This window comes from Aeromonas sp. Y293-4, assembly GCF_027705905.1.
Taxonomy (GTDB): Bacteria; Pseudomonadota; Gammaproteobacteria; order Enterobacterales; family Aeromonadaceae; genus Aeromonas; species Aeromonas veronii.
This window is the reverse complement of sequence record NZ_JAPDCI010000001.1, coordinates 86,082-143,752: the sequence shown is the minus strand read 5'-3', so window position 1 is coordinate 143,752 and position 57,671 is coordinate 86,082. Positions and strand designations below refer to the sequence as shown.

At 58.0% G+C, this 57,671-nt stretch carries 48 protein-coding genes (1 of these 48 only partly in view); 24 read left to right on the top strand and 24 right to left on the bottom strand.

All coding sequences use genetic code 11. The features are described from left to right. From OKC31_RS00590 to maiA, 9 genes are all read left to right on the top strand, one after another. Positions 1–258, top strand: partial view of an ABC transporter substrate-binding protein gene (locus OKC31_RS00590; RefSeq protein ID WP_005337307.1) — the 3' end only. It extends 516 nt beyond the left edge of the window; only the last 258 of its 774 coding nucleotides appear in the window; its start codon lies beyond the left edge, outside the window; its stop codon occupies positions 256–258. 211 nt (positions 259–469) lie between these two features. Next, positions 470–1,210 (top strand): ABC transporter permease, encoded by a 741-nt coding sequence (locus tag OKC31_RS00585; protein WP_005352911.1) that lies wholly within the window; start codon positions 470–472, stop codon positions 1,208–1,210. A 3-nt stretch (positions 1,211–1,213) separates the two neighbouring features. After that, positions 1,214–1,906, top strand: coding sequence for an ABC transporter permease (locus tag OKC31_RS00580; protein WP_005337302.1), 693 nt, complete (start codon positions 1,214–1,216; stop codon positions 1,904–1,906). Positions 1,907–2,082: 176 nt separating this feature from the next. Next, positions 2,083–2,742 carry a TIGR01621 family pseudouridine synthase gene (locus OKC31_RS00575; protein ID WP_129503756.1) on the top strand — a complete coding sequence of 220 codons (660 nt, stop codon included), beginning with the start codon at positions 2,083–2,085 and terminating at the stop codon, positions 2,740–2,742. A gap of 7 nt (positions 2,743–2,749) precedes the next feature. Further along, positions 2,750–3,448, top strand: a complete 699-nt coding sequence (locus OKC31_RS00570) for an HAD family hydrolase (protein WP_270655946.1) — start codon at positions 2,750–2,752, stop codon at positions 3,446–3,448. Positions 3,449–3,672: 224 nt separating this feature from the next. Next, positions 3,673–4,809 carry a 4-hydroxyphenylpyruvate dioxygenase gene (gene hppD, locus OKC31_RS00565; protein ID WP_182963661.1) on the top strand — a complete coding sequence of 379 codons (1,137 nt, stop codon included), beginning with the start codon at positions 3,673–3,675 and terminating at the stop codon, positions 4,807–4,809. After that, a complete protein-coding gene (locus tag OKC31_RS00560) occupies positions 4,802–5,953 on the top strand; it encodes a homogentisate 1,2-dioxygenase (protein WP_270655945.1) in 1,152 nt (383 codons plus the stop codon). The genes hppD and OKC31_RS00560 overlap by 8 nt, the downstream gene beginning before the upstream one ends. A gap of 10 nt (positions 5,954–5,963) precedes the next feature. Next, positions 5,964–6,959 (top strand): fumarylacetoacetate hydrolase family protein, encoded by a 996-nt coding sequence (locus tag OKC31_RS00555; RefSeq protein ID WP_270655944.1) that lies wholly within the window; start codon positions 5,964–5,966, stop codon positions 6,957–6,959. A 139-nt stretch (positions 6,960–7,098) separates the two neighbouring features. Next, entirely contained in the window at positions 7,099–7,734 is a 636-nt protein-coding gene (gene maiA / locus OKC31_RS00550; RefSeq protein ID WP_180343339.1) for a maleylacetoacetate isomerase, read from the top strand. A 124-nt stretch (positions 7,735–7,858) separates the two neighbouring features. Here the strand turns inward: maiA and OKC31_RS00545 are convergent, their stop codons facing one another. Genes OKC31_RS00545 through OKC31_RS00535 form a run of 3 tightly spaced genes read right to left on the bottom strand, consistent with a single transcriptional unit; the run spans position 7,859 to position 10,830 of the window. Next, entirely contained in the window at positions 7,859–9,391 is a 1,533-nt protein-coding gene (locus OKC31_RS00545; protein WP_019445074.1) for a tripartite tricarboxylate transporter permease, read from the bottom strand. A gap of 9 nt (positions 9,392–9,400) precedes the next feature. Continuing rightward, on the bottom strand, positions 9,401–9,832 hold the full coding sequence (locus OKC31_RS00540) for a tripartite tricarboxylate transporter TctB family protein (RefSeq protein ID WP_042082375.1): 432 nt from the start codon (positions 9,830–9,832) through the stop codon (positions 9,401–9,403). Between the two features lie 11 nt (positions 9,833–9,843). Continuing rightward, the gene (locus OKC31_RS00535) at positions 9,844–10,830 is read right to left on the bottom strand and encodes a Bug family tripartite tricarboxylate transporter substrate binding protein (RefSeq protein ID WP_270655942.1); all 987 of its coding nucleotides are present in this window, start codon (positions 10,828–10,830) and stop codon (positions 9,844–9,846) included. 222 nt (positions 10,831–11,052) lie between these two features. Between OKC31_RS00535 and tctD the strand changes: the two genes are divergently transcribed. Together tctD and OKC31_RS00525 are read left to right on the top strand one after the other, a co-directional pair. Beyond that, positions 11,053–11,727 (top strand): transcriptional regulator TctD, encoded by a 675-nt coding sequence (tctD, locus tag OKC31_RS00530; RefSeq protein WP_069555689.1) that lies wholly within the window; start codon positions 11,053–11,055, stop codon positions 11,725–11,727. A 43-nt stretch (positions 11,728–11,770) separates the two neighbouring features. Continuing rightward, positions 11,771–13,126, top strand: coding sequence for a sensor histidine kinase (locus OKC31_RS00525; protein WP_270655940.1), 1,356 nt, complete (start codon positions 11,771–11,773; stop codon positions 13,124–13,126). A gap of 66 nt (positions 13,127–13,192) precedes the next feature. On the opposite strand, the gene OKC31_RS00520 is transcribed toward OKC31_RS00525, so the two are convergent. The 6 genes from OKC31_RS00520 to OKC31_RS00495 all read right to left on the bottom strand — a co-directional run bounded on the left by OKC31_RS00520 (position 13,193) and on the right by OKC31_RS00495 (position 19,893). Further along, positions 13,193–13,441 carry a GlsB/YeaQ/YmgE family stress response membrane protein gene (locus OKC31_RS00520; RefSeq protein ID WP_005359720.1) on the bottom strand — a complete coding sequence of 83 codons (249 nt, stop codon included), beginning with the start codon at positions 13,439–13,441 and terminating at the stop codon, positions 13,193–13,195. A gap of 248 nt (positions 13,442–13,689) precedes the next feature. Continuing rightward, positions 13,690–13,866: a DUF3606 domain-containing protein gene (locus tag OKC31_RS00515; protein WP_005337420.1), complete on the bottom strand. Its 177-nt coding sequence runs from the start codon at positions 13,864–13,866 to the stop codon at positions 13,690–13,692. Positions 13,867–14,123: 257 nt separating this feature from the next. Continuing rightward, positions 14,124–17,558: an ImpA family metalloprotease gene (locus tag OKC31_RS00510; protein ID WP_270655937.1), complete on the bottom strand. Its 3,435-nt coding sequence runs from the start codon at positions 17,556–17,558 to the stop codon at positions 14,124–14,126. Positions 17,559–17,856: 298 nt separating this feature from the next. Beyond that, positions 17,857–18,612: a UDP-2,3-diacylglucosamine diphosphatase gene (gene lpxH, locus OKC31_RS00505; RefSeq protein WP_270655934.1), complete on the bottom strand. Its 756-nt coding sequence runs from the start codon at positions 18,610–18,612 to the stop codon at positions 17,857–17,859. Continuing rightward, on the bottom strand, positions 18,609–19,406 hold the full coding sequence (locus OKC31_RS00500; protein WP_270655932.1) for a DUF4269 domain-containing protein: 798 nt from the start codon (positions 19,404–19,406) through the stop codon (positions 18,609–18,611). The genes lpxH and OKC31_RS00500 overlap by 4 nt, the downstream gene beginning before the upstream one ends. Further along, entirely contained in the window at positions 19,396–19,893 is a 498-nt protein-coding gene (locus OKC31_RS00495) for a peptidylprolyl isomerase (protein WP_033115878.1), read from the bottom strand. The genes OKC31_RS00500 and OKC31_RS00495 overlap by 11 nt, the downstream gene beginning before the upstream one ends. Positions 19,894–20,105: 212 nt before the next feature. Between OKC31_RS00495 and cysS the strand changes: the two genes are divergently transcribed. Then, positions 20,106–21,482: a cysteine--tRNA ligase gene (gene cysS, locus OKC31_RS00490; protein WP_041208491.1), complete on the top strand. Its 1,377-nt coding sequence runs from the start codon at positions 20,106–20,108 to the stop codon at positions 21,480–21,482. A gap of 598 nt (positions 21,483–22,080) precedes the next feature. Here the strand turns inward: cysS and OKC31_RS00485 are convergent. From OKC31_RS00485 to OKC31_RS00435, 11 genes are all read right to left on the bottom strand, one after another. Continuing rightward, the gene (locus OKC31_RS00485; protein WP_270655930.1) at positions 22,081–22,746 is read right to left on the bottom strand and encodes a hypothetical protein; all 666 of its coding nucleotides are present in this window, start codon (positions 22,744–22,746) and stop codon (positions 22,081–22,083) included. 130 nt (positions 22,747–22,876) lie between these two features. Continuing rightward, complete coding sequence (locus OKC31_RS00480) at positions 22,877–23,851, bottom strand: DUF4238 domain-containing protein (RefSeq protein ID WP_270655929.1); 975 nt, start codon at positions 23,849–23,851, stop codon at positions 22,877–22,879. A gap of 299 nt (positions 23,852–24,150) precedes the next feature. Beyond that, positions 24,151–25,452, bottom strand: a complete 1,302-nt coding sequence (locus tag OKC31_RS00475; RefSeq protein ID WP_270655928.1) for a DUF3644 domain-containing protein — start codon at positions 25,450–25,452, stop codon at positions 24,151–24,153. A 1,341-nt stretch (positions 25,453–26,793) separates the two neighbouring features. Next, a complete protein-coding gene (locus tag OKC31_RS00470; RefSeq protein WP_270655926.1) occupies positions 26,794–27,549 on the bottom strand; it encodes a substrate-binding periplasmic protein in 756 nt (251 codons plus the stop codon). 139 nt (positions 27,550–27,688) lie between these two features. Continuing rightward, positions 27,689–28,435, bottom strand: coding sequence for a substrate-binding periplasmic protein (locus OKC31_RS00465; RefSeq protein WP_270655925.1), 747 nt, complete (start codon positions 28,433–28,435; stop codon positions 27,689–27,691). 130 nt (positions 28,436–28,565) lie between these two features. After that, positions 28,566–29,312 (bottom strand): substrate-binding periplasmic protein, encoded by a 747-nt coding sequence (locus tag OKC31_RS00460; RefSeq protein ID WP_100646149.1) that lies wholly within the window; start codon positions 29,310–29,312, stop codon positions 28,566–28,568. A 71-nt stretch (positions 29,313–29,383) separates the two neighbouring features. Further along, positions 29,384–29,902, bottom strand: coding sequence for a GDYXXLXY domain-containing protein (locus OKC31_RS00455; protein WP_270655924.1), 519 nt, complete (start codon positions 29,900–29,902; stop codon positions 29,384–29,386). Then, a complete protein-coding gene (locus OKC31_RS00450; RefSeq protein ID WP_270655923.1) occupies positions 29,899–30,903 on the bottom strand; it encodes a DUF4401 domain-containing protein in 1,005 nt (334 codons plus the stop codon). The genes OKC31_RS00455 and OKC31_RS00450 overlap by 4 nt, the downstream gene beginning before the upstream one ends. Beyond that, positions 30,896–31,834 (bottom strand): DUF2157 domain-containing protein, encoded by a 939-nt coding sequence (locus OKC31_RS00445; protein ID WP_270655922.1) that lies wholly within the window; start codon positions 31,832–31,834, stop codon positions 30,896–30,898. Before OKC31_RS00445 ends, OKC31_RS00450 begins: the two co-directional genes overlap by 8 nt. A 165-nt stretch (positions 31,835–31,999) precedes the next feature. Continuing rightward, positions 32,000–32,557, bottom strand: coding sequence for a TMEM165/GDT1 family protein (locus OKC31_RS00440; RefSeq protein ID WP_005337386.1), 558 nt, complete (start codon positions 32,555–32,557; stop codon positions 32,000–32,002). A gap of 259 nt (positions 32,558–32,816) precedes the next feature. Then, on the bottom strand, positions 32,817–33,146 hold the full coding sequence (locus OKC31_RS00435) for a translation initiation factor (RefSeq protein WP_270655921.1): 330 nt from the start codon (positions 33,144–33,146) through the stop codon (positions 32,817–32,819). 119 nt (positions 33,147–33,265) lie between these two features. On the opposite strand from OKC31_RS00435, the gene OKC31_RS00430 reads away from it, so the two are divergent. From OKC31_RS00430 to OKC31_RS00420, 3 genes are all read left to right on the top strand, one after another. Beyond that, positions 33,266–33,493: a FeoA family protein gene (locus OKC31_RS00430; protein WP_005337384.1), complete on the top strand. Its 228-nt coding sequence runs from the start codon at positions 33,266–33,268 to the stop codon at positions 33,491–33,493. 126 nt (positions 33,494–33,619) lie between these two features. Further along, complete coding sequence (gene feoB, locus OKC31_RS00425) at positions 33,620–35,890, top strand: Fe(2+) transporter permease subunit FeoB (RefSeq protein WP_270655919.1); 2,271 nt, start codon at positions 33,620–33,622, stop codon at positions 35,888–35,890. Beyond that, the gene (locus tag OKC31_RS00420; protein WP_270655917.1) at positions 35,887–36,126 is read left to right on the top strand and encodes a FeoC-like transcriptional regulator; all 240 of its coding nucleotides are present in this window, start codon (positions 35,887–35,889) and stop codon (positions 36,124–36,126) included. The genes feoB and OKC31_RS00420 overlap by 4 nt, the downstream gene beginning before the upstream one ends. Positions 36,127–36,220: 94 nt before the next feature. Here OKC31_RS00420 and OKC31_RS00415 read toward each other — a convergent pair whose 3' ends face one another. Next, positions 36,221–36,871, bottom strand: a complete 651-nt coding sequence (locus tag OKC31_RS00415) for a DUF2913 family protein (protein ID WP_270655916.1) — start codon at positions 36,869–36,871, stop codon at positions 36,221–36,223. Positions 36,872–36,969: 98 nt separating this feature from the next. Next, a complete protein-coding gene (locus tag OKC31_RS00410) occupies positions 36,970–38,265 on the bottom strand; it encodes a DEAD/DEAH box helicase (RefSeq protein ID WP_064341970.1) in 1,296 nt (431 codons plus the stop codon). 287 nt (positions 38,266–38,552) lie between these two features. On the opposite strand from OKC31_RS00410, the gene OKC31_RS00405 reads away from it, so the two are divergent. Together OKC31_RS00405 and OKC31_RS00400 are read left to right on the top strand one after the other, a co-directional pair. Next, entirely contained in the window at positions 38,553–39,131 is a 579-nt protein-coding gene (locus OKC31_RS00405; RefSeq protein WP_270655913.1) for an O-methyltransferase, read from the top strand. An 11-nt stretch (positions 39,132–39,142) separates the two neighbouring features. Then, positions 39,143–39,541, top strand: coding sequence for a nuclear transport factor 2 family protein (locus tag OKC31_RS00400; protein ID WP_064341968.1), 399 nt, complete (start codon positions 39,143–39,145; stop codon positions 39,539–39,541). Positions 39,542–39,632: 91 nt separating this feature from the next. Here the strand turns inward: OKC31_RS00400 and OKC31_RS00395 are convergent, their stop codons facing one another. Continuing rightward, entirely contained in the window at positions 39,633–41,048 is a 1,416-nt protein-coding gene (locus OKC31_RS00395) for an FAD-dependent oxidoreductase (RefSeq protein WP_201946056.1), read from the bottom strand. Between the two features lie 12 nt (positions 41,049–41,060). Continuing rightward, positions 41,061–45,518, bottom strand: coding sequence for a glutamate synthase large subunit (gltB, locus tag OKC31_RS00390; RefSeq protein WP_270655912.1), 4,458 nt, complete (start codon positions 45,516–45,518; stop codon positions 41,061–41,063). A gap of 611 nt (positions 45,519–46,129) precedes the next feature. On the opposite strand from gltB, the gene OKC31_RS00385 reads away from it, so the two are divergent. The 7 genes from OKC31_RS00385 to OKC31_RS00355 all read left to right on the top strand — a co-directional run. Continuing rightward, positions 46,130–47,059: a TIGR01212 family radical SAM protein gene (locus OKC31_RS00385; protein WP_042083735.1), complete on the top strand. Its 930-nt coding sequence runs from the start codon at positions 46,130–46,132 to the stop codon at positions 47,057–47,059. Positions 47,060–47,436: 377 nt separating this feature from the next. After that, positions 47,437–49,581: a type I secretion system permease/ATPase gene (locus tag OKC31_RS00380; protein ID WP_005350980.1), complete on the top strand. Its 2,145-nt coding sequence runs from the start codon at positions 47,437–47,439 to the stop codon at positions 49,579–49,581. Then, positions 49,574–51,007, top strand: coding sequence for an HlyD family type I secretion periplasmic adaptor subunit (locus tag OKC31_RS00375; protein WP_005350982.1), 1,434 nt, complete (start codon positions 49,574–49,576; stop codon positions 51,005–51,007). Before OKC31_RS00380 ends, OKC31_RS00375 begins: the two co-directional genes overlap by 8 nt. Before the next feature lie 37 nt (positions 51,008–51,044). Next, entirely contained in the window at positions 51,045–52,370 is a 1,326-nt protein-coding gene (locus OKC31_RS00370; RefSeq protein WP_005359768.1) for a TolC family outer membrane protein, read from the top strand. Between the two features lie 135 nt (positions 52,371–52,505). Then, positions 52,506–53,258 (top strand): transglutaminase-like cysteine peptidase, encoded by a 753-nt coding sequence (locus OKC31_RS00365; RefSeq protein WP_005350994.1) that lies wholly within the window; start codon positions 52,506–52,508, stop codon positions 53,256–53,258. A gap of 3 nt (positions 53,259–53,261) precedes the next feature. After that, the gene (locus tag OKC31_RS00360; RefSeq protein WP_270655911.1) at positions 53,262–55,187 is read left to right on the top strand and encodes an EAL domain-containing protein; all 1,926 of its coding nucleotides are present in this window, start codon (positions 53,262–53,264) and stop codon (positions 55,185–55,187) included. Positions 55,188–55,450: 263 nt separating this feature from the next. Next, positions 55,451–57,671: retention module-containing protein (locus tag OKC31_RS00355; RefSeq protein ID WP_270655910.1), on the top strand; the 2,221-nt coding region annotated here is incomplete at its 3' end.

Genomic DNA, 57,671 nt, shown 5'->3' with positions numbered 1-57,671 from the left:
CGTGTGGACTATGTGCTGGCCGACTCTGCCGCCATCACCGACGGTCTGTTGAAGAAAGAGGGGGGTGATGCCTTCGAATTCGTCGGCCCGAAACTGACCGATCCCAAGTGGTTTGGTGAGGGTGCCGGTATTGCGGTGCGCAAGGCTGACAAGGATCTGAAAGAGAAATTCAACGCCGCCATTCTGGCGCTGCGTGCCAACGGCAAGTACAAGGAAATCAACGACAAGTACTTCGAGTTCGACGTTTACGGAGAGTAAAACAAAGAGACGTTTACGGCGAGTAAGTCCAAAGACGTCTACGGCAAGTAACGACAGGTTGATCCCGTCAGTAGTCATCGGGCCCGTCACCTCCCTGAGGGAGTTTACGGGCCCGCATTGATTGCAATGGAGCTGCACATATTTCATTCGGACTGCTATGGAGCCTTCTGGCTAGCAGGTGCGTGAAGATTCAGTGGCGATGGAGCTGCATATGTTTGATTTGAAAGGATACGAAGCCTCGCTGCTGGAGGGCGCCTGGGTCACCCTGGAAGTGGCGCTGGCCTCCCTGCTGCTGGCGTTGCTGCTGGGGATGCTGGGGGCGCTGGCCAAACTCTCTCCCTACAAGTGGGCCCGGGCCATCGCCACCGGCTACACCACCATTATTCGCGGTATCCCCGATCTGGTGCTGATGATGCTGCTCTTCTTTGGCGGCCAGGTGCTGATTAACGGCATCTGCACCTGGGTCAACGAGACTTACAACAGCTGGTTACTGGAGAGCAATCCCAATCAGGAGTGGGTCTCCCTGCTTCCGGACTATATCGACATCAGCCCCTTTGTGGCCGGTGTCGCGACCATAGGCTTTATCTTCGGCGCCTACATGACCGAGACCTTTCGCGGCGCCATTCTGGCAGTGGACAAAGGCGAGCTGGAGGCTGCACGGGCCTTTGGCATGCGGGCAACCCAGGTGTTTGTGCGGATCCTCTTCCCCCAGATGATGCGCCACGCTCTGCCCGGGTTTGGCAACAACTGGCTGGTGCTGCTGAAAACCACCGCGCTGGTCTCCATCATCGGCCTCGATGACATGGTGCGCAAAGCCTCGCTGGCGGCGGGCTCGACCCAGCAACCCTTCACCTTCTACATGGCGGTGGCGCTGATCTTCCTGATCTTCACCGCAGTATCCACCTCGGCGCTCAAGTGGGCCGAGCGTCATTACGCCATCAAGACGAGGTAAGCCATGGATTTCTCAATCATTCTCAAAGAGTGGCCCACCTACTGGGAGGGGCTCTATACCACCGTCTGGCTGGTGGCCCTCTCTCTGATCCTTGGGTTGATGCTGGCTGTGCCCATGGGCATCCTGCGCAATAGCCGCAACTGGCTGATCAAGGGGCCAATCTGGGCCTATATCTACTTCTTTCGCGGCACCCCGCTGCTGGTGCAGCTCTTTATCATCTACTACGGCGCCGCCCAGTGGGAGTGGCTGAAGAACAGTGCCGCCTGGTCGCTCTTCTCCGAAGCCTGGTTCTGTGCGCTGCTGGCCTTCACCCTCAATACCGCCGCCTATACCGCCGAGATCGTGCGCGGGGCGGTACACAATATGCCGCGCGGCCAGATTGAGGCTGCCAACGCCTTTGGCATGACCCGCTGGCAGACCCTGACCCGGATCATTTTGCCCAACTCGTTTCGTCGGGCACTGCCGGCTTACAGCAACGAGGTGATCTTCATGCTGCAGGGCTCGGCGGTGGCGGGCATCATCACCATCGTCGATCTGACCGGCGCGGCGCGGATCATCAACTCCCGCTACTACAGTCCGTTCGAGGCGTTTTTGACCGCAGGGCTGCTCTATATGCTGCTCACCTTTGTCATCGTCTGGCTGTTCAAGAAGTGGGAAGCGCGCTGGCACGCTCACCTGCGCCCGCGCAATGTGTAAGGGTTGAGCTGCCAAGATGAGCGAAAATGGCTCCGCCTGTTGCAGGCGGGGCCATTTTTTATCTTTATCCTCTGCCTGCCCGGTTTGCCAAATAGTGCCCGAGCAGGGAGAATGCAGCACTCCCGAGCGCCGCCAGTCGTTGGCTGTGAGCCTTATTCCCCAGTTCCCGAGGTTTTATGTACAGGATATTGTTTGAGCATCCCGCTTTCCTGGTTATCGACAAGCAGCCCGGCATCGGCATGCACGACGAGAAGGGGGACGGTGAGTCGGTCAATCCGGGGCTGGTCAATCGCGTGAAGGCCGATACAGGGCTCACCCTCTATCCGGTGCACCGGCTCGACAAGATGACCTCCGGCTTGGTGCTGCTGGCCCGCACCACGGAGGCGAATCGCGAGCTGAGCATGGCCTTTGCGGCCCGCGAGGTGAGCAAACAGTATCTGGCGCTCTCCGATCGTAAACCGAAGAAGAAGCAGGGTTGGGTGAAAGGGGATATGCAAAAGGGGCGCGGCGGTAGCTGGATGCTGGCGCGTACGCTGGAAAACCCCGCCATCAGCTGGTTCGATTCGGTGTCGGTGCGCGAGGGGCTGCGGCTCTATCGCATCAAGCCCCAGACCGGCAAGACCCACCAGATCCGGGTTGCCCTCAAAAGTATCGGTGCCCCCATCCTCGGGGATGAACGCTATGGCGGCACGCCAGCCGAGCGCGGCTATCTGCATGCCTGGCGGCTCAGCTTTACCCTTTCGGGCGAGTCGTTCGACTTTGTCTGCCCGCCCTCACAGGGGGCCGAGTTTATCACCCCCGAGCTGACCGCTGCGATTGCCGCTCTTGTACCTTGAGGCTCCCATGATAAGCCGCTCGCCAGCTGAACCAGTGGTGCCGAAAGAGGGTGGGGGAAATCGAGAGAACGAGAGTGCGACGCGCTGGATCCTGGCCGACTTTGACGACACATTGGCTCCAGGCGACAGCCACGCCGGTCTGCTGCGCTATATCCTGCGCCGCCGGATCTGGCCGCTGCTGCTGTTGCCAGTGATTGCGCTGGGTGGCTTGGTCTATCTTCTTCCCAGCCAGCGGCGGCGCGGTATCTCCCTGATCTGGTGGGCCATCACGCTTTGGCTCTCTCCCCTCGGCTGGCGCAAGCTGGTGCGTGCCTATTGCCGCACCAGGCCGGGGCTGTATCGTCAGGCTCGCGAATTGCTGCAAAGCGAGGGGGCGCGCTGCTGGGTGATCTCCGCCAGTCCCTGCGCACTGGTGCGAGCCCAGCTCTATCAGCAACTGCCCGGCCAGTTGCCCCACCGGATCATTGGCTCGCAGATGCACTACCGTTTTGGCGGCCTGATGCCGCGCTTCTATTGCCACGGCCAGCACAAGCTGCTGCCGGAGATTTGCGCCCTCGATGCCGAGCTGGCCCTGAGCGACAGCCTGCACGATCTGCCGCTGCTGGGGTTGGGGAAAGAGGCGTGGTTGATCAATCCAACGCCTGTGCGACTGCAAAAGGCCCGGGCCTGCTTGCCCCATCTGATGGTCAAAAACTGGCAACTGTAATGCAAAGCTGACAGTCCTGCGGGTCGTTACCGTTTGATCCGCAAGGCTGCGGCTTGAATGTCACAATCCATTTACATTCTTTGCTGCCAGCTGCGAAAAACTATCTGCAACCCGCCTCTTCTCTTCCTGCTACGCCCTGCTTCTAATGAAACAAGTTGTTAACACTTGCCGCGCCGCTGGGTGCCGCAATCCGTTTTAACCGAATCAAGAGCAAGGAGCGCCCGATGAATGCCACCTCTTCCGCCACCCATACCATCAATCCGTTAGGCACAGACGGTTTCGAGTTTGTCGAGTACACGGCCCCCGATGCCAAAGGGATTGCCGCCCTCAAGAGCCTGTTCGTTTCGCTCGGGTTTGCCGAGGTCGCCAAGCACAAACACAAGCAGTGCTGGCTCTACCGGCAGGGGGATATCAACTTTGTGGTCAATGCCGAGCCTCACTCCCAGGCGGAGCAGTTTGCCAGCCTGCACGGGCCGAGCGTTTGCGGCATGGCATTTCGGGTGAGCGATGCGGGCAAGGCCCAGCAGTACGCCATCGCCAAGGGGGCCAAGCCCTTTGTCGGCAAGATTGGCCCGATGGAGCTCAATATTCCCGCCATCTACGGTATCGGCGAGAGCACGCTCTCCTTTGTCGACCGTTATGGCGACAAGGGCTCCATCTATGACGTGGATTTTGTCTTCTACCCCGACTGGCAGTCCCGGATGGCAGAGGTAGATGCCGGTCTTATGGAGATCGATCACCTGACCCATAACGTCCATCGCGGCAATATGGATGTCTGGTCCAACTTCTATGAGCGGATCGGCAACTTCCGCGAAATTCGCTACTTCGATATCGAGGGCAAGCTGACCGGGCTGCATTCACGCGCCATGACCGCCCCCTGTGGCAAGATCCGTATCCCCATCAACGAGTCGGCGGATGACAAGTCCCAGATTGAGGAGTACCTGCGTCAGTACAAGGGGGAGGGGATCCAGCACATCGCCATGGCCTCCAGCGATATCTACCACACCATCCGCACCCTGCGCAGCCGCGGTACCGGTTTTATGCCGACCCCGGATACCTACTACGAGAAGGTGAACAGCCGGGTCGAGGGGCATCAGGAGGATCTGGCGGCCCTCAAAGAGCTGCGCATCCTCATCGACGGCTCCCCCACCAAGGATGGCATTCTGCTGCAGATCTTCACCGATACCGTGATAGGCCCGGTCTTCTTCGAGATCATCCAGCGCAAGGGTAACGAAGGGTTTGGCGAGGGCAATTTCAAGGCGCTGTTTGAATCGATCGAGCTGGACCAGATCCGCCGTGGCGTGCTGGATGGCGGCGAGGATGAGAAGGGTGCCCGCAAAGAGGGAGCGAGCGATGCGTAACTGGATTAACTTCCCCCATCGGGAGGGGACTCACTCCCGGCAGGCCCATGCCGACCTGCCGGAACAGGCCATCTATGAGCGCGAACTGGGGCGCAGCGGCTTTTTCGGCCCAGCTACCCACATGCACCACAAGCATGCCCCCACCGACTGGAGCAGTTGGGAGGGGCCGCTGCGGCCACGGCTGTTTGACCTCAATGCCCTGCAAGAGGAGGTAAGCTCGCTCTCTCCCTGGATTGCTCCCGATATTCTCAGCAACCCCCACTGCCGCTATCGCATCTGGCGGCTCTCCGAGGCTATGCCGTTTCTGGTGCGCAACGCCGACGGCGACGAGCTGCTCTTTATCCACGAGGGGAGCGGCGAGTTCTTCTGCGACTACGGCCACCTGAGCCTGCGGGACGGCGACTACGTGGTGATCCCCCGCGGCACCATGTGGCGCATCGAACCCAGCGCGCCCATGTTCATCCTGATGATCGAGGCGACCAACGACAGCTACCAGCTGCCGGACAAGGGGCTGGTGGGCAATCACGCCATCTTCGACCCGGCGGCGCTGGATGTGCCCGCCATCAACGAGCGCTTTTTGGCCCAGCAGGATGAGAATCCCTGGTCGCTGCAGGTGAAGCGCCACGATCAGGTGTCGGTCATCTCCTGGCCCTTCAACCCGCTGGATGCACAAGGGTGGCACGGGGATTTGTGCGTAGTGCGCCTCAACTGGCGGGATATCCGCCCGCTGATGAGCCACCGCTACCATCTGCCGCCGTCGGCCCATTCGACCTTTGTGGCGAGCCGCTTCGTGATCTGTACCTTCGTGCCGCGTCCCATCGAGAGCGACCCCGGCGCCCTCAAGGTGCCCTTCTATCACAGCAATGACGATTACGACGAAGTGCTCTTCTACCATGCAGGGGACTTCTTCAGCCGGGACAATATCGAGCGGGGCATGGTCACCTTCCATCCCGCCGGCTTCACCCACGGCCCCCATCCCAAGGCGTTTGCGGCAGGGCAGGCCTATGCCAAGAAGTTCACCGACGAGGTGGCGGTGATGCTAGATACCCGCGATGCACTGAACGTCGGCAGTCTGTGCGAAGGGATTGAGAACACCCGGTATGTCTCCAGCTGGCAGCGCCCGGACGCTGCTGCCGGCAAATAAGGAATCGCTTATGAAATTGGCAACATTGAACAATGGCAAGCGCGATGGCGCTTTGGTGGTGGTTAGCCGGGACCTGACCCGTGCGGTACGGGTGAGCGAGATTGCCCCGACGTTGCAGGCCGCCCTCGACGAGTGGGCCGAGGTTGCCCCCAGGCTGGAGGCTGTCTATCAGCAGCTTAACGAGGGCCGCGTGGCCGAGGCGTTCCCCTTTGACGAAGCGTCTTGCCTCTCTCCGCTGCCGCGCGCCTACCAGTGGGCTGATGGCAGCGCCTACGTCAACCATGTGGAGCTGGTGCGCAAGGCCCGCGGTGCCGAGATGCCGGAAAGCTTCTGGCACGATCCGCTGATGTATCAGGGGGGCTCTGACAGCTTTTTGGCTCCCCGCGGGCCGATCGTGATGGGCTCCGAGGAGTGGGGGATCGATTTCGAGTCGGAGGTAGCCATCATCACCGACGATGTGCCGATGGGGGTAAGCCCGCAGGGAGCTGCCAGCCACGTCAAGCTGCTGATGCTGGTCAACGACGTGAGCCTGCGCAACATGATCCCGGGGGAGCTGGCCAAGGGCTTTGGTTTCTTTCAGTCCAAGCCGTCGAGTGCCTTCTCGCCGGTGGCCATCACCCCGGATGAGCTGGGCGATGACTGGCGCGATGGCAAAGTGCATCTGCCGCTTCTGACTCACCTCAACGGTGCCCTGTTTGGTGCGCCAGAAGCCGGGGTGGATATGACCTTCAGCTTCTTCGAACTGATTGCCCACGCCGCCAAGACCCGTCCCCTTGGCGCTGGCTGCATCATCGGCTCGGGCACCGTCTCCAACTACGATCGCAGCGCCGGTTCATCCTGCATCGCCGAGCGCCGCATGCTGGAAATTCTTGATTGTGATCAAGCTATAACCCCCTATTTGCAGTTTGGTGATAGAGTGTCGATCGCGATGGAAGATCGCTCTGGCCAAAACCTGTTTGGCACTATCTCTCAACAGGTGGTGCCAGCGAGCGGTCAGGGAGGTTGATGGCCAGCGCCGGTTGGCGGCAAGGATATTCGGGATATGTCCGGATCACGACGAGCCCTCAACCGGTGCCGGATACACAAGGAGGCAGGTGGCGAGCACCTGCCGGGCTTCGGGCCCAGATAAGATGCAGGGACAGATTATGTTGCAGTTGTTTGGCTATTGGCGTTCGTCGGCAAGTTTTCGGGTGCGGATCGTGTTGCAGCTCAAGGGGCTCGCCTACGAGCAGCACCCCATCAATTTGCGGCAAGGCGAGCAGAGCGAGAAGGCCTATCGCCGGATCAACCCGCAAGGGCTGGTGCCGTTTCTGGTGGATGGCGATGTGCAGATCGGTCAGTCGGTCGCCATCATGGAGTACCTTGACGAGACCTATCCAGCCTACTCCCTGATGCCCTCTTCCCCCGACGCGCGGGCCCGAGTGCGCCAGATCGTCAACATGATCGCCTGCGATATCCACCCGCTCAACAATCTGCGGGTGCTCAACTATCTGGAAGAGCACTTCAGGGCTAACAACGAGCAGGAGGCTTGCTGGTATCGCCACTGGATTGACGAGACCTTCACCGCCCTCGAACAGCTGTTGATGACCACCGCCGGTGTCTACTGCGTCGGCAACGAAGTCACCCTGGCCGACTGCATGCTGGTGCCCCAAGTCTACAACGCCCGCCGCTACGACATGACCCTGGACGATTACCCCACCATCCGTCGCATCGTCGCCAACTGCGAACAGTTGCAAGCCTTTATCAAGGCCGCCCCCGCAAACCAGCCGGACGCGCAGTGACCTACTGACTTGAATCGCGGGATGGCATCAACACGCCATTCATAAACAAGGGCCCCACTGTGTGGGGCCCTTGTTCGTTAACGGCACTCCAGTTTGCTGGCGTGCCTCTTTCTGTTCAGGGGGATCAGGCTCCCTGCTCCGGGCGGGCGTCCGGGATCAGCGGATCGGCTTTGCGGCGGCGCAGCAGGCGTACCAGCGGGGGCAGGGTGATCACTGCAATGGCCAGTACCAGCAGGGTCTGGCTGATGCCGCTGCTCCACAGGATGGCGGTATCGCCATTGCTGATGGAGAGGGCGCGGCGCAGGTTCTGCTCCAGCATTTCACCCAGCACGAAGCCCAGAATGAGCGGTGACATGGGGAAGTGCATCTTGCGCAGCAGGTAGCCAAAGACCCCGAGGGCCACCATCAGCAGCAGATCGAAGGTAGTGCTGTGCACCGCATAGACACCCACCGCCGAGACGCTGGCGATGGCGGGCACCAAAAACCAGAGCGGGATGGAGAGCATGCGGGTAAAGAGCCCCACCATGGGGATGTTCATCACCAGCAGCATGACGTTGGCCAGCAAGAGGGCGGCGATCAGTCCCCACACCACATCGGGCTGTTCGGTGAACATGGTGGGGCCCGGAGTGATGTTGTAGAGGGTCAGCGCCCCCATCATCACCGCTGTGGTGCCCGACCCCGGCACCCCCAAGGTCAGCATGGGGATAAAGGATCCACAGGCTGAGGCGTTGTTGGCCGCCTCCGGTGCGGCAACGCCGCGAATGTCCCCCTCGCCGAATTTGGCATTGGGCCCCGCCAGTCGCTTCTCGGTCATGTAGGTGATGGCACTGGCGATGGTGGCTCCGGCGCCGGGCAGAATACCGACGAAGAAGCCGATGGTGGAGGAGCGCAACATGGTGCCGGTGCAATGGACCAGCTCCTTGAAGTTGAACAGCATCCGTCCGGTGGTGCGCACCAGCTTGCCGCCGCCACTGGTGTGCTCCAGCATCAGCAGGATTTCGCTCACCGAGAAGAGGCCGATCACCACCACGATAAACTGCACCCCGTCCGAGAGGTGAACGCTGTCGAAGGTGAAGCGATAGACGCCAGTGTTGGCATCCACTCCAACGGTGGCGAGCCCCAGCCCAATCAGCGCCGCCATAAAGGACTTGAGCGGGTTCTGGCTCATCATGCTGCCAAGGCAGGCGATGGCGAACACCATCAGGGCGAAATACTCCGCCGGGCCGAAGGCGAGGGACCAGCGCGCCAGCGCCGGGGCGAACAGTATGATCCCGCCGATGGCGAGCATGGAGCCGACAAAGGAGCTGACCGCCGAGATGGAGAGGGCCACTCCCGCCTTGCCCTGCTGGGCCATGGGGTAGCCATCCAGCGCGGTCATGATGGCGGCGGCATCCCCCGGTACGTTGAGCAGGATCGAGGAGATCCGCCCGCCATACTCACAACCTATGTAGACGGTGGCGAGCAGAATGAGCGCCGATTCGGGGGGCAGTTTCAGGGCAAAAGCCAGCGGCAACAGGATGGCGACCCCGTTGATGGGGCCAAGGCCCGGCAGCAGGCCGACCACGGTGCCGACAAAGCAGCCGATGAGGGCAATCACCAGATTCTCCGGGGTGAGTGCCACCGCAAAGCCCTGGGAGAGGTACATCCAGGTATCCATATTGACTCCTTAAGAGAACCAGACGCCGAGGGGCAGGGTGACATCCAGCAGCCGGTCGAAGGCGAGATAGAGCACCAGACCGCCGACAACGCCGGAGAGCAGGGCAGCTTTGGCAGAGGCGCCAAACAGGCGCCCCAGAACAAAGGTGAGCAGGGTGGTGGCCAGCGGAAAGCCCAGCCACTCGAAGCTGGCACCGTACCCGGCCAGCGCCACCACCATGATAGCGAGGTGGCGCAGGGTACGCAGCGGCGGCCAGGTAACGGTGTCCGGCTGGCGGCGCAGCAGCAACAGGGCACAGAGCGCCATCAGGCCGATGATGCCGAGCGGGAAGGGGCGCGGCCCCAGCGGCTCATAGCTGTATTCGCTCTGGATCTGCCAGGCGATAGCGGCGCCTGCCAGACAGAGCAGCAGCCAGATGGCGGCGAAGATGCGATCGCTCATGGCTGCGGCTCCTATTTGGCCAGACCGAAGGCTTTGGCCTGCTCGCGATATTGCGCCACCTGCTCCTTGACGTAGCTGTCGAGCGCCTCGCCGGTGAGGTCAAACTCGAACAGGCCGCGCAGATCCCGCTGCGCCTTGAAGGTGTCGGTCTTCACCAGCTGATCGAAGGTCTGCTTCCACCACTGGTATTCGCTGTCGCTTACCTTGGGGCCGACATAGAAGCCGCGGATCACCGGCCACACCAGGTCATAACCCTGCTCCTTGGCGGTGGGGATGGTGGCCAGCTTGCCGGGCAGCCGCTCGGCTGAGAACACCGCCAGCACCCGCAGTTTGTCGCCGCCGATATAGGGCACCATCTCGCTCAGATCGCCGGAGACCGCCTGCACATGGTTGCCAAGCAGCGCGGTGACCGGCTCGCCACCCCCTTCAAAGGCGACGTAGCGCATCTTGTGGGGGTCAACCCCGGCCTGTTTGGCCAGCAGCGCCGTCTTCATCCAGTCCTGACTGCCGATGGAGGCACCTGCCCCGATCACCACACTGTTGGGATCGCGCTCCATGGCGCTCACCAGCTCCTTGAGGTTCTGATAGGGGGCATCGTGGCGCACCGCGATCATGCCGTAATCGGTGCCCACCGCCGCCAGCCAGCGCACATCGTCCACCCCGTAACGGCCAAATTTGCCCTGTGAGAGGTTGAGCAGGGAGCCGCCGGAGAAGGCGACCACAGTTCCCGCCTCGGCAGGGCGCTGGGCCACGATGGCGTTGTAGGCCACGGCGCCGACCCCGCCCGGCATGTAGGTGACCCGCATTGGCTTGTCGATGGTACCGGTCTCCTGCAGGCTCACCTGCAGCAGCTTGCAGGTGAGATCGAAACCACCGCCCGGTTTGGCCGGTGCGATACATTCGGTACGGCTCGGGGCCACGGCACTTTCGGCCGCCTGCAGTGGCAGGGCGCCGAGCAGGGTCAGCAGGGCGAGGGCATGACGTGTGCGTTGCTTCATGGTTGTGTGCTCCATCTTGTCGTTGTTTTTCCTGGGTGTGACTCCGTCGATAGACGAAGTGATGCGAAATTGTTAAAACAACAACCTTTCATTCACCTTTCAATCGCTGACCAAGAGCTGGGAGTGTGACCCTGATCGCACCTTCTCCCGCAATGGCAGTGACGAAGGGATGCAGTTGAAGCATTGCGGCTGAATGCCGTGGTTAGGAACAAGGGGAGAGGGATGCGCTTGCTGTTGGCGGAAGATAATCACGAACTGGCCCACTGGCTGTCGCGGGCACTCACCACCGCCGGTTTCGCGGTGGATTGGGTGGCGGACGGGGCTCAGGCTGATCACCTGCTGCGCCACGAACAGTACGCGCTGGCGGTGCTCGATATCGAGATGCCCAAGCTCGACGGGCTGGCGGTACTCGGCCGGTTGCGCAGTCGGGGGCAGGGGGTGCCGGTGCTGCTGCTCACCGCCCGCGGCGCGGTGGAGGAGCGGATCTGCGGCCTCAATGCCGGAGCCGATGACTATCTGGCCAAGCCGTTCGATCTGGGGGAGCTGGATGCCCGGCTGCGAGCCCTGCTGCGGCGCAGCGAAAGTGGCGGTGCCGAGCTGCGGCTGGGGCGCCTGACCCTGCACCCCGATGGCTATTTTCTGCTGGCCGATGCCCGCCTTGCCCTGACTCCGCGCGAACTGGCGCTGCTGACCGCGCTGATGTATCGCCACGGGCGGCCGGTCGCCAAGGGGCAGCTGTTCGAGCAGGTGTTCAACCTCGATGACGAGGTAGGGCTCGACAGCATCGATCTCTATATCCACCGGCTGCGCAAAAAGCTGGTGGGCAGCGGGGTGGTGATCACCACCCTGCGCGGTCTCGGCTATCTGCTGGAAGCGGCGCCGGAGGCCTCCCATTAGCCGCTCCCTGCTCCATCAACTGCTGCTGTTTCTGGGGGGCCCCTTGCTGATCCTCTGGGCCGCCTCGGCCTGGTACAGCTACTACGGCGCACTGGCGGCGGCCACCTCGGCCTATGATCGCACCCTGCTCGCCTCTGCCCGCACCGTTGCCGAGCGGCTGACGGCAGCCGAGGGCAGCCTCAGGGTGGATGTGCCCTACGTGGTGCTCGACAGCTTCGAGCGCAACATGCGCGATCGCCTCTTCTATCAGGTGCGCGGTATCGACGATAGGTTCATCTCCGGCTTTGACGACTTGCCCCCCATGCCGGACGGTACGCCACTGACCGACCGCTATCCGGCGCTCGCCTACTTCTACGACGGGCTTTATCAGGAGGCGCCGATCCGCGCCGTGATGCTGCTGCAACCGGTGGGCGAGGGGGGCGTCAACGGCATGGCCCGCATCACGGTGGCGGAAACCCTGCTCGGTCGCCAGCAGCTGGCGGAGCAACTGCTCTGGTCGGCCCTGTTGACCCAGGGGGCGCTGGTGGTGCTCACCCTGCTGCTCGCTTATCTGTTGCTCAAACGGCTGCTCACTCCGATGCGGCGCCTGTCGCGGGAGATCTTGCGCCGCGATGCTGCCAATCTTGCCGCCTTACCCGACCTGCTCCCCTGGCAGGAGACCCGGCCGCTGGTGCAGGCGTTCAACCGCCAGCTGGCCCGATTGCGCCAGCTAGTGGCCCGGCAGGAGCGCTTTAGCGCCGATGCCGCCCATCAGCTGCGCACCCCGCTAACCATCCTGAAAACCCAGGTGGAGGTGGCGCGCGGCAGTGGCGATCCGGCCCTGATGAGCGAAAGCCTCGATGCCATGGCCGTGCGGCTCGATCACACCATCGCCCTGACCGAGCGGCTCCTGCTGCTGGCGCGACTCAAATCAGACGAGTGCTCCGGGCTGCGCCAGCGTGAGCCCATGGAGTTGACGGCGCTGGTGCAGCAGGCCTGTCTGTCACGGTTGGCGCAGGCCCGCAGCAAGGGGATCGATCTCGGGTACGAGGGGGAGGAGTCCGCCATCATGGTGGCGGGGGAGCCGCTGCTGCTCGGGGAGCTCTGTGCCAACCTGCTCGACAACGCCATCAAATACACCCCACCCCACGGCACGGTGACGGCGCGGGTGGTGCGAAGCCACGGGCAGATCTGGCTGGAGGTGGAGGATAGCGGCCCCGGCATCGCCCCCGAGTTGGCGGAGCGAGTCTGGCAGCCGTTCCAGCGCCTCGAGCAGGGGAGCGAACAGCCGGGAGCGGGGCTTGGTCTGGCGCTGGTGCGCGATATCGCCCACTACCACCACGGCGAAGTGGTGTTGCTGCCAGCGACCCAGCTGGGGGGCTTGCTGGTGAGGCTGATCTTGCCGCTGGCAACATCGTGAGGGCGATAAAAAAAGAGAGGGCACCTCGCGGTGCCCTGTTTATCTACACATAGATGGCGTTGGGGGTCAGCTGCGGATCTTGTTGAAGACAAACAGGACGATAAGGGCGCCCACGGTCGCCAGCGCGATGCTCGGGATATTGAAACCGGTCACCGAGCCCAGCCCCAGCAGGGTACCCACATAGCCGCCAACCATGGCGCCGACAATCCCCAGCAGGGCAGTCATAAAGAAACCACCACCATCGCGACCCGGCATGATCCACTTCGCCAGAATACCCACCAACAGTCCCAATACGATCCAGGTGATAAAGCCCATGGATTAATCCTCTCTGTGTGTTTGAGCCCGCATTATAGGCAGGGATGCCGGGATGCGAAGGGCCGGACGGCGCTGGCTGGTCACAAGCTGTCGGACGGCGACCGACGCTGGTCGGGCTGCACAGTCCGGTTATGAGCGGTTGAAGAGCGGTATGTGCGCAGCCAAACCGGAGGCAGGACGGGCCCACGTAAAGGCCAAGATGAGAAAAGCCCCGCGAGCGGGGCCGGGTTTGTGACGGGGTTGCACCCTCACTTCTTGAGGTATTTTCGGATCGCCTTGCCTGAGGTGCCGACTGCCTTGACAGCCCGTTTCAGCTGGACTTCGGTGCACTCGAACATTTTGATCCACTGCTTCATCTCATAGGGATCGTTGACATTGATCTTCTTGGCATCGAACGGGTGAGCGACCGCATTGCTGTCAGGCATACAAACCTCAACTTGTTGAAATAGTTGGCGAGAAAGATGTTTCTGCCTGAGCGCCATCATCCTCTCAATTGGCAAGGGGCAAGGTGACGGGGTTCACACAACCCGGGGACTTAGGGAGGAGTGCAGGTTTGCTTTGCTGATCTGTGAGCGATCACCACTTATTCCACCCTCTTCACAGCATCAACAACGGGGCCAGAGGCCGGATAAACAACAAGCGCCCTGCCGGGCGCTTGTTGTGGTTATCGCGATGACCCTATTCAGGGGGTTGTGCAGGCGCTTGGCGAGCCACTGTTGCGGGGCCAGAGGGTGGATCCGTCGCTTTCGGAGAGCGGCAGGAATGTGACACCTTCGCTCATGTTGGCTGGGGGCAGGTCATCCTCCAGCACATACATCCCCATCGGCAGGCTGCCATAACGCTGGTTGGCCAGCACCTGAGCGACCGCGAGGCTGGAGTAACGCAGGCCAAGCAGATCGAAGTGATTGCGCCAGTCCCATCCGGTGAGCCGACTGAGTGCAACCAGCATAAAGTCATTGCCCGGTATGTCGCGCACCCGTTTGCCGCCATAGACCGTATGCCCCGAGTAGGGGAACAGGCTAAAGCCGAGCCTATCCTTGCTGGCATTCCACTGCGCTTCACTGTCGGCTGCCGCGCCGAAGATCCGTGAATGCTGATAGAGCAGGGTGAAGATAGTGAAGCCATCGTTCAGTCGGGTGCCATCAGTCAGGATCATACGGTGGGCGCGTAATGCCATCTGGATATAAAACGCCATGCGATAGCCGTTGTGGACGGCGTAGGCATTGCTCTTCCAGGGGGCTTCGTAGCGACTCTCGCCGGTATCGAGCACCTGGCAGTTGGCCCCGAGCACGACGCGGTTGCCACTCCTGTCCCGTACCTGCGCCGCATCAGACATGAACACATAGAAGAGGTCCTTGTGATTCATGTGCCCATCCTTGATGGGCGCCGTGTTGCCATCTCTCAGATAATGGGCGCGCCACTTCACCACATAAGGGAAGATGTTGTTGGAGTTTTCCCCCGCCCGGCTGCCGTAGCCACTCCAGTTGTCGGCATCGTCTGCCGCAGCGTATTGCACGTTCAACCGGTTGGTCTGCAGGTTGTGGCCCAGTTCGTGATTGTCGAGCCAGCCGGTCGGGCTGATGCTGCCGGAAGAGTCCCACGGGTTGCCACTGCAACCACTGCCGCAATGGGCATTCTGGTCATAGTTGGCATGCTGGATGATGGTGCGGGTATGAATCGACTCATCGAGACAGCCCTCCCCCAGCAGTGCCACGCAGGCGTTTTTCACATCTGCCGGCAGCGACTCATCGAGCCCCTTGCCCTGAATTTTCAGGCCCGCCAGGGTGTAGACGCCATTGATGTGATCCCGGGCGATGCTGTCGAGCAGGGCATTGGTGTCGGGGATGACGCCACCCACCGCCTTGGTGAAGCGATCCCGGCGCAGATGCTGTTCGGCGCCATCGGCCCGCAGATCGATATGGGGCAGCTCGGTTTGTTCCAGCCGCTCGTTAAACTCGCGTATCTGCTGCTCATCACTGAAATCCATGATGGCCGGATGACGGGTGACGCCCGTGGCGCTCACCTGGACGGCCAGCGATGCTGCCCCCCCTTCCAGATAGAGATAGATAGGGCCGCCATAAGGAGAGGTGAAGGTGACACTGCCCCCCTTGGCCAAGAGCAGTCGCCCGGTGGTCAGCTCCAGCGGGGCTCGATAGATCTTCTGCTCATAGGCGCGATTGGTGTTGGGCCTGTGGTAGTTGAGTCGGACGGTAGCGGACACATCGGCGTTATCGGTGCGTCTCAGGGTGATGGTTTGTCCCGGCAGGGCATACCAGCCGGTGGTGGTCCACTGCCCGCTGTAGGGAACCGCAATGCGCCGACTGTCGGTGAGCGTCGCGGGATAGGCGTAGTGAGCTGCTTGTCCCTTCACCACCTTGTTGCGATCGGTGACGTACTCCCCCAGATCGGGCTGGGCCGGGGAACGGGTGCGGGCATAGCTCACCAGCCAGTCGGCAAACATCGCCTGCTGCCAGGATTGATGTTCATCCCAGGCAATCGGGTAGTCGATGGCGGCACGGTATTTGTCGGCCAGCAGCAGGGTGGCGGGCAACAGTGTCACGCCGTCACGGGCAAAGGGACTGATCCCGGCCTTGTCGAGGGTGATGGCCGCATTTCTCAGCCAGTCGGCACCCAGCTTGAACTGCTGGTTGAAGCTCTCCGAGCCACCGCAATTGATAAAGTTGCCGCCGCAGCTATCGAGCCACTGGGTAGTGAAGTTGCGATCCTGAAGGTTGCCAAGCAGGGTATCGACCGCCATCAGCTGGGCGTCGGGCGCCATGATGGTGTTCACTGCCAGATCGCTGGCTCTGAGTTTTGACCAGTAGTTGCCCCAGGTGACCAGCCCCATATCGAGATAGAGGGGGCTTAGCAGCGGGCTGGCATCGCGCCGATAGTTGGAGAGCAGCAGCGGGATCCCGGCCGCTTTGGCCTTGGCGATCGCCTCTGCGATCCCCTGATACCCCAGCCCCTGGCGGTCGATATCGCTGATCACGATAAGCTCCGGCGCCATGGTGTCGATGCAGTCGCTCAGCGCCTGATAATCACAGGTATTGGCCGGGTTGATGCTGTGCTTGTCGGGATAGATCGCCTTGAGCCAGTCACGCACGCCTTCGTTGTGGGGAAAATAGACGCTATCGGCGCGACTAGGCATCTGGGCGGTGAGGATGCGCAGGCCATCGCTATCCTTGCCCCGGGTCAGCCAGCCAATCAGCCCCTTGAGCAGCGCCTCGCTCTGCGCTGTGCGGTCAACGGAAAACAGGTTCGCCCCCATGGCGGCCTGACGGTAATCGGCTTGCTCGGAGACCATCACCAGACCCCGGATCTCGCTCTCCCCCTTGCCATTGATGTTGGAGGGGAGCAGGGTCACCGTGCTCTCCGGCTGGAAGCTGGAAAAGGTGATGGAGTCGTGGCTCGGGTTCCAGCTGATCTGTGCCATTCCGTGATAGAGGCTGCGAACCAGCTCGGTGCGGTGCGCCTCACTGTCGGCAATCGCCGCACGGGCATGGGCGATCAGGGATTGCTCGCTGGCAAGGGTATGATCTTCCCGGGCAATCGCATTGGCGGCATCGCTGATAAAGCGGGCCGAGATCTGACAATCGGCGCGCATGGGTGCTGTGGTGTAGGTATTACCCGTCAGGGTGCCCTCACATCCTGCGATCTGTGTCAGTACGAAGCCACTTTCGGGCTGCACGGTGAAACGGCCCTGTTCACCGGCGTTCAGACGCAGTGCGTCGGGGCTGAGTGCGCCCCCCTGAGAAGCGTGGGTGGTGGCGTTGAAATAGACGGCGGCACTCTCCTGCGTGAAGCTGGCCGAGATCTGGCAATCGCTGCGCATGGGGCCAGTGGTATAGGTGAGGCCGTCCAGGGTGCCATCACATCCGCTTATCTCGGTCAGGAGGTAACCGCTGTCAGCCTGTACCGAGAAACGCCCCTGTTCACCCGCCGCCAACCGCAGGCTGGTGGGGTTCAATTGTCCGCCCGCGCTGCTCTGGCTGGATGCCTCGAAATAGTTGGGGGTGACAGGGGGGCGGATAGGGGTCTCTTCCTGTTCGCCATCACCGCCGCCACAGCCTGTGATCAACAGCGCCAGTAAGGGGGTGAGAACCGTCTTTTTCATTGTTTGATACGTTCCTTGTGTTAGGACGGGTAGGGGAGTCGGTAGTCTAATGAGCCGCCTTGCTTATTTCAACGCTGATTGAATGGTCATTTTGCTTTATTTTCAGCATCTTGGATGCTTTTTTGACCGGCTTTTGCCGTATTTAGTGTTTCTGACGCAGCAGAACCGATAGGGATGGGGCGAGCACCCCATCGGCACAGGCCATACCAGCCTGAGCTCATCGTGATACGTCGGTTCACCGGGTTTACAGGGGGGCGCCGGGCCGCAGGTTTTACCTGCAACCCGCACAGGGGGGATGTCAGACGGATGGATAAGCGGCGGGGTCGATCGTTGCCAGCACCCGCATTTCCAGCCGCTGCTCGCCGGGGCGGCAGATCAGCACCGAGCCTTGCTCGAACCAGTCTCCCAGCACGATGCGGCGGGCGGGGTGGCCATCGAGGGTGAAGTCGTGGATGGCGGGTCTGTGGGTGTGGCCGTGGATCATCATCCGGCAGTCGTGGGCGCGCAGGGTGTCGTCCACCGCAGCGGGCGTCACATCCATGATGATCTGGCTCTTGTGGGCGTTCTCCATCTGGCTTTGGCCGCGCATCTTGCAGGCGATGGCCTGACGGCGGGCGAGCGGCAGGCGCAGGAACAGCCAGCGCAGCCACTTGAGCTGGGTGATGCGGCGAAACTTCTGATACCCCTCATCCAGGGTACAGAGCAGATCGCCGTGGCTCAGCACTACCCGTTCTCCATAGAGGTCGATCACGCAGGGATCCCCCAGCAATGTCATCCCAGCGCGCTTGGCAAACTGCTGGCCCAGCAGAAAGTCGCGGTTGCCGTGGATAAAGTAGATGGGCACGTTCTGCTGGCTCAGGGCCAAAAAGGCATCGGCCATCTGTTGATGGAGCGGATTGGGGTCATCATCGCCAATCCAGAACTCGAAGAGATCCCCCAGCACATAGAGGGCATCGGCGCCGGGGGCGTCGTGCTCGAGAAAGCGCACCAGTGCCGCGGTCATATCGGGCCGCTGGGCAGAGAGGTGAATGTCACTGATAAAGAGGGTGCTCATGATGTGGGGGTCGGGCTCTCGGTCGAAACAGGGCAAACAGGGGTGGCAGAGATAGTAGAAACAACTGGGGACGAATCGTGCGCTGCGGGCGCCATCGCGCCAGTTGAGGTATGGATATCGTCACGGGATGGCGGCTGCCATGACAGCTTGGCCAGATTGCGCCCCTCCAGCGTCAGCAGGGCGGCGTAAGGATCGCCCACCAGGCCCAGCAACCGGCACATGGCCGCTTCCCCTTTCAATCCCTCTTCAAGGCGCAGGCGCAGCACTTCGTGGTAGAAGGCATCACCAAACCGCTCGAGCAACGCGGCCATCAGGGTGAGGTGGCGCCAGCCGTTCAGCGTCTCGATGGGGGCGGGGGTGACATAGAGCTCCAGCGGCCAGTTGGCCTCGCTTTGATCGCAACCGCTATCGGCACTGTGTTGGTCGAGGCGGGGAAAGGTGCGCTCCAGCAGCCAGACATTGTCGTCTTTGGCGCTCGCCTGCCAGCCTTGCTCTGCAAAAGTAGCGGCAAACGCCGCCGGATCAGGATGCTGGCAGAGAATATCGAGATCGCTGCCCGGCCGATCGAGGCCGATGGCGAGCGTGCTCACCAGCGCCAGATCGGCGCACTGCGCGGCCAGCTCATCCCACAACCCGGCGGTGAGCAGGGCATGGGCCGAGCGCTGGCGCGGGTTGCCGTGGGCCAGATAGTCGAGACGGCGCCAGTTTGGACTGGCAGTGGGGGAGGCAGATGGAAAAACTGCGGCCGGGGCCGCAGTTTTGTCAGTGCCGAGTCGGCAGAGATCAGTCAGCAAGGGTCACCTTGGTGATCACCACGTCTTCGGTCGGAACGTCCTGATGGATACGGCCGTAGTTGCCGGTCTTGACGCCCTTGATCTTGTTGACCACGTCCATGCCTGCGGTCACTTCACCGAATACGCAGTAGCCGAAGCCCTGAGTGGTGGCGGATTTGAAGTCGAGGAAGTCGTTGTTGTTCACGTTGATGAAGAACTGGGCGCTGGCAGAGTGCGGCTCCATGGTGCGGGCCATGGCGATGGTACCGATCTTGTTGGACAGACCGTTGGCAGCTTCGTTCTTGATGGGAGCGCGGGTGTCTTTCTCTTCAAAGCCCGGAGCATAGCCGCCGCCCTGGATCATGAAGCCGTCGATGACGCGGTGGAAAATGGTGTTGTCGTAGTGACCGTCACGGCAGTATTGCAGGAAGTTGGCCACGGTTTCCGGGGCTTTTTCAGCATTCAGGGTGAGGGTGATGTCGCCGTGATTGGTGTGCAGAGTGACCATGATATGTCCTTTCATTTGATGCGGACGACGAAGTGCCCGCAGGTGTATGGCATAAAGTGGTGGCAATTCTAGCCCATCAGGGGCTGGCGGCATAGTCTCTCTGGCGCCGTAACCGTGCTGGCAGGCGGGATTGGCCACGTTTTCTGCCTCGTTTTCTGCCCCTGAACGGGGTATCATGACCAACCATTTTACTCACAGGCAGTGGTTAGAAGATGCTGAAGATATACAACACACTCACTCGTCAAAAAGAAGAATTCAAACCTATCCACCCGGGCAAGGTGGGCATGTATGTGTGTGGTGTCACCATCTACGATCACTGTCATATCGGCCACGGCCGCACCTTCGTCGCCTTTGATGTGGTCGCTCGCTACCTGCGTTACGCCGGTTACGACCTCACCTACGTGCGCAACATCACCGACGTGGATGACAAGATCATCAAGCGTGCCGCCGAGACCCAAGTGACCTGCGACGAGCTGACCGAGCGTCTGATTGGCGACATGCACGCCGACTTCGACGCCCTCGGCATGGTGCGCCCGGATATCGAACCGCGCGCCACCCAGCACATCGAAGAGATCATCGAGCTGGTGCAATCCCTGCTGGAAAAAGAGCACGCCTACGTGGCGGATAACGGCGACGTGATGTTTATCGTCGAATCCTACGCCGACTACGGCAAGCTCTCCGGCCAGGATCTGGAGCAGCTGCAAGCCGGTGCCCGCGTTGACGTGGTCGATGCCAAGCGCAACCCGCTCGACTTCGTGCTGTGGAAGATGTCGAAGCCCGGCGAGCCGACCTGGGAAAGCCCCTGGGGCCCGGGCCGTCCTGGCTGGCACATCGAGTGCTCCGCCATGAACTCCAAGCACCTTGGCAACCACTTCGACATCCACGGCGGCGGCTCCGATCTGCAGTTCCCGCACCACGAGAACGAGATCGCCCAGTCCTGCTGCGCCCACGGTGGCGACTACGTCAACACCTGGATGCACAGCGGCATGGTGATGGTGGATAAAGAGAAGATGTCCAAATCCCTTGGCAACTTCTTCACCATCCGCGACGTGCTGGCCCACTACGACGCCGAAACCGTCCGTTACTTCCTGATGTCTGGCCACTACCGCAGCCAGCTCAACTACTCGGAAGATAACCTCAAGCAAGCCCGCGCCGCGCTGGAGCGCATGTACACCGCTCTGCGCGATCTGCCTGTGGCCGCTGCTGCCGGTGGCGACGAGCAGGTGGCTCGCTTCAAGGAAGCGATGGACGACGACTTCAACACCCCGGAAGCCTACTCCGCCCTGTTTGATCTGGTGCGCGAGATCAACCGCCAGAAGGGTGAAGACATGGCCGTTGCCGCCGCGCTGGGCGCCCGTCTGCGCGAGCTGGGCGCCGTGCTCGGCATCCTGCAGCAAGACCCCGAGGCTTTCCTCAAGGGTGACGAAGCGGATGAAGAGGTTGCCGAAATCGAACGCCTGATCGCCGAGCGCAATCAGGCCCGCGCCGACAAGAACTGGGCCGCCGCTGACGCCGCCCGCAACCGTCTCACCGAGATGGGCATCGTGCTGGAAGACAGCGCCGGCAAGACCAGCTGGCGCCGTGCCTAAGGCCGGTTGGCCTTGTTGGCGTCTGGTGCCAACAGGTTGAGCCAATAAAAAACCGCAGCCCTTGGGCTGCGGTTTTTTTTGTGGTCTGCCGGAGGGCTGACACTTTCCCTCTCTCCTGATTGGCATGGCTTCGCCATGCAGGACGCGAGGGCACGGCCCTCGAAGGGATTTCGCCCGCCCTTCGGGCTGGGGCGAGTGACTTTGGAAAGACCCAAAGTCACCAAAAGTCTTCTCCCCCGGCAAACCGCCCGCTTCGCGGGTTCCCTCGTCTCGTCCAACGGGTCGGACGGAGCGCCGCAGACGGCACATCCCTGTGCCGACTGCGGCTGCGCCATCATCCCTGATGGCGCTCCTGACCCGTTGCACTCGACTCGGCGGTTTGCAGGGGGAACCAATACCGTGCCCGCCAGCGTAAGCAGCTAGCCCTACCGATTAGGCAGTTTGCTCGACGCTATCCGCAATCGTCTCACCGATATGGCACACGCAGCCCAAGGGCTGCGTTTTTTAGGTGGTAAATCGACTTATTAATTAGTCTTCGGTGATAGTTGTATAAGAGCATTATGTAATGGGTTTGTTACATGGTAATCTTTAACCCTTTTCAAGGTTTCATACCACCATTGCGAGGTTTTTGACTCGATCTATTTTTTGGCTTCACTTCAGGGATATACTCAATTCCATTTACATCTACTCTAATTCCAGATAGTTTACTAGTTGCTACACCATCAATAAAATCTGGCCTTCTATCACCATGTTGGCAAGATAATATGTGGTCTAAGAGGTAATCATCAAAACTAATGCTTTCTGCTTCCCAAGATGATGTAGCCGGGTTGCCAATTTTTATTGTTGGTATTGCACCAGCGACACTAGGAGCTTCCAATATAATGTAGTCATTTGTAATGTTAGCCATTTTTATACATTGTGTATTTAGACGTTTAATCTCTGCTGCCGATAATTTATCCAAAACACAGTTTTTAGCTTGAGAAATAATCGCCTTTCTAATTGGGTGTTCTATATTCTCACTTTCAAATACAATAGCAAAGTCTGCACCATATTTACTCTCTGCAGAGCCTGCCCCCCTATCAGCAACTATCGTAGGTGTGAAATTTATTGTTCCTTTGTCTTCACCAAAATTTAGCTCTCCATCCAAACGTGCAATAAAAGCATCGACATAGGCGCTTTCTTGAGTATATCGAGCCCTATCTAAACGCTTACAAGCACTCTCAATATATTTTTTAACTTTGAACCGAATATCTCTGTTGTCCATGTCATATACCATAAAGTAATAGATAAAGATAAGAAATCATATTTATTCCGTAGTTTGGCTACATCTGCAAATCAAATTGACCCTGCATACTGTCACCACTGCATTAATGTTTTCTCAAAAAAGAGTATTATTAACCAGCACTTCCATCTACGAACTTTCCCTGTGTTGATATTTCTGGATTTGTTCTTAGCATATCTTTTGCGAGAGAGAATGTAGGTTCACAAGAGTAAATAAATCTAGTTGATTGAATTACTTGTAAGGAGTTGTAAAAATCCATATTATCTACAGATAGCTTATGAGTTATTTTGTTTTCGAATTGTTCAGCCATCTTTTCCAATTCACTCATGTCAATATTATGACCTACTTCTAGTAATTTTTTAGCTTTAAAAATTTTAGCTTTTGCAACTATATCTTGAGCTGTTTCAGAACAAAGGAAGCTTAAGCAATAGCGAGGTGAGATAGGGAAATATATTTCAATCCCTTTTAGTCCAAGTCCAAAGTTTCCTCTTCCTTCTCTTGGAAAGTGATTATGCTTTACGATCGGATTATCTGAACTATAGAAGGTATGACCCTGTGGGGCTTCCATAAGCAATAGCTGCTTGTTTAAAAAATCACCTACAAGAGAGCCAGGTAAAGTATTTAGAATGTCAATGGCAGAACTCTTTAGCTCTATCTCAGATGGTGGTGTGTAATTTTCAATGTCCACACTTGGGTCATAACCCCATTCGGTGATTCTTTTGGTAAGCGTCTCATTGAAAAAATCAAGAAACTCTCTTGTATGGTTAGTCCTTAGCATCTGAACTGTAGAAAATAAACAAAGTAATTCATGCTCCAATTTTTCTAAATCTTTAATGCTGCCATTTTTTATTATTTTCTCTATAACAGGTGAAACAGTGGTTTCTAATTCTGCAAGCTTAAATTCAGTGTTGTTCTTATAACCTAGAAGCTCCTCCTCATAAAAATTATTCTCATGACCAGTATCTTTCACATTTGAAGTGAAGGAGCGGTTTTGTTTTTTATCAAACACATAAATTTTGTTTTTATTTTTAGAGAATTTTTTAAGAATGAATTGTGGTACATAGTGTTGTTTTCGAGGAATGTTCATAGCTACCTTGTATAACTTTAAAGCTGTTGGTGTCAGAAGGGTCGTAGGTTCGATTAGCGAAGCGTAATCGGATGTTCGAGATATACGGGCCTTCTAAATACAACCGTTTCCCTATAGGGATATCTGCCGTTTGTAATTGTACCCACCATGATTTTTTTTTGCACCTATGCAACCATGTCGGTGATATCTATTTCATAGGCGCTACAATCTGGCTTCGCTATGGGGCTATGGGATGGGCGAGGGGGCAACTCACCCGATTTTTGTCCCGAATAGGCAGTTATCTTGCAGATTGTAAAAAATTAAGCATGGTTGCCTCTTAATCTAAGGCTGGATAGGTTTATTTCATTTTTTGTTATCATTTTACAAATATCACTTATAACTTTTTCGGAATATCTGTGATATTGTGGGTCTTTATTTTCATAGTGCCATTCATTATTGCTGTTTTTCCATTTCATTTTTCTTATTATCAATCTAAAGTCATAGCTCGTAAATATATATTTTCCATGTTTGTCCTGCGCAACAAAATAGGTGCTTAATGATGATGAACAGGTTTGAGAACTAATTATTCTGTTGATATTCGATACTACATCAGATTCTTTATATGGATGGGTTATTTCTCTATCAATAGGTTTTTCAATTACAATGGCTTTTTTTAAACCAGAAATCCCCTCTTCAACATATGACAGTACAATGGGATTCCCATGTTCATCATCTTTGGCGTAAACCAGTTTTATTGGTAGTGGTATAGCAAAGCTAGAATCATTTTTATTTTCAATTTCTTGTTCTAATTCATTGACTAGGTTTAATACATCATTGCCAATACTGTTTCCATAAGTCTGATTTAACTGCATTATATTTACATTGCTGATGTTTCCGGTGATAGTTAATAATCCTGATTGTGATGGATTGAGAAAAGGTAATTCAGAGGATTCTTCAAAAAACATAGAGTAATTTATAACACCAGACTGAAATAATCGAGAAAGCAAACCTTGAGTTTCTGGCATTAATAGATGAGCAGCGTAGTCACGATAATCGACAATTTTCTCTATATTATCCTTTACTGAGTCAGGCTCTTTAAATACAATTTTTAAACATTGTCGCAATGAGATAGTCTTACCATATTTGACTCTTGCTTTTTTGTCGTATATTTCCTCTTCACCATAACTTTCTATTATTTTTGCTTTTAATATTTGTTCCCAAGCAGTACAGAAACAAAGGACGAAACAATCTATTCTGTTTTCTAAAGAGGGTCTGTTATATATCTCTAAGGCGAGAATCATGTTTTCTTTTGAACGTTTAAGTAAGGATTTAGCGAGCTTAGAGGTGCAGTTATGTCCTAGCTCTTGTATGTGTTTGGATTGGGATAATTTCTTCGCAAATTCAACCTCATTGATATTGGTTGTATTTGACACATCAAATGGGCCAGAATCATTTTGAGCGCTAAGGAAAAATGCTAATTGCCCTTTTTTCCAGTATGTTAAAAACGTGCTTTCTTTCCATTTTGCAGTGGATAAAATATCAGACAAATCAATTTTATTTTTCTCTGCCTCATATTTCTTCAGCTTCAAAAATAAGCTGGAAATTGAATTTTTAATTCTCATTTAAAATCTCAATTAATGTGTAAAGAATTTTATATTTAAATGGTAGCCTGTAGCGCCGTACGTTCGATTAGCGAAGCGTAATCGGACGTTCGAGAAATAAGGTGTTATTCCGGTGAAATACTCACTATCGGGCCTTCTATATACAACCATTTCCCTGTAGGGATATCTGCCGTTTGTAGTTGTACACACCATGATTTTTTTTCACCTATGCAACCATATCGATAGAGCCTGTTGCATAGGTGCGACAATCTGCTCTCGCATTGGGGTGGGCGAGGGGTTAGTCCTGAGATAACAACCCTCCCGATATTTTCCCTGAATAGATAGATCGCTGTTAACTGGCCTCGATGTTGCGGGCTGCGTTTTGCCCCCTGTTGTTCGTCGAGGTGAGCCCATTTGTCTAGGCCGCGAGGCAGGACGCCGAGCGAGCGCCGCTGGGCCATGGATGGCCCATCGGCGCGTGCCGTGGGACAAACGGGTGAACCGAGGGAACCCGACTCAGGAGGGCGAACAAGTGGGGGTGGCCTTTCTTTTGGTGACTTTTCTTTGGCCACGCAAAGAAAAGTCACTCGCCAAGCCGCGTAGCGGCGGCGAAACCCCGTCGAGGACGGAGTCCTCGCGTCCTGCATGGCGAAGCCGTGCCAATACCTTGTTGCAGGACAGAGACATTACCTACCCCCTCACCCTAGCCCTCTCCCGCAAGGGGAGAGGGGACGGTTACCGCGGACGATTACGCTTTGCTAATCGACCCTACTGGCGAAGCCGTGCCAATACCCTGTTGCAGGGCAAAGACGTTACCGACCCCTTACCCTAGCCCTCTCCCGCAGGGGGAGAGGGAATGGCGACCGCGGACGATTACGCTTCGCTAATCGACCCTACTGGCGAAGCCATGCCAATACCTTGTTGCAGGGCAAAGACGTTACCGACCCCTCACCCTAGCCCTCTCCCGCAAGGGGAGAGGGGACGGTTACCTTGGCGCAGGCGCGGGAGACCGGCTGGTCTCCGCTAAAGTCGCTACCGCCCCTGACTGTCGCTACCAGATTGCGCCGTTGACCATTGATCTCGGAAAAGGGGTCAACAGACGCCCGTCGCCATATTACGGAGCCAGAGTGGTCTTATCTATGGTTTTGATGAGCTAACTATCAGAAAAGAGTGATTTTTTGCGCTGGCACAAACTTTTATTCATTAGCGATTAGTTGATGATTGTCGGGGCTTGGCTGTGGCAGGGAGGTGGGGTGACGCCGCGAGAGGAGCGCAAACGGTAATATAAGAGAGGAGCGCAAATGGAAAAAAGCGAAGGGGCCCGCGGTGGGCCCCATGTTGTTGGTGCTCGACGCTGCGCCGCTATTTGGCGGCGGGGGTTGGGAAGTATTTGCTGTGCAGCAGTGGGTATTCGCTGCTCGCCAGCACCTGGGTCAAGCCGGTCTGGAACTCCTTGACCAGCTCGTCGCTCACCGGATGGCTGAAGGCGAAGCAGAACTGTTCCGAGCTCAGCACCCACTGCTCCTTGAAGCGGGCGGGATCGAGTTTTTGTTCGACGATCAGCTGCTCCATGGTGGTCTTGTTGGTGGAGACCAGATCGACCCGGCCTGAGGTGAGCATCTTGAGCGCCTGTGCCAGTCGGTTGGCGGCCATCAGTTTGGTCTCGTCAAAGCCGTTGTTGAGCAGCAGTTGCTCCCCCACATCGGCCCGCACCGCTCCGATATTGAACGCCTTGGCATCGTCGAGCTTGGTGATGGTGATATTGCGATCGGCCAGCCCCACCAGCACGCTCTCGGCATACCCGATGGGGCAGGCCCACTTGAACAGGGGATCGCGCGCCTGGGTGCGGGCGGTGGAGAAGAGCACCGCATTGGGCTTTTGGGTCAGCAGGTAGTAGCCGCGCGCCCACGGCATGATGGTGACGGGCTGCGCCGGCGTATTGGTCTTTTTCCACACCAGTTGCAGCAGTTCGACCGCGAGGCCGGTGGGGGCGCCGCTGGCATCGGCATAGTTGTAGGGTTTGTACTCTTCGGTGATGTAGTGCAGTTTGCCAAGCTCAGGACTCGCCTGTGCGAGGGTGGCCAGCAGCGCCCCGGCCAATCCAATCCATGGTTTCATTTTTGCCATCCTGATCAAGGGAATATCTGCTCAAGTGTGACCAAGCTGGCCGATTTCGCCAAGGTTGCGGAGCATGTTTGGCAAAAAAGCGCGGGCGCATGCCGCCATCTTGCGCCCTATGTCGGCGGCGATCAGGGCGTTAGCGCAGCGGCAGGTATTTGGCTTGCAGGGCCGAGAAATCCGCCGAGGCGACGACCTGGGTCAGTGCCTGCTGAAAGAGGGCGACCTCGCTGTCGGGCACCTGACGGCTGAAGGCGTAGCAGAGCGGTCTGGCATCCAGCACGAAGGCGACATGAAAGTCATCCGGCTTGAAGCCGAGCTGCTGCAGAGTTTGATAGCCCGCGAGCTTGTTGGTCGCAAACAGATCGGCGCGACCTGAGATGAGCATTTTGGCCGCCTGGGTGAGGCGGTTGGCCAGCATCAGCTGGCGCTCATCGATACCGCGTTCGAGCAGCAGCTGCTTGGAGACGGTAGAGCGCACCACGCCGACCTTGTAGCGGCTGATCTCGGCCTCCGAGCCTAGGGTGATGTTGTCCGCCTTGCGCCCCAGCAGCACAAACTCCGAGTGATCGATGGGGCATGCCCACTTGAAGAGCGCTTCCCGCTGCGGGGTGCGGGCGGTGGCAAACAGCACCACATTGGGTTTTTGTTGCAGCAGGTTGTAGCCCCGGGCCCAGGGCAGAATGCGGATTGGCTGGGGCGACACGCCCCGCGCTTTCCAGATAAGCTGCATCAGCTCCACCGACAATCCGGTTGGCATCCCTTGCTGGTCGCTGAAATTAAACGGGGGAGAGATTTCGCTCAGATACTCGAGCTTGCCCGGATCGGCCTGCGCGAAGGTGGCCCACAAGAGCAGTAGCAGATGAGGTAGGTGCCATGTCCGCACGGGAAAGATCCTTCACAATCAACTATGTAGCCCAGTTTGACTGCTTGCGGTGGGAATAGCTAGCCACCTCTATTGCATCTTTCATCAATAAAATGGGCAGCGAACCGCTGCCCATCGGGTGAGTGAGTGCTCAGCGCACCGGCAGGTATTTGGCCTGCAATTTGCGAAACTCCTCCGAAGCGAGAGCGCGGGTCAGGCCCTGCTGAAAGAGGGTGATCTCGCTGTCGGGCACCTGACGGCTGAAGGCGTAGCAGAGCTGCTCGGCGCTCAGCACCATGGCCACGTTGAAGTCGTCGCCATTGAGCTTTAGTTCGCGGATAGCGTCATATCCCGCCAGCTTGCTGGTGGCGAGCAGGTCGGCGCGGCCGGAGAGCAACATCTTCAACCCCTGCGACAGGCGGTTGGCCGGGATGATGTTGTTGTCATCCATGCCGTTGTTGAGCAGCAACTGCTCGGCGGCGTCCGAGCGCACCGCGCTGATCTTGTACTGGCTCATCTGATCGAAGGCGGTCAGGGTGATGTTCTGCGCTTTGCGGCCCAGCAGTATGTACTCCGAGTAGCCGATGGGGCATACCCACTTGAAGAGATCCTCCCGCGCCTGGGTGCGGGCTGTGGAGAAGAGCACCACGTTGGGCTTCTGGGTTAGCAAGTAATAACCCCGCGCCCAGGGCAGGATGCGCACCGGCTGGGGCGTCACGCCGCTGTGTTGCCAGATCATCTGCAGCAGATCGACCGCAAGGCCGGTGGGCTGGCCTTGCGGATCGCTGAAGTTGTAGGGGGGGTACTCTTCGGTGAGGTACTCGAGCTTGCCCAGATCAGCGCGGGCCGTCGAGGCCCAGCAGAGCAGCAACAGATGACAGATCAGCCATATCCTCATTGGGAACATCCTTAGCGATCAACCTTCCCTTGAGTGTGACCATGAACAGAGTAAATAGCCACTCACTGCCGTTACCAGCGGGCGCGGATCTGCCCGATGGGCTGGTAGGCCTCATCCCGCAGCCCCACCAGCAGGGTCTTGCCATCCGCTTGCAGCCGGAACTCGCCGTAGCGGGCCGTTTCGTATTGCTCCCCTGTGCCCTCTTCAAAGAAGTAGGCATCGGGGCCGATCTGCCACTGCCGCTCACTCTGGTGCACCTGCAATAGCCGCTCATCGTTGGCGAGTCGATCCGGTTTGCCATCGGCCACCAGACTGGCCACCTGATGGGCATCGAGGCGGATCACCAGGGTGTCGCTGCCCTTGTTTTGAGTAGTACGAGCGTCGCGGCTGGTCAGCTCGCGGGCAATTTCGTAGTTCAGCTGCATGTAATCCCCCTGCATCAGGGAACGGGGATCGACCGGAGCGAGCCGCAGCAGCACCACTTCGCCGCTGCTCATGGCGTGTTCATAGCGCCAGACGGTGGCATTGATGCCCGCCAGAACGGCGAGGCCGCTCAGCAACAGAGCGAGCTGTCGGGTGACGGGTTTCATGAGTCGCTCCTTGCCGCAAAGGTGGTGAGCAGCTGGCGGGCCCCCAGCAGCAGGATGCCGGAGCCCAGCAGCAGCCAGGATTTGGTCATCAGGGTGAGCCCCAGATCGTAGTAATAGAGCGAGCCATAACCGAGCAGCAGCAGGGCCGAGAGGGTCATCAGCCCCAGACTGCCGGCATAAAAGCCGAGGATCAGCACCAGTGCGCCCGCCCCCATGCCGGGGATGATGGCGCTGATCAGCACCAGCGGCAGGCCAAACAGCAGGGGGAGCTTGAGCTTCACCATCACCGCCAGCAGCAGGGCGGCGCAGAGCAGGGGATTGAGCCAGAGCGGCAGGCGGGAAAGCCCCAGCTCGTCCAGCACGCTGCTGCCGCCATCCCACAACGGGTGGTGCAGACGGCCCAGCACCAGCAGCGAGAGGGCCAGCCCCAGCGTGATGGAGTGGTAGAGCTGGTGACGCTCTGGATCCCTATCTGCCCGCAGCCAGCAGAAGGTGATGGCCGCCATCACCAGCGGCAGGGCCAGCAGTTGCAGCCCGAGGCAGGCAAGGCCAAGGGTGAGCAGCAGGGCCGCCGCCACGCTGTGAAACAGCCGCACCAGCCAGTGATCGAACAGCACGGCGATGGCAAGGGAGAGCAGGCACAACCCAAACCAGAGCAGGGCGTGATGAAGGTCCAGCTGATCGAGCAGACCATAGAGCAGCCAGGCATCGGCCGCCAGGGTGAGGGCCAGCACGAACTGATCCCAGAGATCGCCGCGCTGGCTGCGATTGAGGGCGTAGGCCCCCGCCAACAGCACGGCCCCGAGCAGCAGGGCACTGTTGGCCTCGCGGGTCAGCTGCTCGAAGGTGAGAAACAGGAAAAAGAGCAGGAACAGGGCGGCAATCCAGCCCACCAGCCCCAGCAGAAAGCGGCTCGACCAGTGGGGTTGGGTGTCACGGGGTATCTCCCCTTCCACCAGATTGGCCTGTTGCAGTGCTTGCCAAAGGGTCAGATCACTCATGAGACCTCCGTTGTTGTTGCAGCCAGCGGGCGGCGGTGACCGAAAGGCCGATGGCGATCAGGCTCAGCAGCAAGAAGCCGTTGATGTCGGGCTCCATCCACTTGCCCAGCGCCGCGAGGATGACGGCAATCAGGCTGAGGCACCCCATGGCGAGTCCGGCGATAAATCTGTGGTGCCACAGGGCATAGGCCGCAGCCAGCCAGCCAAGCCAGAGCGGCCACACCAGCGGGGAGGCGGCATCAAACAGCGCCAGCAGGGTGAGCAGGGTGGCCCCCAGACCGGCAGCAAGGCCCGCCAGCCAGCTTGGCATCAGGCGCCAGCGGTTTGGCGCCAGCAGAAGCAGACCCCAGAGGGCGGCGTTGAGCAGGGTAAGGCACCAGCCCAATCCCTCTTCATCGAAGGTAAAGAAGAAGGTGAACAAACCTAGCCGCCAGTAGAGCACCAGCGCCAGCTGGCCGAGCAGCCAGCTTAAGGTCCAGAGCAGGGGACTTTGGCCAAATGTCGCCAGCGGCACCAGCATCAGCGCCCAGGTGGCGAACAGCTGCCAGGGATCGGCGCCGGTCTGGTAGGTCTGACCCACCAGTGCCAGCAGGGCGCCGATATTGAGGGCGATGGCGAGCAGCAGCGCCTGACGGGGGGTATCCCCCAGCGGTTTGCGCCACAGCAGAAGCAGCATGGCGAGCAGCGGCGCCTCCAGCAGGGCGAGGCGGGAGACCCGGCCCAGCTCTTGCCAGTTGAAGGCGACGAAGAAGATGAGGCCAGCCCCGATACAGAGGGCGCCGAGCCAGAGCAGCAGCCAGTCAAACAGCCACTGCCAGCGCGCCGGATGGGGGGGAAGATCGGCGAGGGTCAGGGCGTCCACCAGCTTCTCTGGCGCCAGCCGTCCCTGTTTGACCCATTCGAGAAGCGTCTCTCTTGATACGTTGTGCATGGGGGGACTCCGCGAGGTTTGCCCCATTATGGCATGAGGCACCCGCAACCGTGCACTGCCCCTTGCCTCTGCGGCTGGTGGTTGCGACAGCGGGTTACGCAATAGACACAGCAGTAAACAAAAAAGCCCTCCACAGGGGAGGGCTTGGTCATCGGATACGGGCCATCAGGCAAAGATCAGGGTGCTCACCCCAAGGCCGACGAAGAGGATGGCGCAGGCGATGCGGATCCCCTTGAGCGGCAGCTTGTCTGCCCCCAGCTTGCCGATCAGCACCACAGGCACGTTGGCCAGCATCATGCCGAGGGTGGTACCGGTAATGACCTGCACCAGCGAGTCATACTTGGCGGCCAGCAGCACGGTGGCGATCTGGGTCTTGTCACCGATCTCGGCGATGAAGAAGAGCACGAAGGTGGCCATAAAGGGGCCGTATTTATCCAGCGAGCTCTCCTCGTCATCCATCTTGTCCGGCACCAAAATCCAGATCGCCATGGCGATAAAGGCGATGGCGACCAGCCAGGTCATTATCTTGGGATCGAGCCAGCGGCTGATGAACTCACCAATCCAGGCAGCGCCCGCATGGTTGAGCAGGGTAGCCGCCAGCATGCCGGCGATGATGGGCCAGGGCTTGCGAAAACGACAGATGAGCAGCAACGCCAACAGCTGGGTTTTATCGCCGATTTCGGCAATAGCGACGCTGAGGGTTGAGGTTAACAAGGCTTCCATAAAAATGACCGGGGGACGGAATTGTTATAAACCAAAGACAAGCCTGCGCCATCCGTCCCCGGTATTGGCACTGGCCCGTCAAAGGTCTTGTCAAATCCATGGCTGGCATGGATCACCCTGACCATGGTGATTTGGCACCAAGTATGTTGATCAGGGTCGCAAACCGGTATTCATGCAATGGATGGCACCGGCGTGCGAGACTACTCCCCCTCGATGGGAGCGGGCATTCTAGGGAAAAACCGCATGAGTGACAAGGGGATCAGCCACCCACCAGCTTGACGCTGAAACCGGCTTTCTCCAGCTCGGTTTTGATCAGGTCCCGTTTATCCCCCTGGATCTCGATCACTCCCTCCTTGATACCGCCTCCGGTGCCGCACTTTTTCTTGAGCAGGGTGGCCAGGGATTTTTGCTGATCGGCGGGTACGCCATGAATGGTGATCACCCCGGCACCCTTGCGCCCCTTGGTCTCGCGGCGAATGCGCACGGTGCCGTCGGTGGGGAAGGGGGAGGCGGATTGGGGAGCGCTCAGCTCCTTGATCATGCCGCCATCTGTGCTGTAAACGAGGCGGCTGTTGTTGTCGTGACTCATGGCAATACTTTATGGGTTAGCTAAGCGGAGTTTGATTTTACTCAAATAAAAGTTGAAGACACAGCTTATAATGCCCCAAGTAAAAGCGAATTATTATTGTTTAACTTCAGGAGTCAGTCATGGTACTCACGCAGTTGTCACCGGGACAGAGTGCTCGCATCAAGAATATGAATCAGCTCGCCCGGCCGCTGCGCCGCAAACTGATGGTGATGGGCCTGTTGCCCCAGACTGAAGTCATCTATCTGCGCTCCGCCCCCCTGGGGGACCCGCTCCAGATCCAGTGCCAGGGGATCTGTCTCTCCATGCAAAAGAGTCTGGCCCAGCAAATAGAAGTCGAGCCGGTATAACCCCCTGTTCGGCTACCGCTTCGGTCAAGAAAGTCACCGGGAGCGGTTCAGAGACAAGAAGTAGAACCTGCAAAGCGGCTTGCCACACGCGCGGCGGGTTCAGAAGAAAATAGAGGTAGAGCTGGTATGAATTATTCCCTGGTAACGGTAGGTAACCCCAATAGCGGCAAGACCTCCCTGTTCAACGCCCTGACCGGCGCCCGCCAGCAGGTAGGCAACTGGAGTGGCGTCACCGTCGACAAGAAGATGGGTGAGTTCAGCGCGGGTGAACATCACTTCAAGCTGATGGATCTGCCCGGCATCTATAGCCTGGCCAGTCAGGATGGCAGTCTGGACGAGCAGATCGCCAGCCGCTTTGCCCAGGGCCAACAACCCGACCTGCTGCTCAACGTCATCGACGCCGCCAATCTGGAGCGCTCCCTCTACCTCACGCTGCAACTGCGCGAACTGGGCCTGCCCATGGTGGTGGTGCTCAACAAGCTGGATATCCTGCAAAAGCGCCGCATCGTCATCGACGAGAGCAAGCTCGGCAAATCCCTCGGTTGCTCGGTGGTGGCCCTCTCTGCCCACAACAGCAAGCAGGTTGCCGCCTTCAAGCAGCAGATCCGCCAGTTTATCGGTCAGCCGCAAGCCGCCTTACAGCTCGATTACGGCCACGCGCTTGAAACCGATCTGGCGGAGCTGGAGACCCTGCTCGCCCCGCATCACCTCACTACCCGTGGCCGCGCCCTGCGCCTGCTGGAAGAGGATGCGGTGATGCAGGAGACCCTGCTGCCCGGTCAGCACGCGGCCGCCACCAATGTAGTGGCCCGCGCCCATCAGGGACAGGATATCGACCTGCAACTGGCGGATATTCGCTACGGCCATATCCACCAGTGGGTACAACAGGCTCGTCAGCAGAAGGGCAAGCTCACCGAGGCCCAGAGCGAGTGGCTGGATCGGGTGCTGCTCAATCGCTGGATTGGCATCCCCTTCTTCCTGTTTGTCATGTACCTGATGTTCCTGTTTGCCATCAACGTTGGCAGCGCCTTTATCGACTTCTTTGACATCATGGGCGGCGCCCTGTTTGTCGATGGGGTGCACCACCTGCTGGGGCTGGTCAATGCCCCCGAGTGGCTGGGCGCCATTCTGGCTGATGGCTTTGGTGTCGGCTTGCAGACCGTGGCCACCTTTATTCCGGTGATTGGCTGCCTCTATCTGTTCCTCGCGGTGTTGGAGAGCTCCGGCTATCTGGCCCGTGCCGCCTTCGTGGTGGATGCCCTGATGCGCCGCCTCGGCCTGCCGGGCAAGGCGTTCGTGCCGATGCTGATGGGCTTTGGCTGTACCGTCCCCTCGGTGATGGCGACCCGCACACTCAACTCCGAGCGGGAGCGGCTGATGACCTCCGCCATGGCCCCCTTCATGTCGTGCGGTGCCCGTCTGCCGGTTTACGCCCTGTTTGCGGTGGCTTTCTTCGCCGAGTCAGGTCAGAACCTGGTGTTCGGTCTCTACCTCATCGGCATTCTGGTGGCGGTGCTCACCGGCCTGTTGCTGCGCAGCACCCTGCTGCCAGGCAAGAGCGACTCCATGCTGATGGAGATGCCGGATTACGAGTGGCCGCGTCCGGTCAACGTTGCCATCAAGACCTGGCAGAAGCTCAAATCCTTCGTCTTTGGCGCAGGTAAAACCATCGTGCTGGTGGTTGCCGTGCTGAGCGTGCTTAACTCCTTGGGTACCGATGGCAGCTTCGGCCATCAGGAGCAGGAGAGCTCGGTCCTGAGCAAGATAAGCCAGGCGGTGACCCCGGTGCTGCACCCCATAGGTGTACGCGATGACAACTGGCAAGCCACGGTCGGTATTGTCACCGGTATCTTCGCCAAAGAGGCGGTGGTCGGTACCCTCAACAGCCTCTACGCTGGTGGTGGCGATGCAGAGGAGGAGAGCGAGTTCTCGCTGGTGGCCAGTTTCCACGAGGCGATCGATGCCGTGGCGGCCAATCTGGCGGAGATCAACCCGAGCGACCCGATGGGATTGTCTGTCGGTGAGCTGGATGATCAGCAGGCAGCTGCCGAAGCGCAGGAGGTCGATGTCTCCACCTACGGTAATATGCAGACCCACTTCGACGGGGCGGCCGGTGCCTTTGCCTACCTCTTGTTCGTGCTGCTCTACATGCCTTGCGCCGCAGCCATGGGCGCGCTGGTGCGGGAAACCGGTCGCCAGTGGGCGCTGATGACGGCGGTATGGTGCAACTATATGGCCTTTATGTGCGCGACCCTCTTCTATCAGGTCGCGACCTTCGCCGCTCACCCGGAGCAGAGCCTGTTCTGGATCGTCAGCTACGGCCTCTCTCTGGTGTTGCTCTGGTGGGCCGGTCGCCGTCACGGTGACATCGTTGCCCGCAAGGTGGTGACCTTATGATCCTGCGCGAGCTGGGGGATTACCTCGCCGTGCAGCAGAAGGTGAGCCGGCGTGAGCTGGCTCGCCACTTCCACACCTCGGAAGATGCGGTGGAGGCCATGCTCGGCGTCTGGATGCGCAAGGGGCGGGTCATCAAACGTGAAAGCCGTATCTGTGGTGGCAGTTGCTGCGGCAAGAGCGAGGAGGTGATGTTCGAGTGGTGTGACGCGGGCCAGATTGGCATCAAGATCCGCTAAACGACTACCCAACCTCATCACCAAAGATCGAACAATAAAAAACGGCAGATCCTGCGCAAGGGTCTGCCGTTTTTATTGCTGAAAACAGGCGGGATCAGGCGCTCTGGCGAGCCTCGCTCAGCAGTGCCAGCGCCGGTTGGGCGTTGTCCGGCATCAGCCGGTAGGCCTTGTGGTGTTTGACCAGGGTGGTCTTCTTGTTGCCCTGGCTCAGCAGCAGGCCGTGCTTGAAGGCCGCCTCGGCCAGCACCTTCTCGTCACCGCGCACATAGAGGGTGAGGGGTTTGACAAGCTCACCGTCCTCGATATGGCCTGCATATTCGCTATGGCTTACCACCAGACTCGCCTGACCGCCCGATTGCAGGCGCAGCTTGGCGTTCACTTCGCTCTCGGTCAGCACCAGCCAGCCTGCCGCCGTCAGATCCTCCAGCAGGGCCGCCAGCTTGGCTCCCAATTGCTGCGGATTGGTCATGGCGCACTGGTATTGGAAGGCGATGCGCTCCAGCAATCCCTTGAGATCGGCGCCCGCACCCAGAGTGCGGCCAAGCTGCACCCAAGCTTTCAAATCTTCCATCACCAGACGGGAGAAGCGCTTCTCCTTGAGGGAGTCGGCCATCCAGGTGCAGAGAAAGTGGCTCTCTTGCGCCGGAGTGCGCTTGCCCGCCTTTTGCTCGGCGGTGCGGGCCAGTTCGGCCAGGCTCTGGGTGGCCATCTCGAACAGGGCCTGATTGTAGGTCGGAGAGGTCATAAGCAATCCTTCAGTTGACCACCAGGGGCCAACACCGATGACAGAGATGGCAAAGGCGCCAGTGGCGCCTTTGCGGTTCAATAGAGCAACTGCCCGCCTTATTTCGGCTGACGGGGCTTCTTGGCGGCGGCCAGACGCTTGAGGCGCTGACCCTGCAGCTTGGCTTCGGCCATCACCTGGGCCACGGCGTTATCTTCACGCTGCGGGCGCTTGCCGAAGCGGCGACGCTCCTGCAACTGCTTGATCAGCTCGTCACGGCTGCTCACCTCGTAGCCCGGCACCATGATGCGGCGGATCTTCTGGCCGATCAGGGCCTCGATCTCCAGCAGGGTGCGCTCCTCTTCACGGCTGACGAAGGAGATGGCCATGCCGCGCTTGCCGGCACGACCGGTACGGCCGATGCGGTGCACGTAATCTTCCGCCAGGAACGGCAGATCGTAGTTGACCACGTATTCCAGGCTCGGAATGTCCAGACCACGGGCGGCCACTTCGGTGGCGACCAGTACCCGTACCTTGCCTTCCATGAATTCGCGCAGGGCGCGGCGACGGTTGCCCTGAGCCTTCTCTCCATGGACCACGGCGGACTTGATGCCGTCGAGGTTCAGCTCCTCGACCAGCACATCACAGCTCTCGCGGGTACTGGCGAACACCAGCACCTGCTGCCAGTTCTGCTTGCCAATCAGCTCTGAGAGCAGCTCGCGCTTGCGCTTCTGCTCGACCGGATAGACGGTGTGGCTGACGGTGTCGGCGGTGGAGTTCTGCTTGTTGACGCTGACGATCTGCGGTCTGTCCAGCATCAGGTTGGCCAGCTTCTTCACCGCGTCGGAGAAGGTGGCGGAGAAGAGCAGGTTTTGACGGGTCTTGTTGACCGCTTGCAGGATCTTCTGCACATCGGCACTGAAGCCCATGTCGAGGATGCGATCCGCTTCATCCATCACCAGACACTCGACGCCGGAGAGGCTGAGGTTGCAGGCGGTGAGGTGCTCCAGCAGGCGGCCCGGGGTGGCCACAATGATGTGGGCGCCCGCTTTGAGCTTCTTGGCCTGCACGTCCTGCTTGCCACCGCCGACGATGGTGATGGTGGTGATATCGAGATACTTGGCGAAGTCATTGATGTTGCTCGCCACCTGAGCCGCCAGCTCGCGGGTCGGGGTCAGGATCAGCACACGGGCGTTGGAAGGCTGGACCGGAGCCGGATTGTCTACCAGACGCTGCAAGATGGGCAGTGCGAAGGCGGCGGTCTTGCCGGTACCGGTCTGGGCGCTGGCCAGCACATCGCGGCCACGGCGAATGGCCGGGATCGCCTGTTGCTGCACAGGGGTCATCTCCTGATAACCGCAATCTGAGACAGCACGCAAAATCTCGGGGGCAAAATCGAACGATTCAAATCTCATAATGGGTTCCTGTGTTCCAGCTGGGCTGTGTTTGGCTTGGTTAGCTCGGCATGAGCGAGACGGAGGTTGTAACCACCGACGGCTGCGCCTGACATCAAGTCAGAGAGTGAGCCGGAAAATGGCGGGCGCGAAGTGTAACAGATAGACGTCACAAATTCTGCCTCAAATGGTTGTCCTTTTCTCATCCTTTGTGGTGTGAATGGCGGTTGAAAGCAATCATTTGACTCCCAAAGACCAAGCCAAGAGCAGTGGGTGAACGGATTTGGACAAGGACGAAAGGGATATCGATGGAACTGGAACAGTTAAAACGCCAGCTGGAGCAGCTTGGCGAGCGCAATGACAGCATGCAGCAGGCACGCCAGCGCAAGCTGCTCAATATCACCCGCGACACGGGGGAGTTGCTGTCAGTGCTGGTGCAGACCCGTGGGGCGCAGGCGGTGCTGGAGATTGGCACATCCAATGGTTACTCCACGCTTTGGCTGGCAGAAGCGGTGCGTCGGCTGGAGGGGCACGTGACCACCATTGAGCTGGATGAGGATAAGCGCGTACAGGCCCATGACAACTTTCAGCAGGCAGGGTTGGCCCCCTGGGTAACCTTGCTGGCAGGGGATGCGAGTGTGCTGTTACCGACCTTGCCGCAAGCCGGCTATCAGCTCATCTTCCTCGATTCGGATCGTCAGCACTACCGGGCATGGTGGCCGCAGATCCGCCGCCTGCTGGCACCCCGTGGCCTGCTGGTGGTTGATAACGCCATCTCCCATCGCAGCGAGATGGTGGAGTGGATGAACGAGGTCGGGCAGGATCCGGCCTTTGCCACCTCGCTGGTGCCGGTCGGCAAGGGGGAGTGGCTGGTGGTGCGTGTGTAGGGAGAGTGAGTATGGAATTGAACACCATGGAGCCAAAAGCAGTGGTAGAGGCCTATTGGCAGGAGATGCAGAGCAATGACTTTGCGAAGGCGGCAAGCTGGCTGGGAGATGATTTTTTCTGTGACTGGCCCCAATCGGGAGAACGGATTGTGGGGCGAGAGAATTTTATTGAGATCAATCGTCGCTACCCCGCAGCTGGCCTGTGGCGCTTCGAGATTGTCCGTCTTCTGGCACAAGGGAGTGAGGTGGTCAGTGAGGTGCTGGTCAGCGATGGGGTCGTAAATGCTCGCGCCATCACATTTCACCATGTTGCGGAAGGTAAAATTCAACAGCAGACCGAGTATTGGCCCGATGAGTATGCCGCGCCAGAATGGCGCAGTTCTTGGGTTTGTCCGATGCCAAAGAGTTAGCCATCGCTATTCACTGGCGGCATGTCAAAGAAATCAGCCCCGCATTGGCGGGGCTGATAGTGAAAGCGCATCAGGGTCTTGGCCGGTCGGATCAGACCGCCAGATAGTCCATGATCCCTTCGGCCGCCTTGCGCCCTTCGTAGATGGCGGTCACCACCAGATCGGAGCCACGTACCGCGTCGCCACCGGCGAACACCTTGGGGTTGCTGGTCTGGAAGGCATACTCCGCCTGCTCGCGGGCCTTGATGCGATCCCGGTTGTCGAGCTCGATGCCGAACTCCGCCATCCAGGGCTGGGGGTTGGGCTGGAAGCCAAACGCCATCACCACCGCATCGGCAGCCAGCACCTGCTCGGAGCCCTCGATGATCACCGGATTGCGGCGGCCATTGGCGTCGGGTTCACCCAGCTCGGTGCTCACCACCTTGATGCCGACGGTGCGGCCATGGGCATCCAGCTCGACAGCTACCGGTTGCAGGTTGAACATGAATTCAACCCCCTCCTCGCGGGCGTTTTTCACCTCCCGCTTGGAGCCCGGCATGTTCTCCTCGTCGCGGCGATAGGCACAGATCACCTTGGCGGCCCCCTGACGGATGGCGGTACGTACACAGTCCATGGCGGTATCGCCACCGCCCAGCACCACCACCTGCTTGCCGGCGAAGTCGATATAGTCGGCTTGCGCCTTCTCGAACCCCAGCAAGCGGTTGGCGTTGGCGATGAGGTAGGGCAGTGCGTCATAGACTCCCGGCGCCTCTTCGTTGGCAAAGCCGCCCTTCATGTACTTGTAGGTACCGACCCCGAGGAAGACCGCATCGAACTCGCCGAGCAGGTCGGCGAAGGTGATGTCCTTGCCCACTTCGGTCTCGAGACGAAACTCCACGCCCATCCCCTGGAAGATCTCGCGGCGACGCTGCATCACCTCTTTTTCCAGCTTGAAGGAGGGGATACCGAAAGTGAGCAGGCCACCGATCTCCGGATACTTGTCAAACACCACCGGGGTGACGCCATTGCGTGCCAGCACATCGGCACAGGCGAGGCCTGCAGGGCCGGCACCGATGACGGCGACCCGCTTGCCGGTCTTGACCACGTTCGAGAGATCCGGCTTCCAGCCCATCTCGAACGCCTTGTCGGTGATGTATTTTTCGATGTTGCCGATGGTCACCGCGCCGAAGCGATCGTTGAGGGTGCAGGAGCCCTCACAGAGGCGATCCTGCGGGCAGACCCGACCGCACACTTCCGGCAGGCTGTTGGTCTGGTGGGAGAGCTCCACCGCCTCCAGAATGCGCCCCTCTTTGGCCAGCTTCAGCCAGTTGGGGATGTAGTTGTGGACCGGACACTTCCACTCGCAGTAGGGGTTGCCGCACTCGAGGCAGCGATCCGCCTGCATCTGTACCTGCGGCTGATTGAAGGACTCGTAGATCTCCACAAACTGGATTTTGCGGATCTTGAGCGGCTTCTTGGGCGGGTCGACCCGCTGCACATCGATAAACTGAAATACGTTCTGGCTCATAGGGTTCCCTCCTTATTGCGCCTGGATTCTGAGTTCTGCACTGGAACGGCTGGTGTGACCCAGCAGCGATTTCACGTCGCTGGACTTGGGTTTGATCAGCCTGAACTTGGGCACATAGGAGTCGAAGTTGGCCAGGATCTCCTCGGCGCGCGAGCTGCCGGTCTCATTGAGGTGCGCCGTGATGATGCCGCGCAGGTGCTCCTGATGGATGGCGAGATCCGCCACGTCCAGCAGTTCCACCAGCTCGGGGTTGGTGCGCTTGGCGAAGTTGCCGCATTCGTCGAGCACGTAGGCAAAGCCACCGGTCATACCCGCCGCGAAGTTGACGCCGGTCTGACCGAGTACGGTGACGATGCCGCCGGTCATGTATTCACAACCGTTGTCGCCAATTCCCTCGACCACCGCCAAGGCGCCTGAGTTGCGCACCGCGAAACGCTCGCCGGCAGTGCCCGCGGCGTAGAGTTTGCCGCCGGTGGCGCCGTAGAGGCAGGTGTTGCCGATGATGGCCGCTTCATGGGATTTGAACGCCACACCGACATGGGGCTTGATCACCAGCTTGCCGCCGGTCATCCCCTTGCCCACGTAGTCGTTGGCGTCACCGGTGAGGATCATCTCAAGGCCACCCGCGTTCCAGACGCCGAAGCTCTGACCCGCGGTACCGTTGAAGTGCACCTTGACCGGATCCGCCGCCATCCCCTGATTGCCGTGACGTTTGACGATCTCGCCCGAGAGGCGCGCACCCACCGAGCGGTCGGTGTTGCGAATGTCGTAGCGGAACTCGCCGCCGCTTGAGGTTTCCACCGCTTCCAGCAGATCTTCCACCATCTTGAGGTTGAGCGGCCCCTTGTCGAAGGTGGGGTTGTGCTGCTGGCTGAACAGGCTGGAGCCTGCTGGTGCTACCGGACGGGCCAGAATGCCAGAGAGATCCAGCTTGGCCTGACGAGCGGTGAGGCCGGGCAGGGCTTCCAGCAGATCGGTGCGGCCAATCAGGTCGGTCAGCTGGGTGACGCCGAGCTGGGCCATCAGCTCGCGGGTCTCCTCGGCGATAAACTTGAAGTAGTTCATCACCATCTCCGGCAGGCCGGTAAAGTGCTCGCGCCGCAGCTTCTCATCCTGAGTGGCAACGCCTGTGGCGCAGTTGTTCAGGTGGCAAATACGCAGGTATTTGCAACCGAGCGCCACCATGGGGCCGGTGCCAAAGCCGAAGCTCTCGGCGCCGAGGATGGCCGCCTTGATGATGTCGAGGCCGGTTTTGAGACCGCCATCCACCTGCAGCCGCACCTTGTGGCGCAGACCGTTGGCGACCAGCGCCTGCTGGGTCTCGGCCAGGCCCAGCTCCCACGGGGAGCCGGCATATTTGACCGAGGTGAGGGGGCTGGCGCCAGTGCCACCGTCATAACCGGAGATGGTGATGAAGTCGGCATAGGCCTTGGCCACGCCGCAGGCGATGGTGCCCACGCCGGGCTCGGAGACCAGTTTCACCGACACCAGACAGCTTGGGTTGATCTGCTTGATGTCGAAGATGAGCTGGGCCAGATCCTCGATGGAGTAGATGTCGTGGTGCGGCGGCGGTGAAATCAGGGTCACGCCGGGCACGGAATAACGCAGCTGGGCGATCTGGGCCGTCACCTTGTCACCGGGCAGCTGGCCACCTTCGCCGGGCTTGGCACCCTGAGCCACCTTGATTTGCACCACATCGGCGTTCATCAGGTAGTGGGGGGTGACGCCAAAGCGGCCGGAAGCCACCTGCTTGATGCGGGAGTTCTTCTCGGTACCGAAACGCTTGGGATCTTCGCCACCTTCGCCGGAGTTGCTCTGACCGCCGAGGCGGTTCATGGCGACAGCCAGTGCCTCGTGGGCCTCAGGGCCGAGGGCACCGATGGACATGGCGGCGGAGTCGAAGCGGGGGAACAACTTGTCGGCCGGCTCAACCTGATCCAGTGCGACCGGATTGTCGACCTTCTTCAGGGCAAGCAGATCGCGCAGGGTTGCAACCGGGCGCTCGTTCACCAGACGGGCGTACTCTTTGTAATCGGCATAGTTGCCGGAGCGCACCGCGGTTTGCAGGGTCTGTACCACGTCCGGGTTGTAGGTGTGGTACTCGCCGCCGTGGACGAACTTGAGCAGGCCGCCATGGGGGAGGGGCTTGCGCACCAGCCAGGCCTGACGGGCCAGATTGTGCTGATCCTGCTGGATGTCGGCAAAATCGGCACCCTGAATACGGCTCGATACGCCGCGGAAGCAGGTATCGACCACGGCTTTGGCAAGACCCACGGCTTCGAACAGTTGGGAGCAGCGATAGCTGGCGACCGTGCTGATGCCCATCTTGGACATCACCTTGTAGAGCCCCTTGTTGATGCCGTTGCGGTAGTTGACCATGGCCTGGCGCAGGGACATGGCGAGCACGCCCTCTTCAACCTGTTTGGCCAGGGTTTCGTAGGCGAGATAGGGGTAGATGGCGGTCGCGCCAAAGCCCAGCAGCACAGAGAAGTGGTGCGGGTCACGGCAGCTTGCAGTCTCCACCAGAATGTTGGCGTCGCAGCGCAGGTTGTTGTCCACCAGGGTGCGCTGCACTGCACCCACCGCCATGGCGGCCGGGATCGGCAGGGTGTCGGTGCTGATATCGCGATCCGACAGCACCAGCAGCACGGTGCCACTCTTGGCAGCAGTTTTGGCTTCGTCGCAGATGCGCACGATGGCCGCTTCCAGCCCCTCTTCGGGCTTGAAGTTGAGGCTGATCACCTGATGACGGTAGTACTCACCTTCCAGTGCCAGCAGCTGGTGGAAGTCGGAGTAGAGCAGGATCGGCGACTGGAACAGCACCCGGTGGGCGTGGCCGAAGGTCTCGTTGAAGACGTTCTGCTCGCGACCGATACAGGTGGCCAGCGACATGACGTGGTTTTCCCGCAGCGGATCGATGGGCGGGTTGGTCACCTGGGCAAACATCTGGCGGAAGTAGTCATAAAGGGTGCGCGGACCGGAGGAGAGCACCGCCATCGGGGTGTCATCCCCCATGGAGCCGACCGCTTCCTGACCGTTCTCACCCAGTACCCGGATGATCTGATCCAGCTCTTCGAAGGAGTAGCCAAACAGCTTCTGATAGGTTTTCAGCTGGTCGTCGGAGAACTCGCGGCTACCGGTCTGGCTGTCGTCCATCTGCTCGAAGGGGACCAGTCTGCGGCAATGTTTATCCATCCACTGCTTGTAGGTGTGGCGGTTTTTGAGATCGTCATCGATCTCGAAGCTGGTCCACACCTTGCCGTTGCTGGTATCCACCACGAACAGCTCGCCCGGGCCGACCCGGCCCTTCTCCAGCACTTCGTCCGGGGTGTAGTCCCAGGTACCGACTTCTGAGGCGAGGGTGATGAACTTGTCTTTGGTGATGACGTAGCGGGCCGGACGCAGACCGTTGCGATCAAGTGCGCAGGTGGCGTAGCGACCGTCGGTCATGACGATACCGGCCGGGCCGTCCCACGGCTCCATGTGCATGGAGTTGAAGTCGTAGAAGGCGCGCAGGTCGTCATCCATGTTCGGGTGCTTTTGCCATGCTGGCGGGATCAACAGGCGCATGGCGCGGAACAGGTCCATACCACCGGCGAGGAAGAGATCCAGCATGTTGTCGAGGCTGGAGGAGTCAGAGCCGGTGGTGTTGACGAAGGGGGCCGCTTCCTGCAAATCGGGAATGAGCGGCGTCGCAAACTTGTAGCTGCGCGCCTTGGCCCACTGGCGGTTGCCGGCGATGGTGTTGATCTCGCCGTTGTGGGCCAGATAGCGGAACGGCTGGGCCAGCGGCCAGCGCGGGCTGGTGTTGGTGGAGAAACGCTGGTGGAAGACGCAGATGGCCGCCTGCATACGGATGTCGGCGAGATCCAGATAGAAGCGCGGCAAGTCCACCGGCATGCACAGTCCTTTATAGACGGTGACCAGATTGGAGAGGCTGACCACATAGAAGTAGTCGTCGTTGACGCGCTTCTCGATGCGGCGGCGCACGATATAGAGGCGGCGCTCGAGATCCTTGTCGACCCAGCCGGGCGGGGCGTTGACAAAGACCTGTTCAATGCTGGGCAGGGAGGCTTTGGCGATGGTACCCAGTACGTTGGTATCGACGGGCACCTTGCGCCAGCCGACCAGACTCAGGGTCTCTTTTTCCAGCTCTTCATCGATGATGTCGCGGGTCTGCTGGGCCAATACGGGGTCAGGGTTGAGAAACAGCATGCCGACCGCATAGTTGCGGCCAAGGTGCCATCCCTTCTCCTCGGCGACAGCTCTGAAGAAGCTGTCCGGTTTTTGCAGCAGCAGACCGCAACCATCGCCGGTCTTGCCATCGGCGGAGATCCCGCCGCGGTGCTGCATGCGAGCCAATGCTGACATCGCGAGACGGACAAGCTTGTGGCTGGCTTCCCCTTCCATGTGGGCCAACAGGCCGAAGCCACAGTTATCCCTCTCCAGCTTTGGATCATATAGTGACATTGCATTTCTCCCTTGCTCGGCCTTGTATCGCACAGTCATCACCTGACTGCATAAATTGCGATTGGCTCTTGTGGTTCCGTCTGCCTGACGTGGCGAATCTCCAAACTAATGGGATTTTCTGGCGAGGTCAATCGCAGGTCAGGTTTGTCTTCATGGTTACATTCGCATAACAAAATGTCGGGTTAGGGGGATTAGCTCGCAGTTATGGAGTGTTTATTCTGTGTGGTTTGATTTTGTTGGTTAAATATATCGCCATTGACGGGCTCAATGGTGCGCTCGGCGACGATGGGCGAATGTAGTAATTTTACCAACCCGATGTGGCCGACAGCGGAAGGGATCACATTTTCAATATCCCATGCTTGCAATTGTGTGCTGTCGGGTCTCTTTGAATTTTTCATTGTTCAACAGTGGGTTATCAGGTCTCATTTTCATATGGATGTTTACTGTTTGAACCGTCAAAGAACTGTAAAAATCCTTTTTTTGCGCTTTTTCTCTATATTTATTCAAAATTGATCGGGTATTTATATGTTTTACCCTCTCCGCTAGCTTGATCCAGCTCAGCCCCTGTTTTGCGCAAGCTCGTACAATGGCGCTCCTTTAGCGGAGGTGTCATGCAGTTACACGAACTCGTCAATACATTCGGTCAGGACCTCAAGCAGCGTCATGGTCAGAAGATCCACAAACTCTCCATCCACGGGGCCTTCACCTGCCCGAACCGTGACGGCACCCTGGGCCGTGGTGGCTGCACCTTCTGCAACGTATCCTCTTTTGCTGACGAGTCGGCTCAGCAACTCTCCGTGGTGCAACAACTGTTGGCTCGCCGGGACGAAGTCACCCGTGCCAAGCGCTATCTTGCCTATTTTCAGGCCTATACCAGCACCTATGCCGAGGTCGAATATCTGCAGCGGATGTATGAAGAGGCGCTGTCAGTGAGCGATATGGTGGGGCTCTGTGTGGGCACTCGCCCCGATTGCGTGCCGGATGCGGTGCTGGATCTGTTGGCGGGCTATCAGGCCCGGGGTTACGAGGTGTGGCTGGAGCTCGGGCTGCAAAGTGCCAACGACAAGACCCTGCAACGGATCAACCGCGGCCACGGTTATGCCGCCTATGAGGATGCGGTAAGACGTGCCCATCAGCGCGGCATCAAGGTATGTGCTCATCTGATCGTCGGCCTGCCGGGGGAGGTGCCGATGGACAGCCTCGATACCCTGCATCGCATCGTTGAGACCGGTGTTGAGGGGATCAAGTTGCATCCGCTTCATGTGGTTGAGGGTAGCACTCTTGGCAAGGCATGGCAGGCGGGGCGCCTTGAGGTATTGACGCTGGAGCAGTATGTGGAGGCGGCCGTTGCCATGATCCAGCACACGCCGCCCGAGGTGGTGTATCACCGGATTTCGGCCTCCGCGCGCCGTCCGACTCTGTTGGCGCCAGCCTGGTGTGAAAACCGCTGGACGGCCATGGCGGACATTGCCAAAGCACTCTCATTGAACGGCCCGCAAGGTCACGCGTTGGGCAGACCCTTCATACTTCCTGACCTATAATTGAGCGCCAGATTATTATTTTCACGTAAAACATAGGGTTATATAAAAAACTTCATACCCTAAACTATAGTTTTGGTACGTGCCGGTTGATATAGTGGTGCGCCATAATAAATGTCATTATCAATTAACTCCGACATTCACCCTGATTGCAGTGTTAGCATGGTGTTGATGAGCCGATTATTTTTACCAATAACGAATCATGCCGCCATTGCTGCTGTGCCGGGAAATTGGCGATGAGTGTCGCGATCTATCTGGACAGGTTTATCCCCTGATCAGTCTCATCAGCGGGAAGGCCACTCGGTTTTAGCGTGGCTATAGCAGGGAAATATGAGCGATGAACGCTCTTATCTACCTCATTTATGCAGTGACAGGATGCTATGCAAGCAGAAACAAGTCGTATTGATGAGTTATTGGAGTGTCTGGTCTTCTTGACCCGTTTTTATGGTGTGCCCAACAGTCAGGATGCCCTGACGACCGGGTTGCCACTGGTCTCCGGACGCCTGACTACCGCACTCTTTTGCCGTGCTGCCGAGCGGGGCGGGTTATCCGCCCGTGAAGTGATCCAGCCACTGGCTGATATCTCTCCCTTGCTGCTGCCTTGCGTATTGCAGATGCGCAGTGGTGGCGCCTGCATTTTGCTGGAGTGGAACGAAGATCGCAGCCAGGGGAAAGTGATTTTCCCGCAGGCTGGTGATGCCGCGCAATGGCTGACCGCAGCCCAATTGGGTGATGAGTATCTGGGGCGCCTCTTCTATGTAAAGAAGCAGTTCAAGTTTGACGAGCGCTCTCCCAAGGTGCTGGAAACCCGTGATGGACACTGGTTCTGGAGCACCTTGTTCGAATCCCGCGGTATCTATCGCGATGTGCTGATCGCCTCCATTCTTATCAACCTGTTTGCCATCGCCAGTCCGCTCTTTACCATGAACGTTTATGACAAGATTGTGCCCAATCTGGCGTTTGATTCGCTCTGGGTGCTGGCGGTCGGGGCCATGGTGGTCTTTACCTTCGATTTTGTGATGCGGCAGTTGCGTAGTTACTTTATCGACATTGCCGGTAAAAAGTCTGATGTGCTGCTGTCCGCCAAGATTTTCGCCAAGGTGATGGGCATGAGGATGGAGTCTCGTCCCGCTTCCACTGGCGCGTTCGCCAAACATCTGCAGGAATTTGAATCGGTGCGGGAGTTTTTCACCTCCGCAACGGTTTCTACTCTTATCGATCTCCCTTTTGCTGTCTTCTTCCTTTTTATTATCTGGATGTTTGCAGGCGTTATGGTGGTGGTTCCCATCGTCGCCATGCTGATCCTCATCGCCTACAGCTTCTATATTCAAGAGCCCCTCAAGCAGTCCATCGAAGAGGGGTCACGCCTTGCGTCCCAGAAGAACGCCAACCTGATTGAAAGTATTTCCGGGCTGGAAACAGTCAAGATTTTCGGCGCCGAGAGCATGTTCCAGCATCGCTGGGAACAGGCTGTCTCCCATATTTCCACCTGGGGTGTACAGACCCGCCGCATTACCAACTCCATGTCCTCGTTGGCCAGTTATATCCAGCAGGTGGTGACGGTCGGTCTGGTGATCGTCGGTGTTTACCAGATCTCCGAAGGTTTGGTTACCATGGGGGGCATGATTGCTGCCGTGATGCTCTCGAGCCGCGCCATTGCGCCTATGGTGCAACTCTCCGTGTTGTCGACCCGTTATAACCAGGCCAAATCTGCACTGGATATTCTGGAAAAAATCATGCAAACCCCGGGTGAGCAGGAGGAAGGCAAGCAATATATCCATCATCCGGTGATTGCCGGTCGAATTGAATTCGAAAATGTCTCCTTCAAATATCCGGGAATGGAAACCAGCACCCTGCACAATATCAATTTGCGCATTCAGCCGGGCGAAAAGGTGGCGATTATCGGCCGGATTGGGGCGGGTAAAACGACCCTCGAGAAGTTGTTGATGGGACTGTATCGACCGACCGATGGCTCGGTACGTATCGATGGCTTTGAACTCGATCAACTGCCACCTGCGGTGATCCGTCGCAATATCGGCTGTGTTCCCCAAGATGTCATTCTCTTTTTCGGATCGGTGCGGGACAACATCATGCTGGGTAATCCGCTGGTGGATGATGTGAGAGTCTTGCGCGCAGCCAAGCGGGCGGGTGTCACCAACTTTACCAACCGGGATCCCAACGGGCTAGATCGGCAGATAGGTGAGGGGGGGCGTCAGCTCTCCGGTGGCCAGCGTCAGTCGATCCTGCTGGCACGCGCCCTGCTCAATGATCCCCCCATTCTGGTGATGGATGAGCCGACCTCCAACATGGACAACCAGTCCGAGATGCAGGTCAAACAGGAGCTCGCCAGACTGGGCCCGGAAACCACATTGATCCTCATCACTCACAAAACCTCGATGCTGGATGTGGCATCGCGAGTGATCGTCATCGAGCAGGGGCAGATCGTTGCTGATGGCCCCAAAGAGGTGGTGTTGCAGCAGTTGAAGGAAGGCAAGGTGCGCGTGCAGGAGGTGTCCCATGGTTAAGGGGCTCATGGACTGGTTCAAGCGCAGCAAAAAGACGCCTTCCGGCGAGGTATTGCCAGCACCCGAGCATCTGGAGTTTGTCGATGACGGCGCGGCAGCTGTACTGCTGACCACGCCGACGGGTGCTCGTATCCTGCTATGGTGCTGTTTCCTCTTTTTCATGAGTGCCATCGTCTGGGCGGCCTGGGCCGAACTGGATGAAGTCACCGTGGGTCAGGGCAAGGTTATTCCGTCCCGTCAGCTGCAGGTGATCCAGAACCTGGAAGGGGGGATCGTCAAAGAGATCTTCGTCAAAGAGGGGGATATCGTCGAAAAGGGGCAGCCGCTGCTGCGCATTGATGACACCCGTTTCCGCTCCGACTTTAGAGAACGGGAGCAAGAGGTAGTCACCCTCAAGGGGGATGTGGCCCGTCTGCGCGCCGAGATGGCCAGCGTCGAGGTGAAAAACGACCCGGCACTGGGGTGGCGTGAACAGGTCGTGGTAGGTGAAGCGCCAATCCAGTTTCCCGATGGTTATGAAACCGTCTTTGCCGAATACGCACACCGTGAGCGGTCTGTACAGCGGGATCGCCTCAATAACCTGAAAAACCAGCTCTATATTCTTGGTCAGCAAATCGAACAGAAAGAGCAGGAGCTGATTGAACTGAATGCCAAGATCCGCACCGTGAATCGCAGTGTGGATTTGGCCAGACAGGAACTGAATATTAGCCGTCCGTTGGCGAAAGAAGGTATAGTGCCTCAAGTGGAGCTAATCAAGCTGGAGCGGCAGGTCAACGAGATGCAGGGGGAGCTGGAGAGCAACCGTCTGCTGATCCCAAAACTCAATTCGGTACTGCGTGAGACCATCTCCAAGCGTAATGATATTGCGCTGAAGTTCAGAGCAGACTCCCAGACTGAACTGAATGAGAAACAGGGGCGGCTTGGCCAGTTATCAGAAGGGCAGGTTGGCTTGCGAGACAGGGTTGACCGGACCAGCGTGATTGCTCCGCTCAAGGGCACCATCAAGAAACTCAAGATCAACACCCTGGGCGGCGTGGTTCAGCCCGGCATGGATTTGATGGAGATTGTGCCGTTGGAGGATACCTTGCTGGTAGAAGCCAAGGTGTCACCGAAAGATATCGCCTTCCTGCGACCGGGGCTGGATGCCATCGTCAAAATTACTGCCTACGACTTTACAATCTATGGAGGATTGCATGGCAAGGTTGAACAGATAAGTGCGGATTCGATCCAGGATGAGGAGGGGAACTCCTTTTATCTGGTTCGGGTTCGAACAGAGAAGAGTTACTTGGGCGATGAGCTTAACGCACTTCCCATCATCCCCGGTATGTTAGCCAGTGCTGATATCATTACTGGTAAAAAAAGTGTCCTAGACTATTTGCTTAAGCCGATTTTACGGGCAAAGCAGTCGGCACTGAGAGAACGATAAGCCAACAATCTAAAAACAAAACATGACTGGAGATAACATGAAAAAAACGATTGTTGCCATGCTGGTCAGTGGCTGCATCCTGATCCCGAGTTTGGGTCAGGCCCAGACTCTGGAAGAGTCGGTGGCACAGACACTTGCTACGCATCCCAAGATCAAGGAAGCGTTTGATCTGTATCAGGCACGACTCTATCAGCATGATGGAGCCAAGGGGGGCTATTATCCTACGATCGATCTGCGTGGCGGCGTAGGCTATGAAAAAACTGACAGCCCTTCTACCCGCGCTGCCAGCGCCAACAGCAATATTGATGATTCCATGACTCGCAAAGAGGCTGGACTCAGTCTGCGGCAAATGTTGTTTGATGGCTTTGATGTCAGCAACAACGTCTCCAGAACCGAAGCTGAAGCCAATGCCCAGCGTCTGGCGATGATCTCCGAAGCTGAAAATACCGCGCTGCGAGTAGCTGAGGTCTACCTCAATATGCTGCGTCAGCAGGAGATTTTGGAACTCTCCAAACAGAACCTGGAAACCCACGAACAAATCCGCAGCGACATCAGCAAGCGGACTGATTCAGGGCTTGGTTCTACTGCGGATCAGACCCAGATTGAAGGTCGTGTTGCCCGGGCCTATTCAAATCAGGCCGCTGCTGAAAACAACTATCGCGACGCAGAGAGTGAATTTATTCGTGTCGTGAACGAGGTTCCCAAAGATCTGGTACAGCCGGTTCCCAATACCGAGCTTATCCCGACCAGCCTCGATAGTGCGCTGAAAACAGCGACCGAAGTCCACCCGACCCTGCTTTCCTCCTTGCAGGATATCGAAGCGGCCAAGTATCAGCATGAAGGTGCCAAATCCGGTTTCTACCCCAATGTAACATTCGAGGTCGATCAGAACTGGAATGAGGATATCGATGCGGTCAAAGGGCGCAACGATGATCTGACCGCAATGGTGCGCATGCGTTACAACCTGTTCCGTGGCGGTTCTGATGTGGCAGAGAGCAATGCAACATCGGCGCTCTACTCTCAGGCGAAAGACATTCATTTGAATGCGTTCCGCCAAGTAGAGGAAGGCACTCGTCTGGCCTGGAACGCGAAAGAGTCGCTGGCCAAGCAAAAGACCTTCCTGAAAGAGCATGTTGACGCCAGCTATGACACCGTACAGGCGTACAAGAAGCAGTTTGGGTTGGGTCAACGGACATTGCTGGACGTATTGAACACCGAGAACGAACTGTTTGAGGCGCGTCGCAGCTATATCACTGCCGAGTATGATGCACTGCTGGCGGACTATCGCATTCTCAACGCGACAGGCAGCCTGCTCAATGCATTTAGCGTCAAACAACCCGCTGAATGGCAGGCCAGGCAATAACCGTTTGTTCATGATCCCGCAGGGATCATGAACGCCAACATGGTGACTGCTGCTGGCAGTCACCATGTTTGGCTAACGCAGGTTGTTGTACGGGCTTTGAGGAGTGCAGCAGTAATAATGCAGCAGGAATATGACGTGACACTCCAGCGTGGTACCGGTAGCAGATGGTGTTATCTTCTCAATGAATGGAGATACCGATCGCTACGCGCTTTGCGCCACTCCTTATGGATCCTGCTGTTACCCTTCTCACTTCTGCTCTGTGCCAGCCAGCCTCTGCCACAGGAAGATCTCAACTTGATCAAGCGGGCGGAGCAGACCTATGGCGCCAGAGCCGGCAAGCGTGTAACCAGTTGGCGTATGCTGGTCATGGAGACGAAGGGCAGGGCCCTGAGCGAAGAAAAAAAGCTTGAGCGGGTAAATAATTTTTTCAATCGGATGCGTTTTATTGACGATATCAAGTTGTGGCGCAAAAAGGATTATTGGGCAACCCCGCTAGAATTTTTGGGAGCCGCCGGGGGAGACTGTGAAGATTTCAGTATCGCCAAATACTCTACGCTGCTCGAGCTTGGGATCCCGGATGATAAAATGCGGATGGTGTACGTTAAGGCTCTTGATTACAACCAGTTTCACATGGTGGTGGCATATTATGAGACACCCTCTTCCGTTCCGGTTATTTTGGATAATTTGATAGGCTCGATTCGCCCAGCCACACAGCGGCGTGATCTGGTGCCTATTTACAGTTTTAACGGTAGTCACTTGTGGTTGATGAAGGCACGAGGCCAAGGGGAACTGGCTGGTCAATCATCCCGCTTGGGATTATGGAATGATTTACGCAATCGCATGACCTCGGGGCGATTGGCTCGGCCAGTGGTGAATTTGGATGATTAACCTATGACGCTCTATCGACAGTTATTAGCCACCATGCTGCTGCTGTTTGGATTGTTATTTGCGGCCACATACTGGGTGCAATTCAATTCAACCCGCACTTATCTGGCGCAGCAACAGGAAACAACGGTCATCAATACGGCAACCTCGCTGGGGCTTGCGCTCACCCCCTATCTGGAAAACGGTGACAAGGTCGGTGCCGAGTCGGTGATCCAGGCCATTTTTGATGGTGGCTATTATCGACTGGTTCGCCTTGATCTGCTGGCATCAAAGGATGTCATCGAGCAGGAAAATACCAACAATATTCAGGGGGTACCGCGGTGGTTTGTAAATTTGGGACTTTTTCCTGAGGTATCCAACGAATCAATTCTGACATCTGGCTGGTTGCAGCTTGGAAAATTAAAAGTAGTGGGTCACCCCGGCCAGGCTTATTACGAGTTGTGGCGGGGGATGAGCGAGCTGGCGAGCTGGTTTCTGGTCGGCTTTTTGATCACCACAATTTTGTTGATGAGAGCACTCAACTACTTGCTCAAGCCACTCAAACAGATCTGTGATCAAGCCGTCGAGATTGAGCTGCACCATTTCGGTCATACAATCCCGGAGCCTAAAACCCATGAATTGAAGCAGGTCGTTCAGGCGATCAACACCCTCTCAAGCAAGTTGGCGTTGCAGTTTAAAGAGCAAGCCGATGAGGCCGAGAAATTGCGTGAGCGGGTTTATGTCGATGCCGTGTCGGGGCTTGGCAACCGAGCCTATTTTGTGGGTCAGGTAAACGCATGGATCGCGGAGGCTGGCCAAGGTGGCGTCATGCTGGTTGCGGTCGACATGCTGGATGATATCTATCGCGATGAAGGCTTTGCTGCCCGCGACAACATGGTCAAATCGATAGCTCAGGCTTTGAAAGAGCAATTAAAAGGGTGGGATGGCGCAGCCTTGGCACGGATCTCCGCGACGGAATATGCGCTGCTCTGTCCAACTGACGATCTCACTCAGTTAAAAGAGCTGGCTGAAGTGATTAATAGCCGCATTGCCGATCTGGTGGTGAATCCAATGGGCGAAGGGGATGCGCTCTCCGTCATCGGTATTGCCGGTCGTGATGGTAATGATGATCTCTCTGCCTTGTTGACCAAAGCCGATAATGCGCTTGGCAAAGCGCGCAATGAACGCCGTGGTGCTGTGGTGATGGAAGGGGGGGCCGAGCAAGGTTTGATGGGGCGTTTGGCCTGGCGAGATCTGGTACAAGATGCCATTTCACGACAACTTTGGCGCTTCAAAGCCCAACCAGCTTGCCGGTTTGATAATGGAGCAAGGTTGCATGCCGAGCTGTTTGCTTCTATCTCTCGGGATGGCACTGATTATTTTGCAGGTCAGTTCTTGCCCGCGATTGAACAGTTCAAATTGGGTGGCGAGTTTGACCAAGCGGTGCTTGATGCTTGCGTTCCATTACTGCAAAAACAGTCTGATCTGGTACTGGCGATCAACATCACTGCTGGCTCGCTCTGCTCGGATGAATTTTTAACCTGGCTGACGCGCTATCTGACCGAGCATGCAGAGCTCAAAGAGCGGTTGTTATTTGAAATACCTGAAGCTGCCATCATGAAACATAAAGACAACGTGGCTGCGTTGGTTGGCACCTTGCAAGCTCATGGCTTCCAGTGGGGGGTTGACCACTATGGTCGTCACTTCCAGTCTCTGGGCTATCTGGAGGAGCTGTCGCCGGCTTATGTCAAGGTCGATCACGGTTATACCAGTCAGGTCATGGAGCCGGGGGCTGACACCTCATTCCTGGCTGCAGTGTGTCGCGCCGCACACAATGCCGGTGTGACCACCATTGCGACCCGTGTCGAGGATCAACATCAAGTGGAACTGCTGTCCAAGTTGCATATCGATGGTTACCAGGGATTTGTTCATCCTGCCTTCCCATTGTCTTGAACTAAATGCTGGAAATGGCCCCGATAGGGGCCTTTTTTATACCAGTCACTTCTCTTTTCGCCATTTTTCTATAACCAACTCAAGGTCAGCCTTGAATGGGGCTGTGTCTAGGGTTCTGATTTGTATTAAGAAATTCCAACTCTTCGATTTTTTTCCGTCCATTTGTTGAATTCCTCTCGAACGTACGCTTTTTTGCAACGGAACAGTGCGCTATCTCCTTCTACGGTGTAGACATCAAGATCTGTCACCTTGGAGCAATGGATATGCGTACCCAAATCATCGACAAGTCCGTGGTTGTCTCAGCTATAGAAGGCAATGTGGAGATTGTGCTGGCTGATGGAAGCAGCCGCCCTCTGCAAAAAGGGGAAATTCTCCAACCCGGAGCAAAATTGGCCATAGCTGATGACGCCAAGCTGGCTCTTTCCCCTTATGACGATACTCCAGCATCGGATGTTCCGGCCGGTTCCGAGTCCGCTGAACCTGCTCAACCGCAAGTGGCGGCCAGCCAGGAAGGCGCACCTTCAGATATTGCCGCATTGCAAGAATCGATTCTGCAGGGTGTTGACCCGACTCAAAACTTTGAGGCTTCTGCTGCTGGTGGGGCTCCAGCGGCCGGTGGTGGTGGCGGTATTGGTGGGGTTGCGGGGGCCAGTGGTAATGGTGGTTTCGTCACAATTGATCGAACTGGCGATGCCACGATAGCGGCTGCAGGGTTTGATACCACTTACGATACGGCCGCTGTCATCAATGAGAATCAGGCCGAAGATTTGATTCTTGAAAATCAGCTTGATGATTTGGGCGAAACCACCGTAACCCTGGAAGACACTCAGGTCAGTGGGAATTTGCTCGACAATAGTACCAATCCAGATGGACCCGCTGATGCCTCCATCGTTTCATATGACTGGGGTATCAATATCGGAGTCCCTGCCGGTGTTGCTGCCACCATTACCGGAGTGGGCACGCTGATCATCAATCCGGATGGGAGCTATACCTTTACTCCGGCTCCTAACTATGATGGTGCAGTTCCGCCGGTGAACTATCAGGTAACTGATGGCCAGGATACAGTGACTTCAACACTCGTTATCTCCATTACTCCGGTAGATGAGGCAGTAGGCCTTGATGGGCTGACTCTGGAAGGGGGAGAGGTGTTGGTCAGTGATGCCAATCTGGCGGATGGTTCAACCCCCAATGCGACAGCGTTGACTCAAGGTGGAGTATTTACCTTCAGCGCCCCCGATGGCGTGCAAACGCTGGCGATCGGGGTGATCCAGTTGATCAGCAATGGCACTGTGGTTACTCTGCCTGTATCCATTGAGACACCGCTGGGCAATGGATTGCAAATCACCGCAATAACCTACGATCCCGTTACCGGTAACGGCAGTGTCTCCTACAGCTATACCCTCCTTGATAATGAAGCTCATCAACAACCCGCTTCTGACCTGCAATTGGGTGAGAGCCTAACGGTGACCTTGACTGATGATGACGGTGATACAGCCAGCGCAACATTGGACATCGTTATTCAGGATGATGTGCCTATCCAGGATGTGGGGGTGGCCGAAGAGGCTAATTTGGGTGGATTGTCGGCCAGTCTGGACGAGACGGTTGGCAAAGAGGATACCTACAGCGAAAGTGATGTGAATGACGGCTATGTCAGTGATGACGTAGAGGGTGCACTGGCCCGGGCTACAACTGCGATTGAAGGTGGTTTGCTGTCACTGTTTACCAGCAGTGGCAGCTACGGTGCTGATGGTGCAGGTAGCATCACCGGCAGTTTCAGCTTTGTCGGAATTGGCGAAGCGGGGGTTGCCACCAACCTGTCGGCCACCAAAGGTGGTGAGATTACCCTCAATGCAGTGAGCGCGACCGAGCTGCAAGGGGTTGATGGTGAAGGAGATGTGGTCTTCAGCATCAAGATTGTGGTGGTAGATGGGGTATCCCAACTGCAGACCACCCAGTTTGAAGCCTTGTCTCATGACGACACCGGTTTGTTTGATGAATCACTGTCGCTGCTGCTCAGTGGGCAGAACAGTCTGGGACTGCAATACAGCGTGACCCGTGTGGACGGAGATGGCGATAGCGTGACCGACAGTGCCACGGTCAGTTTGATTGCGGGCGAGCGGTCGGTATTCAGCTTCGATGATGATGGCCCGCGTGCCGGGCTGGCAGAGAAAGCGCCGGCTCTGGGCGCGACCGTGGATGAAAGCCTGGCCAGCCTGGGGGGCGTTGGCAGCGACGGGGTGGCCAGTGCCACCCTGAGTGCGGCCACTGTGCAGGCCCAGTTCAACCCGGCCTTCGGGGCCGACGGGGCGGGCAGCATAGGCTACAGCCTGGCGCTGACCGGTACCAATGTGGCGAGCGGCCTGTATGCGGTCGATCCGGCTGCGGCCAACGGGCAGGGTGCCGCCATCGTGCTCAATCAGGTGGGCAACGTCATCACCGGCAGCGCCGGTGGGGTGGACTACTTCACCCTGACCATCAACCCGA

Excerpts from the sequence above, each read along its gene's own strand:
- OKC31_RS00535 (WP_270655942.1), bottom strand. The coding sequence starts at position 10,830 with ATGAAGCAACGCACACGTCATGCCCTCGCCCTGCTGACCCTGCTCGGC.
- OKC31_RS00575 (WP_129503756.1), top strand. The coding sequence starts at position 2,083 with ATGTACAGGATATTGTTTGAGCATCCCGCTTTCCTGGTTATCGACAAG.
- OKC31_RS00415 (WP_270655916.1), bottom strand. The coding sequence starts at position 36,871 with ATGACCTCTCCGACCTACAATCAGGCCCTGTTCGAGATGGCCACCCAG.
- OKC31_RS00380 (WP_005350980.1), top strand. The coding sequence starts at position 47,437 with ATGCAAGCAGAAACAAGTCGTATTGATGAGTTATTGGAGTGTCTGGTC.
- OKC31_RS00405 (WP_270655913.1), top strand. The coding sequence starts at position 38,553 with ATGGAACTGGAACAGTTAAAACGCCAGCTGGAGCAGCTTGGCGAGCGC.
- OKC31_RS00515 (WP_005337420.1), bottom strand. The coding sequence starts at position 13,866 with ATGCCTGACAGCAATGCGGTCGCTCACCCGTTCGATGCCAAGAAGATC.
- OKC31_RS00540 (WP_042082375.1), bottom strand. The coding sequence starts at position 9,832 with ATGAGCGATCGCATCTTCGCCGCCATCTGGCTGCTGCTCTGTCTGGCA.
- OKC31_RS00440 (WP_005337386.1), bottom strand. The coding sequence starts at position 32,557 with ATGGAAGCCTTGTTAACCTCAACCCTCAGCGTCGCTATTGCCGAAATC.
- tctD (WP_069555689.1), top strand. The coding sequence starts at position 11,053 with ATGCGCTTGCTGTTGGCGGAAGATAATCACGAACTGGCCCACTGGCTG.
- OKC31_RS00360 (WP_270655911.1), top strand. The coding sequence starts at position 53,262 with ATGACGCTCTATCGACAGTTATTAGCCACCATGCTGCTGCTGTTTGGA.
- maiA (WP_180343339.1), top strand. The coding sequence starts at position 7,099 with ATGTTGCAGTTGTTTGGCTATTGGCGTTCGTCGGCAAGTTTTCGGGTG.
- lpxH (WP_270655934.1), bottom strand. The coding sequence starts at position 18,612 with ATGAGCACCCTCTTTATCAGTGACATTCACCTCTCTGCCCAGCGGCCC.
- OKC31_RS00475 (WP_270655928.1), bottom strand. The coding sequence starts at position 25,452 with ATGAGAATTAAAAATTCAATTTCCAGCTTATTTTTGAAGCTGAAGAAA.
- OKC31_RS00395 (WP_201946056.1), bottom strand. The coding sequence starts at position 41,048 with ATGAGCCAGAACGTATTTCAGTTTATCGATGTGCAGCGGGTCGACCCG.
- feoB (WP_270655919.1), top strand. The coding sequence starts at position 33,620 with ATGAATTATTCCCTGGTAACGGTAGGTAACCCCAATAGCGGCAAGACC.
- cysS (WP_041208491.1), top strand. The coding sequence starts at position 20,106 with ATGCTGAAGATATACAACACACTCACTCGTCAAAAAGAAGAATTCAAA.
- OKC31_RS00495 (WP_033115878.1), bottom strand. The coding sequence starts at position 19,893 with ATGGTCACTCTGCACACCAATCACGGCGACATCACCCTCACCCTGAAT.
- OKC31_RS00570 (WP_270655946.1), top strand. The coding sequence starts at position 2,750 with ATGATAAGCCGCTCGCCAGCTGAACCAGTGGTGCCGAAAGAGGGTGGG.
- hppD (WP_182963661.1), top strand. The coding sequence starts at position 3,673 with ATGAATGCCACCTCTTCCGCCACCCATACCATCAATCCGTTAGGCACA.
- OKC31_RS00370 (WP_005359768.1), top strand. The coding sequence starts at position 51,045 with ATGAAAAAAACGATTGTTGCCATGCTGGTCAGTGGCTGCATCCTGATC.
- OKC31_RS00510 (WP_270655937.1), bottom strand. The coding sequence starts at position 17,558 with ATGAAAAAGACGGTTCTCACCCCCTTACTGGCGCTGTTGATCACAGGC.
- OKC31_RS00375 (WP_005350982.1), top strand. The coding sequence starts at position 49,574 with ATGGTTAAGGGGCTCATGGACTGGTTCAAGCGCAGCAAAAAGACGCCT.
- OKC31_RS00480 (WP_270655929.1), bottom strand. The coding sequence starts at position 23,851 with ATGAACATTCCTCGAAAACAACACTATGTACCACAATTCATTCTTAAA.
- OKC31_RS00435 (WP_270655921.1), bottom strand. The coding sequence starts at position 33,146 with ATGAGTCACGACAACAACAGCCGCCTCGTTTACAGCACAGATGGCGGC.
- OKC31_RS00385 (WP_042083735.1), top strand. The coding sequence starts at position 46,130 with ATGCAGTTACACGAACTCGTCAATACATTCGGTCAGGACCTCAAGCAG.
- OKC31_RS00430 (WP_005337384.1), top strand. The coding sequence starts at position 33,266 with ATGGTACTCACGCAGTTGTCACCGGGACAGAGTGCTCGCATCAAGAAT.
- OKC31_RS00460 (WP_100646149.1), bottom strand. The coding sequence starts at position 29,312 with ATGAGGATATGGCTGATCTGTCATCTGTTGCTGCTCTGCTGGGCCTCG.
- OKC31_RS00455 (WP_270655924.1), bottom strand. The coding sequence starts at position 29,902 with ATGAAACCCGTCACCCGACAGCTCGCTCTGTTGCTGAGCGGCCTCGCC.
- OKC31_RS00520 (WP_005359720.1), bottom strand. The coding sequence starts at position 13,441 with ATGGGCTTTATCACCTGGATCGTATTGGGACTGTTGGTGGGTATTCTG.
- OKC31_RS00585 (WP_005352911.1), top strand. The coding sequence starts at position 470 with ATGTTTGATTTGAAAGGATACGAAGCCTCGCTGCTGGAGGGCGCCTGG.
- OKC31_RS00445 (WP_270655922.1), bottom strand. The coding sequence starts at position 31,834 with ATGCACAACGTATCAAGAGAGACGCTTCTCGAATGGGTCAAACAGGGA.
- OKC31_RS00555 (WP_270655944.1), top strand. The coding sequence starts at position 5,964 with ATGAAATTGGCAACATTGAACAATGGCAAGCGCGATGGCGCTTTGGTG.
- OKC31_RS00450 (WP_270655923.1), bottom strand. The coding sequence starts at position 30,903 with ATGAGTGATCTGACCCTTTGGCAAGCACTGCAACAGGCCAATCTGGTG.
- OKC31_RS00420 (WP_270655917.1), top strand. The coding sequence starts at position 35,887 with ATGATCCTGCGCGAGCTGGGGGATTACCTCGCCGTGCAGCAGAAGGTG.
- OKC31_RS00410 (WP_064341970.1), bottom strand. The coding sequence starts at position 38,265 with ATGAGATTTGAATCGTTCGATTTTGCCCCCGAGATTTTGCGTGCTGTC.
- OKC31_RS00580 (WP_005337302.1), top strand. The coding sequence starts at position 1,214 with ATGGATTTCTCAATCATTCTCAAAGAGTGGCCCACCTACTGGGAGGGG.
- OKC31_RS00560 (WP_270655945.1), top strand. The coding sequence starts at position 4,802 with ATGCGTAACTGGATTAACTTCCCCCATCGGGAGGGGACTCACTCCCGG.
- gltB (WP_270655912.1), bottom strand. The coding sequence starts at position 45,518 with ATGTCACTATATGATCCAAAGCTGGAGAGGGATAACTGTGGCTTCGGC.
- OKC31_RS00470 (WP_270655926.1), bottom strand. The coding sequence starts at position 27,549 with ATGAAACCATGGATTGGATTGGCCGGGGCGCTGCTGGCCACCCTCGCA.
- OKC31_RS00485 (WP_270655930.1), bottom strand. The coding sequence starts at position 22,746 with ATGGACAACAGAGATATTCGGTTCAAAGTTAAAAAATATATTGAGAGT.
- OKC31_RS00400 (WP_064341968.1), top strand. The coding sequence starts at position 39,143 with ATGGAATTGAACACCATGGAGCCAAAAGCAGTGGTAGAGGCCTATTGG.
- OKC31_RS00545 (WP_019445074.1), bottom strand. The coding sequence starts at position 9,391 with ATGGATACCTGGATGTACCTCTCCCAGGGCTTTGCGGTGGCACTCACC.